This window comes from Pseudomonas sp. 18175 (assembly GCF_050432925.1).
Classification (GTDB): domain Bacteria; phylum Pseudomonadota; class Gammaproteobacteria; order Pseudomonadales; family Pseudomonadaceae; genus Aquipseudomonas.
Window position 1 is genome coordinate 228,113 of record NZ_JBKFTO010000008.1, and the last position, 47,218, is coordinate 275,330.

The following is a 47,218-nucleotide window of genomic DNA, read 5'->3' on the forward strand; positions in this document are numbered from 1 at the left end:
CGGTGGAGCCGGAGGTATAAAGGATGAATAGCGCTTCTTCGGCGCCCATCTCTTTCGGCGCACACACGGTGCCCGCCACTTTCATCAGGTCTTCGTACCAGATGTCGCGATGCTGGTTCCACTTGATGTTGCCATTGGTGCGCTTGCACACAATGACTTTCTGGATGCTGTTGGTTTCCGGGTTGGTCAGCGCGTCATCGACGTTGGCCTTGAGGGAAATCTTCTTACCGGCGCGAATGCCTTCGTCAGCAGTGATCACCACCTTCGACTTACAGTCGATGATGCGACCGGCCAGGGCTTCCGGCGAAAAACCGCCAAACACCACGGAGTGAATCGCACCAATGCGGGTACACGCCAGCATGGCCACCACGGCTTCGGGGATCATCGGCATATAGATAGTCACCACGTCGCCGCGGTGCACATCCTGGCCACGCAGGGCGTTGGCGAACTTGCAGACTTGTTCATGCAGCTCGCGGTAGGTGATGGTGCGGCTCTCGGAAGGGTCATCGCCCTCCCAGATGATGGCCGCCTGGTCGCCACGCTCGGCAAGGTGGCGGTCCAGGCAGTTGTAGGAAACATTCAAGGTGCCATCGGCAAACCACTTGATATCAACATGGTGATCGTCGAACGAGGTCTGTTTCACCGCGGTGAAAGGCTTGACCCAGTCAAGGCGCTTGGCTTGCTCACGCCAGAAACCATCGGGGTTGACCACCGACTGCTGGTACATGGCCTTGTAGGTCGCCTCGTCGGTCAGCGTGTTGGCTGCTACTTCGGGGCGAACGGGGTACAGGGAAGCCGCACTCATCTTTCTTACCTCGGTGACAATAGTTGTTTTTGTATGCCCTGTTGTAGCCGGGGCGGCCCCATAGAACCATTCGACGATGGTAGTAACAAGCCCCTACATTTTGCCCTGCTATGCGCTTTTGCCGCTCTGGCCCGCGGCCCGTGGCGCTTTGGGCACTGCGTGAAAAAAGCTTTACCACGGGATTGTTACAAAAACCGCCAATAGTGTTTATCAAAAGCACGGGTATATGAATATAACCTGGGGGCCTAAAATCAACTCCGTCAACAAGACACCGAGATTAACAACGCAACAGCCCCCACGAAGGCAACGTTAATCCGAACCACTCAATACTTAAGTTGCACACGTGGCCTCACAAAGGCCCCGTGACCCACTTCGACCTCAATAAGGTAAATAGAGAAATGAAAGCTTTAGTAGTTATGGCCCTCAGCAGCTTGTGCGCCACCGCCGCCCTGGCCGACGAAGCCCCGACTGACGTAGCTGGCAGCAACGCCCCGATTGTCGAGGACTACACTTACAGCACCCACTTGGATGTCGCTAAAGTAGTGTCCATGAGCGCCATCCCAGATGTGTGCAAAGTAGTACCGGTAACGATGGAATATGAAGACTCACAAGGTCAGCGTCACATTCTTAATTACCATGTAATGGGCAATGGTTGCTCTAACGGATAATAACTTCGTTAGTTAAAACCAAACCTGATCTTATTCGCCGCAAGAAATCGTTCTTGCGGCAAAGAACCTACTTCCAGGCCCATCACGCATCCCGTGTGGGAGCTGGCTTGCCTGCGATGGCAATATCAGTCACGCCCAGCCCATCAAGCCTTCCACATCCCGCGTCCTCATACCCCACTAAACGCCTCCCACCGTCCGTCAAAAAAATCCAAGCCCGGCAAAGCCTTATAAACCCGCACTCTGGCTCAAATAGCAGCCTTTTTGTCTGCGATCCGTGACCATCCGCCTCAACACAAACCGGTTTTTTTCCCCTACAATGCGCGGGTAAATCGGGCCTGCAATATCCCTTTACACTGGGATGAAGAGCCAAACCTGAGGCCCCGCTGGAGCAAGCACCCACCGCTCCGCCCCTCAGCCTCAAGCAGACCACCCGTAACCCTGATTCCGTTTAGTGCCTGCGCGAGCTGTTGCAACAAACGATTCCTTAAGATCCACCGCGGCCTCAGGGCCGTGTGAACACCCAACCATCCGGTTTCACACGGGCACCTTTGAGCCCTCACGCAGGAGACGACACGTCATGCTGAGCTGGGACGAATTCGACAAAGAAGAAGAAGGCGAAGTAGCCACCAAAGGCGCCAACGCCGGCCACGCCACCGAAGCCAACATGGACCGCCTCGACGGCGCCGGCGCTGCTGCCGCCATCGAAGCCCGCGCCGTCACCGCCAGTGACTCGGCCGCGATCATCCGCGCCAAGGCCGCCCTCGACAAACTCGACGTCGCCGAAGGCCTCGCCGAGCTCGAAGGCTCCGCCGCCCGTGTCGCCGTTGACGAAAAGCGCATGATCAACTGCCGCGCCGACCTCAACCAACTCGTGCCCTTCAAGTACGACTGGGCCTGGCAGAAGTACCTCGACGGCTGCGCCAACCACTGGATGCCGCAAGAGGTCAACATGACCGCCGACATCGCCCTGTGGAAAAACCCCGAAGGCCTGACCGACGACGAACGTCGCATCGTCATGCGCAACCTAGGCTTCTTCTCCACCGCCGATTCCCTGGTCGCCAACAACCTGGTACTGGCCGTGTACCGCTTGATCACCAACCCGGAGTGCCGCCAGTACATCCTGCGCCAGGCCTTCGAAGAAGCGATCCACACCCACGCCTACCAGTACTGCATCGAATCGTTGGCCATGGATGAAGGCGAGATCTTCAACATGTACCACGAGATTCCATCGGTCGCTAAAAAGGCAGCCTGGGGCCTGAAATACACCCGTTCGATCTCCGACCCGAAGTTCGAAACCGGCACCGTCGAGACCGACAAAGAACTGCTGCGCAACCTGGTCGCCTACTACTGCGTACTGGAAGGCATCTTCTTCTATTGCGGCTTCACCCAGATCCTGTCCATGGGCCGTCGCAACAAAATGACCGGCGTGGCCGAGCAGTTCCAGTACATCCTGCGTGACGAGTCGATGCACCTGAACTTCGGTATCGACGTGATCAACCAGATCAAAATCGAAAACCCACACCTGTGGGATGCCGAGATGAAAGAAGAAGCGACCCAGATGATCCTGCAAGGGACGCAGCTGGAGATCGAATACGCACGTGACACCATGCCGCGCGGCGTGTTGGGCATGAACGCGGCGATGATGGAGGACTACCTCAAGTTCATCGCTAACCGTCGTCTGTCGCAGATTGGCTTGAAGGAAGAGTATCCAGGGACCACTAACCCGTTCCCGTGGATGAGCGAGATCATGGACTTGAAGAAAGAGAAGAATTTCTTTGAGACGCGTGTGATCGAGTACCAGACCGGCGGCGCGCTGAGCTGGGATTGATTCCTGAGGCCAGTAACATCAAGAAGCCCTGACTCGTTCGGGGCTTTTTTATGCCTCCAGATTGGCCATTTCTTGAAGCACATCGCACACAGCACCTCGCCCAGAAGGGTTCGGATCGCACCAGCAATGCTGTAGCCTTGTGCCCCAATTGCCATCAGCGTTGTCACCGGTCCAGTGATCGGGAGGCTTTTACCGCCGGGCTTTACTCTAAAATCGAAAGATTGATACGCGAGTAAACGCCTGCTGTCACACCTGATGCACGCTCATAAAATAGTAGATAGGACCGAGGCCAACCCGTGAACCCAGACATGCTCGAAGCCGGCCCCGCAGATGCCAAAGTACTTTCCGTCTTTGACTTCGACGGCACCCTGACCCACCACGACAGTTTCGTCCCCTTCCTCAAGTTCGCCTTCGGCCCTGGCGAGTTCTATGGCCGGATGGTGAAACTGGCGGTCCCTGGACTGCGGTTTTTGTTGCGCCAGATCAGCCGGGATGAGTTGAAGGCGCAGTTGATCCGCACCTTTATGACTGGGGTGGAGAAGGCTTGGGTTCAGCAAAAGGCGCAGGAGTATTGCCAGCGTTACTGGACCAAACTGATGCGCCCCAGCGGCTTGCAGTCAGTGGCCGACGAGTTGAAATCGGGGGCGGTGGTGACGCTGTGTTCGGCATCGCCTGCGTTGGTGTTGCAACCATTTGCGGATCGGCTGGGAATCAAGCTGATCGGTACTGAGCTTGAGGTGGTCGACGGGGTGTTGACCGGTAAGCTCACCGGGAATAACTGCCGGTGTGAGAACAAGGTGCTCAGGCTTGAGGCGGTGTATGGGGACCTGGGGGAGTATCGGCTTCGGGCTTGGGGCGATACGCGCGGGGATCGAGAGTTGCTGGCGGCGGCGCAGGATGCGCATTTTCGGCATTTTCATGCGAAGAAGAAGCGGGCTCGGTTGCAGCGGTGATGCGGGTGGGGTTGGCAGGGAGATTGTGTCGATCCCTTCGCAGCCTCGCTAGGGCTCGACAGCTCCCACATTTGATCGGTGTGTATGAAGGTTGTGCACTCTACCGACAGAGTGTGCATCGAGTTCGTCGCTGGAATATCGCCGCGTAGCTCATACCCAATCTTCCACCCGCAAACCTGGCACACGGTCAAATTCGCGCCGGTTGTTACTGACCACAATCAGTCCCTGTGAACGGGCATGCCCAGCAATCATCTGGTCGTATGGACCTATCGGAGTGCCAGCTCGCGCCAACTCTGCGCGAAGCTGACCTGTGTGCATCGCGGCATCCTGGTCGTACTTCAGAACTTCCAGGCGCGCTGCAAACCCTTCGATATCGGCGAGGTTTCGCTCTGGGTAAGGTGATTTTTCCGCCCCGTAAATCAGCTCCATCAGGGTCACTTTACTGATAGCCAATTGGCCATGATGCTTTTTGAACGTCTCGCGCACCTGCTGGGGTTTGTTTTTGATGGTGAAGATGCAGATATTGGTATCGAGCATGAACTTGAGCATTAAAAAGATTCCCGCTCTTGCTCTGCAGGCTGCTCGCGGTCGTTCATAAAGTCAGGGGTAACGCCCTCTCCATCAAACCAGCTGTCCCACGATTCACCAGCCGGCGTGATGATTCGTGCTCTGCCAATTGAGACAACATCTACACGTTTTACGTCGTCCGGCAGTGCAGCGGCCTTTGGCAAACGCACAGCTTGGCTGCGATTGCTTTGGAATACGGAACCTTGGTCCATGATGAGCTACCTCTAGCGATCAAGTGATTACGCAACGCTACACCACGACCTGGATATGTCAACGGGATATACATTTCGTTACTGGTCAACCGTCGATTTCCGGCAAGCAACGCCAACAACGTTTACAGAGGTAATATGGGGTGATTGATTCGACAGGGACACCGCGTCGATCCCTTCGCAGCCTCGCCAGGGCTCGACAGCTCCCACATTTTGATCTCCGTGACAGCCGATATCTGGGTAATATCCGATCACTCAACTCACGGACCCGAGCCCCATGAAATTCGACACGGTCTACTGCCTGAGTCTCGATGAAAAACTGTCGATCTACGACGTAAGAGACCTGAATTTCGACGAAACCGCTGAGTTCGATTCCGACAAGGACAGCTTCCTCTGCCCTAACGATGAATGCCGTGCCGCGTTCGATTCCAGCAATGCGCTGAGCACCTTCAACGCCAAGAACGTCAACTACCTGCGCACCCCGCACTTCAAGAACAAGACCAGCACCCGGCATATCGACGGCTGCCGCTACGCCAGCACGCACAAGGCTGCGAGCGGCGAAAGTGACGACGAGCGCGAGGAAAACTTCCCATCGGAATTTGTGCTCACCCGCCGTCAGTACGAGCGCAAAACATCTGTTATTGGCAGTGAAAAAAACGCCCTACAAGAACCACCGAAGGCGCCTTCAAGCAGCGTTCCCCACGCCCATGTCGCCAGCGACACCGCCCCAGACAAAACCAGCGTGTTCGCCCACCCAGTGGAATGCTACGTCTCCAACATCGACGACAAGGACAGGCTCAAGTCCATGCCGCTGAAGATCGGCGACCACACCGCCACCTACTGGACGTTTTTCAAGAAGATCGAATACCTGCAAGACAACAAGGGCCTGATCTACTGGGGCAAGATCAAAGCCATCAAGGACTACACCAGCAGCTTTCGCATCGATTTCGAAAAGAAGGTGTGGCTCGACAAGAAGCCTTATTCGGTCAACGTTTATCTGAGCAAAAAACTCATCGACAACTACCGCAAGCGCAAGGCGTTTCTGGAGCAGATCAAGGCCGCGGTGGACAGCGAACGGCCTTTGTACTGCTTCTTCTATGGGGTGACGCCGGAGTTGAAGCAGGTGCCCAGCAAGAAGAACCCCGAGCAGACATTCGGGGTATTCAGCGCCAATATCGAGAACCTGGACCACCTGATCATTCGTGAGGCACCAGGGGTGGAATAGCGGTTATGGAAAATCCAGTTGATGAGCGGTCAAAACAACTGTACAAAAACACAGTATAGTTTGCCCTCCCCCGTCAAACCCTGGAGAAACCCCATGTCCTCCCTGGCAATGAGCTCTTTCGTAGAACAGCAGATCGTCCTGCATCAATTCACCGCCAAGCACAGCGCACAAGCCCGCGCGATGCTGGGCTGGAGTCGAGAAGACCTGGCCCGCCATGCCGGCGTCGCGGAAGAAGCGGTACAACGCTTTGAAAGCCACGCCGAGGTGGAGGATGAAACCCGCTTGACCCTGGCGTTTCGGCTGGAGGCTGAAGGGCTGGTGTTTTTTCCGGGGTTTGCACCGGGGTGGGGAATGAGTGCGCGCCGGTTTGAAACCGCAGCACCCGAGCCCTCTGCGCAAGCGATCATTTCTCGTTTGATCGGCTCAACAGCAGCATCGATCTACTAGCTCTGCTGCCTGGTAACAGCAGAGCCAGATTCACGCTTAGCTGGCCTGCACGACCTCTTCAACCGTTTCGTCAGATTCTACGACAGCAGGTGAGGACGGCGCACCCGGCTCAAAAGCAGGCTTCCTGACCGCTTGCGTCGCTTGCTCATAGCCGTAGGCAATCGATAGCAATTTAGGCTCGCTGTTCTTCGTTCCTTGCAGGTGAAGTGCAGTGGGCATACCTTCATCGTCCATGCCGGAAGGTATCGACATGCCTGGGTAGCCTGCGACAGCGCTGAAGTAATAACTGTGCGACAGAAAGTTCGACAGCATGGCGTCAAGATTGTGCTCAATAAGTGGATCGTCGATGACCTGCTGGAAAACCGGCACGATCTTTTCCAACAACTTTTCGAGTTGCTCTGGTGGCACGTCCAAGCCGTTGATCATTTCCAGAATTTTCTGGTCAGGTTGGCCAGGTTGCTGGTTCTGCTTGTTAAACGCGATCAGCTCCGACAGCGATTTAACCGGCAACCCGCTGCGGCCAGCCAGGTAGCCTTCAAGATGCGCCTTGACGTCCTTGAACAATTCGTCGTTGTACGCGTCGTATCCGTCAATCGAAATGCAATTATCCAATAGATGTACCGGCACCAGAATCGCACCTTTGTCCTTCAATACCTCCAGCGCCTGCTCAAAGTGCTTCCTGTCAGCTCTTATTGCCGGGTTCGCGGCATCTTGCGCAGACAATTCAGGCAGCGGCGCATAGCCAATTCGCTTTCCCTTTAACGCATCAGCATGCAAGCCATCGTCGTATGCATCGGTTTCGGTCATTGCATTGAGTGCCTCAGCGGCATCACGGACATTTCGCGTAAACGTACCCACCGTGTCCATTCGCGAACTGGTCATGACGCCTTCAGTACTCACCAGCCCGGCAGTAGTTTTCAAGCCAAAAACCCCGTTATAAGCAGCAGGGGCAATAATCGATCCATTGGTTTCCACACCCAACGCCAGGGGCACATGGCCTTGGGCGACGGCCACTGCGGAGCCCGAACTCGAACCGGCTACCTGCCCACCCAGACGATGCGGGTTGAGCGTCTGACCACCTCGGGAACTCCAACCATCAGCCGGTGCCTCAGAGCGGAAATTGGACAATTCACTCAGGTTGGTTTTACCCACCACCACTGCACCCGCCTTGAGCAGGTTATCCACGACCTTCGCATTTTTTTCCGCCGGTGCCCCGACCAACGCGTTCGAGCCGGCGCTGGTCTGCATGCGGCCCTTGGTTTCAAATACGTCTTTAAGCGCGATGGGAACGCCGTGCAGATAGCTGCGAACCTGCCCGCGGCCGCGTTCCTGATCGCGCGCCTTAGCCTCGCTGAGGGCATCAGGGTTTGTTTCGATAAACGCGTTTCCCCCTTGCAATCCCTGGTCGATATTGGCGATCAGCTTCAAAGAGTCTTTGACGAGTGACTCTGACGTGGCTCCTCCCTGTCGAGCCATATCCTTCGACATTTCACAAGCACTCTTGAATCCCTGGGGAGGGTTAGAGATAGCCTGCGCCAAACCCTGCGTCCAACCCATCATTGAAACTGGTCCGATCATAAAATGGCCTCTGTTTGACTGGACATGACGCTATCGGTCGATAGCTGCGTCCCAGTCTAAAAAAGCGCCCACGTAACGCCTTTAAGGTGAATCTTGCCGGACCGTGCGATCACGTATTCAAGCGCGTGGTCAGACGTAAGGTTTGACGTAATACCGGGCGCAAAGCCAGTGTCAGACAACTGAGACGATCACCCGCCCACCGTGCGCCGTAAAACCAGATCCTCGTTCCGTCTTCAAGCACTTCGCAGGCACTGGGATTGCCGTTGCTGTGCGCCTTCTGAAACGCAGGGCTGCTTTCCTGGCAGATCAAAGCGTCGAGACGGTGCTCGATGACGCACTCATCGATCGCATCCCAGCGTGCGTCCACCAGCACCATGAACGCGCCAGCCAGACGCAGGGCATTTAGTGCTTGAAGGAAGGAAGTACTGTGCTCATGCCAATGGGCAAACCCGATGCGCCAACCGACCATCTCCTGAGAAGGGCTAAAGGCACTGTTGTTCATCACCAAAGGCACCTCCACCATCACCGGTTCCTGAGGCTCGGCACCACTCAAGGCGATCAACGAAAAGGCGGGGTCACGGGAAGGCTTAATGGGCAGGGCCGGCGAATCATAGCCGGGAATGGGAGGGCCGCCCTTACGCAGCGTATGAACCGCGGGCTCAACACCGAAAGTGATAGCACGCGCATCGGCACCCACGGCAGTAGGACACGTCGGTGCGGGGTCCGCCGGAATATTCCCCAGCCGACAAAACAGCCCAACCTGCCGCGTCTTCCAACATTTATCATCCATTAGGAACGCCCCCGAAAATGTCATTTCCCGGGGATCATCGCACTGTCCTCCAGCGCCTGTCGCAGCCCTGAAACACCCTGAAAACTCCTTTTGGTTTTCAGTTCAGCGCGGGGCCCTCAACACCTTGAGTCTCGACTTCCAACCACCACGCATACCCACGCTCAGGCTGGTTCAAACTGAACGCCTGCCCCATCGGCGGCGTGGTAATCGACACATTGCGCTCCCAAGCCAGGGCCATGATGCGGTCGAACGGTTCGTGCCAGGCATGGAACGCCAGGTCGAACGTGCCGTTGTGAATGGGCAGCAACCAGCGCCCTTTAAGGTCGATATGCGCCTGTAGGGTTTGCTCCGGTTGCATGTGCACATGGGGCCAATCAACGTTGTAAGCACCGGTTTCCATCAGCGTCAGATCAAACGGGCCGTACTGTTCGCCGATGCGTTTGAAGCCATCGAAGTAGCCAGTGTCGCCACTGAAAAAGATCCGTCGTGCGCCGTCGATCATGACCCAGGAACACCACAGGGTCTGGTTGGCATCAAACAACCCACGGCCGGAAAAGTGTTGCGCAGGCGTGGCGACAAAACGGATGCCATCCACCTCGGTGCCCTGCCACCAATCCAACTGACGCACTTTGCTGGCATCCACACCCCATTTCACCAGGATGTCCCCCACACCCAGCGGCGCCAGGAAGTAACGGGTCTTGTCGGCCAATTGGACGACAGCCTTGTGATCAAGATGGTCGTAGTGGTTGTGGGAAAGAATCACCGCTTCCAACGGCGGCAGTTCTTCGAGGCTGATGGGTGGCTGATGGAAACGCTTGGGGCCGGCCCAACTGAACGGCGAGGCCCGCTCGGCGAACACCGGGTCGGTGACCCAGAACTTGCCGCGCATTTTCAGCAATACGGTGGAATGCCCCAGGCGGAACACGCTGTGATCCGGGGCTGCCAGCAGTTGCTCGCGGGTCAACGGCTGCACCGGAATCTGCCCCACCGGTCGCGTACTGCGCGGCTTGTTGAACAGCATGTTCCAGAAAATTCGTAAGGTTTTGCCAAAACCGCCGTGCTGCACCGGAGCATCGTTGCTGAAATGCCCTTGGTCCTGCTCGGCAGGCTTGAGCGCAGCAGGCGCGGGGTCGAGTCGGGATGAAATCGTGGCCATTACCAGGTAACTCCTACAGACCGCTCAGAAAATTACACTGCACAGTGTAGTTTCAAGATTGCAACAAAACTTGGACCAAGTAAACTGCCCAGTGTAATTTTCCTTATAAGAGCCGAGCACCACCCATGACTGCCCCTCTACGCCTCACCGACCGCAAGCGCGAAGCCATCGTGGCTGCCGCCATCGCCGAGTTTCGCGATAACGGTTTCGAGGTCACCAGCATGGACAAGATCGCCGCCACCGCCGGGGTTTCCAAGCGCACGGTGTACAACCACTTCCCCAGCAAGGAAGAACTCTTCGCCGAAATCCTCCACCAACTCTGGGCCAGCAGCGTGGCGCAGTTGGATGTGGGCTACGCCAGCGACCGCCCGTTACGCGAGCAACTGCGCGGGTTGCTGCAAGCCAAGATGAAAATGATGTCGGACGCCAATTTTCTCGACCTGGCTCGGGTGGCCATTGCGGCCACCATTCATTCGCCAGAACGCGCCCAAGACATGGTCACCCGCCTGAGCAAGCGCGAGGAAGGCTTTACCCAATGGGTGCGCGCCGCCCAGGAAGACGGCCGCCTCAGTTGCAGTGACCCGGCATTTGCCGCCCACCAGATCCAGGGCATGCTCAAGGCCTTCGCTTTCTGGCCCCAGATTACCCTTGGCCAACCGATATTGGACGACCCTCACCAGGCCAGTGTGATCGAGTCGGCCATCGACCTGTTCCTCGCCGGTTATGAGGTCAAACGCCCTCCTTTGCCGTAAAAACCTGTTGCGCGAACGACATTGCGGGTCGTTTTTGACGCATTTGCCCTCTGTTTTGCAGAAATGGCCTGGAAGGACACTGATTATTCGCGCCGGAATACCTGACAATATTCAGCGGTATTATCCGATCAACGGTTACCTCGCGAACGAACGTCGTCGTATCTGCAAAAGAGTTGGCCCAGGAATCTATGGAAAACAGACAAGGCAAAGGGCTTTCATTTGCCACGCGCATCTACCGGCCAAGAATCATCGGCACCGCCATGTGCTGCATCAGTGTCGCCGCCGCCCTGGCTCCGCTGGCAAAGCCTGACTGGGTCTGGGCTTTGTTGCTGGTCAATGGTTTTGTCTGGCCGCACCTGGCGTATCTACTGGCAACCCGCTCAAAATTTCCCTACGACGCCGAACAGCGCAACCTGGTGCTAGACGCCTTGTTCAGTGGGTTCTGGGTTGCCCTATTGCAGTTCACCCCGCTGACCACCGTGACCTTGCTGTCCATGGTCTCCATGAACAACGTCGCAGCGGGCGGCAAGCGCCTGCTTTTCCGCGGAGCCCTGGCCCAAGTACTTGGCGCGGGCGTTGCTGCGCTGCTGTTTGGCCTGCAATTCAACCCGTTGGTGAGCCTGGTGCAGGTCTACGCCTGCTTGCCGATGCTGACCCTCTACCCGATGGCCATCGGTATGGTCTGCTATCAACTGGCGATCAAACTGTCGGAACACAAACGCGCCCTCAGCGCCCTGAGCCGCATCGACAGCCTCACCGGTCTGCTCAACCACGGCTCGTGGAAAGACCTGCTGCAACTCAAGTTCCACAAGTGCCAGCAGCAACAAAGCCACGCCACCATTGCATTGATCGACATTGACCACTTCAAGCAGATCAATGACTCCCACGGCCATATCGTCGGCGATGCAGTACTGCGACAGTTGAGCGCGGAGTTGCGGCGCAACCTGCGGGAAAACGACTTGGCCGGACGTTACGGTGGCGACGAATTCTGTGTGATTCTTCCGCAAATGCCCTTGGGGCAGGCCGCGCAAGCCATGGAGCGCATGCGCGAAACCTTTAGTAATTACCGTAACCCGCAGATTCCAGAACTGCGCGTAAGCCTGAGCATCGGCCTGGCGGACTTCCAAGCGTCCTACACCGATGCGGCCATGTGGCTGAATGCGGCAGACCGTGCGCTATATATGGCCAAGGACACCGGGCGTAACCGGGTGAATGTCAGCGACGACGTCATCGCCCATACCGCGTGAAAATTGTCCTACAGCACCTCGTCTGATTTTTTCTACTAACGTCCACACCGATAGCATAATGCCGCCATCGGTCGATTTGTACGAAAAGTGCCTGCTCCGGGACCGAACTTCTGGCACAGCGCAGCACTCTGAACCCGTTGTTCCACCCCTGCTGTCAGCACCAGGAAGCTGGCATTGAGCACGTCAACCGTAGGCCCAGCGCCCTACGGGGGCAGGCGACCTTGCATGGATACCCCCGACGCTTGCTTGCCCGAGCCCCCGAACATGCTATTCAACGCCCATAAAAAAACCATCAACACCCTGCAACACACCGTCGCCCAACAGGCCAGCCTGCTGGACGCCATCGAACGCTCCATGGCAGTGATCGAATTCGACCTGCAAGGCCATGTGCTGCGGGCCAATGACAACTTCCTCAAGACCATGGGCTACCGCGCCGAGCAGATCCTGGGCCAGTCCCACCGAATGTTCTGCACCCCGGCCTTCGCCCGCAGCGCCGAATACAGCCAACTGTGGTCGAACCTGCGCAGTGGCCAATTCCAGTCAGGCACCTTCGAACGGGTAGCCGGCACCGGCCAGTCGGTATGGCTGGAAGCCAGCTACAACCCGGTTCGAGATGAAGCGGGCCAAGTATTGAAGGTGGTGAAGTACGCCATGGACGTCACCCCGCGCCTGCAAGCCGAAAGTGAAGCCAATGCCAAATTGGACGCCATCGGCCGTGCCATGGCGGTGATCGAGTTCAACCTCGACGGCACCATCATTACCGCCAATGCCAATTTCCTACAGCGCATGGGCTATAGCCTGGCGCAGATCCAAGGCCAGCATCACCGCCTGTTCTGCCCAGCCGCAATAGCCAGCAGCGCGGCCTACAGCGATTTCTGGCGACGCCTGAACCAGGGCGAAATGTTCAGCGGCCAGTTCGAGCGCGTGGACAAACACGGCCAGACCGTCTGGCTCGAAGCCAACTACAACCCGGTGTACGACGCCAGCGGGCGCCTGTGCAAAGTGGTCAAGTTCGCCTCTGACGTGACCGCCATGGTGCAACAACACAGCGCCGATGCCGCCAGCGCCGCCCAGGCCTATCACATCTCCCTGACTACCCGGGACATCGCCGAAAAAGGCGCCGAAGTGATCCAGCAAACCGCCACCGGCATGCGCGAAATCGCCGCCGATATCGACGGATCTTCCCAACTCATCGCTAAATTGGGCGAGCGTTCGCAGCAGATCACCGCCATCGTCAATACCATTCGTGGGATTGCCGACCAGACCAACCTGCTGGCCCTCAACGCCGCCATCGAAGCGGCCCGTGCCGGTGAACAGGGCCGTGGGTTTGCCGTAGTGGCCGATGAAGTGCGCCAGTTAGCGGCACGCACCAGCGGCTCCACTGCGGAGATTTCCAGCATGATCGCAATGATCCAGGAGGAAACCCGCCTGGCCATCGACAGCATGGACGGCACGCGCGACCGTGCCGCACAGGGCGTGGACCTGGCCAACCGCGCAGGCACGGTGATTTTGCAGATTCGTGAAGGCACCAGCGAAGCGGTGCAGGCGGTGAGTGCATTTGCCAACGAGCGTGGCGGCAACTGACCTGTTCTTCATGTGCCCGGGCGGGGGCTCGGTCTATAGTGCTTGATTGTGTTCACGCCAAAGATCCGAGCCCGCCATGACCCCAGATAAACCCGAAGCAGCCCCCGTCGATCACCTGCGTTTCCATCGAGGCCACGCCCACCTGGCGCCGACCTTTGGCAACGACACCTTCGCCCTCAAGGCCGAAGCCTTCGCCCGGTTCTTCGGCACGCCCACCTTTCTGGGGGCGCAAACCGCCATCGTGGTGCTGTGGGTGGTGCTGAACATGACCGGTATCACGCACTTTGACGTGTACCCGTTCATCCTGCTCAACCTGGCGTTCAGCCTGCAATCGGCTTATGCCGCGCCGTTGATCCTGCTGGCCCAGACCCGCCAGGCCGCACGCGATAAAGCCCAATCCGACGCCGATGCACAGCACCGCGAAGCCCTCGCCGTGGCCAACACCGAACGCCAGGCCCAGGCCGCACACACCACCAAGCAGTTGCTGGAATTGCTGGAGCAGAACACCCGGCTGACGGAGATGACCAAGCAACTGACCGAACATATCGAAAGCCTGACGTGCGAGATGCATGAGCATTTTGTGCGCAAAACCTGAGGCCCCACATTTGGCCGCACGTTGCGCTTACGATTTCATCTGCACATGCCGCCCCAACTCATCAAACAAGGTCACCACCGAACGCAACGCCCGGCAATCGGGACGTGTGAGCAACCACAGCGCCGTATCGTGCCCGGCCAGCGCCGGGCCCAGCGGTTGCAAACCGTCATCCAGGAGAAAATCCGGCAACGCTGCAACCCCCATCCCCGCCCGCACCAACTCGCTGACCGACAACATGCTGTTGCAGCGATAACTGGGGCGCACGCCCGGCAGGTGCTCTCGGCGCCAGGCGACGGTGGGGTGGTCGGGCATGAAATCGTCCGGCGCGATCCACGCCAACTCGTTTAACTCACGACCCTGCTGCATGCGAGCGTATGCCGGGCTGGCGCAGACCTGATAGGCCACGCTGCCCAGGCAACGTCCTACCAGATGCTCAGGGGGTGTTCGGGTGAGGCGCAGGGCGATATCCGCGTCCCGGCGGCTGAGGTTGGCAAAATCATTCGAAGTGCTCAGCTCCAGCACCAACGCCGGATACGCCGGCATGAACTGCGCCAAGGCCGGCAACAGCAAACCCTGTAACACCGAGTCGGTGCAGGTAAGGCGCACCGTGCCGCTGATCACTTCACCGCCCTGCTCCACGCCAATGCGTGCGGCTTCCAGGGCTTGCTCGGCGCGTTCAGCCTGCAGCGCAAGATCTCTGGCCAGGCTGGTGGGCAGGTAGCCGGCGCGGCTTTTTTCGAACAGCGTCTGGCCCAGCGCCGCTTCAAGGCGCCGCACGGCGCGAAACACCGTGGACACATCCACCCGCAACAGCGCCGCCGCCCGCGCCAGGGTGCCACCGCGTACCAAGGCGAGGATTAATGACAGGTCTGGGTAGTCAATCTGATAGTGCGTCGCTGCATTGAACATATGGGCTAACGCCAATTTTGATTGCATCGACGCCAATCTATAGTGCGCCCCAGGACACCACAAGCCATGGGCTGCACACGATGAAAACCACCCCGCTGCACCTCGCCTTGATCGGCGATTACGACCCCGACGTCACCGCCCACCAGGCCATTCCCCTGGCGCTGCAACAGGCCGCCGACAGCCTTGGCATCACGGTTCATCTGCAGTGGCTCAGCACCGACGCCCTGCCCCATTCACTTCACGGCTTCGACGGCTTCTGGTGCGTGCCCGCCTGCCCCTACCGCGACATTGACGGCGCACTGCGGGCCATCCGCTTTGCCCGCGAGCAGAAGCGGCCTTTCCTGGGCACCTGCGCCGGTTTTCAACATGCCGTGCTGGAATATGCTCGCAACGTACTGGGCTGGGCCGATGCCGAACATGGCGAACTGGCACCGGATGCCAAGCGCGCCGTGATCACACCGTTACACTGTGCGTTGGTGGAAGCGACCGGCACGGTGCGATTGGTGCCCTATACCCGTATCGCCGAAGCCTACGGCACCCTGGACCTCAACGAAGGCTATCGCTGCCGCTACGGCATGAACCCTGAGTTCCTCGACACCCTGCTGGAAGGCGATCTGATTCCCAGTGGCCACGACTCGGCAGGCGACCTGCGCGCAGTGGAGTTGCTCGACCATCCGTTCTTTGTCGCCACCCTGTTCCAACCCGAGCGGGCCGCGCTCAAGGGCATCACCCCACCGTTAGCAATTGCCCTGCTCAAGGCCTGCCAGGCGGTGTCGGCATGATCGCCCGCACACCGGCCCCGCCCTATTACGCAGTGATATTCACCTCGCTGCGTACCGAGGGGGATCATGGCTACGGCGAAGCGGCCGGCCGCATGCTTGAGCTGGCACGTGAGCAACCGGGGTTTCTCGGGGTGGAGGCGGCGCGGGAGGATGGGTTGGGGATTACCGTGTCGTATTGGGAGAACGAGGCGGCGATTCTGGCGTGGAAGCAGCAGGCCGAGCATCGGGCGGTGCGTGAGCAAGGGCGAGCACATTGGTATTCGGCGTTTCAGACACGAGTGTGCAAAGTCGAACGAACCTACTCCTTCCAAAGTTGAAATGCTGACCATTGTGGGAGCGGGCTTGCTCGCGAATGCGGTCTATCAGTCAAAGATAAGTTGATTGACACACCGCTTTCGCGAGCAAGCCCGCTCCCACATTTTGATCTTCACATGCCCCGAAAAAGTGTCGTATCAGCTCACCAAACTACGCAACGCACTGATCTGTGGAATCTCCACCCGCCGCATATACACCCGTAGCGGCTCAGTGATGTTAATGCGCTCGTCGATGTTCTGGTCCAGCAGCAACTGAATGCGCTCACGGGACAACGTCATGGTGTCGTCCGCCGCCGGCAACCAGACGAACTCAGCGGTGGGGATGATGCCGTCGTCGGCCACGTCCATGCCGAAGGAGTCTTCGCTGAATCGCACGATGTACTGGCCGGACTTGCGGTTCAGGCCCACGAACCCATGGAGTTGGTCAGCGGCCTGGCAGATAAGCTCGGAAGTGATGCGCATGGTAAACCTCACTGAAAAGTCCCACAGGGACTGGAAAGATGGTTTACACGCGTGGCAGAAAGTACTGCCCTCTAGCGGGGCAGCTTCGGGCAAGAGTACTGCAATGCATCCTAAAAAAGATCGGAAATTTGACGAGTGCGCACGTTAATGTCGGTTTGGTGATAGCGCCGTTCGCAATCAATTGTTAAAAAGGAGGCCTTCTCAAAGTTACCTCCACGAAAGGACTTCGCTTATGCCTGTCACGTTTACCAAGAGCGCCCTGCTGCTCGCACTGATGCTGGGCCTTGGCCAAGCGCAGGCTGCGGGCCCCATCAGCCCGGCTGAATTGGCAACAAACGAAGGCATTCCATACCCGGCAGTCATCGCCCACCGTGGCGCTTCCTACGACGCCCCCGAGTCCACCGCCGCGGCCTACAAGGTCGCTCGCGACCTGGGCGCCGACTACCTGGAAATGGACCTGCAACGCAGCAAGGACGGCGTGCTGTTCGCTCTGCATGACAACAACCTGCAACGCACCACCGACGTGGCCACCAAGTTCCCCGAGCGCAAAGACGCTCCGGCCAACGAATTTACCTGGAAAGAACTGCAAACCCTCGACGCCGGCAGTTGGTTCAACGCAGCCTACCCCGACCGCGCGCGCCCTGGTTTCGTCGGCCTGAAAATCCAGAGCCTGGACGACATCATCAAGATCGCTGAAGGCAACCCGCAGCACAAACCCGGCCTGTACATCGAGACCAAGGAACCCAAGCAATTCCCCGGCATCGAAGCCGACCTTAAAAACAAGCTGCTGGACAAAGGCTGGCTGAGCTCCGCCGGCTCCAAGCTAGGCAAGAGCAACACTGGTGTCGGCCAGGGCCGTGGCCGCGTGGTGCTGCAGACCTTCGAGAAATCCAGCCTGGTCGAACTGCAAAAAGAGATGCCCAACACGCCGAAAATCCTGCTGCTGTGGGTCGGTGAAGGCAGCATCGAACCCCTCAACAAGCAAACCTTCGCCGAGTCCGGTGAAACCACCAAGGCCGCCTACTACGCCAAGCAGCAACCCAAAGACGCCGCCGAGTTCGAAAAGTGGGTCGACGAAGCCAAGAGCCTCGGCGCCATCGGCACCGGCCCGTCGGCTGAGTTGACCGACCACGGCGACCAGAGCTACACCGACCTGGTCAAGCCTGAGATGAACAAACTGACTCACGACAAAGGCCTGCTGGTGCACGTGTACACCGTGGATGAGCCCGTGGACTTCCAAAAAGTGATGAGCGCCGGCGTCGACGGCATCTTCACCAACCGCGCCGCCGAACTGTTGAAGTTCTACAAGCGCTGGCCGTCGTCCAGCGTGCAAGACCTGCTGAACGACCATAAGTACTGAGTGAAGGCCCAATGGTCAGGCCGCCTATGGCTGGGGCATGACTACGGCCTGATCATCGGCGAGCTGGGGCGCACCGCGCCCCATGCGCACTACGCCCACCAGTTGATGTTCAGCTGCGGCGCGCCGATCACGGTAAGCCTGCAAGGCCTGGTCATCACGGCCCAGCGCCTGTTTATCCCTTCGCGGCAAACCCACGCCATTCTCGATTCAGAAGGTGAAGTGTCGGTGCTATATGCCGAACCCGCCGTGTTTGATATCGCCCCCTTGTTGCAACAGGAACTGTCGCTGGAAGCCGTGCGCCAACTGCCTCGGCGCCGCCTGGACGACCCGCGCCTGGAACGCGCCCTCGCCGCCTTGGATGAACAGCTCACCGGCAAAGTGTCGGCCCAGGCCCTGGCTCAGGCGGCGCACCTGTCATTGAGCCAGCTGGAGCGCCTGTTTTCCCATCAACTCGGCTTGCCCGTACGCCGCCTGGTGCTATGGCGGCGCTTGCGCATCGCCCTGCACTTGGCCCTGGCCGGCAGCACGCTGACCGACGCCGCCCATGGTGCGGGGTTTGCCGATTCGGCGCATTTTTCGCGGACCATGAAGCAGCTGTTCGGCGTGACGGCGGCAGCGTCGTTGCGCCAACTCGATGTGCGATTGCTAACGTAGCGCTTCGGGGAGCGACGGTTCCTTGACCGTACGCGCCGGCTTGAACGGGTCCAGCATCTGCGCCCCGTAAGCCACCGGGAAATCCGGGCGGCTGCCAATCCCCAAATCCCCCAGCCCCATGCGATAGCCCTCGCGGTAATACGCGGTGCCCAACAGCCAGTCCCACAGGTTGAAAAACAGCCCGAAATTCACATCCCCGGCACGCCCGTATTTCATATGGTGAAACCGATGCACCGGCGCCCAGGCGAACACCCAGCGCAGCGGCCCCAGGCGCATGTCCACGTTGGAATGCTGCAACAGCAATTGCAGGGCGATGGCCAACGCGAGCAACTGCGCCACCTCCAGGGGAATACCCAGCAGAATCAGCGGCAGCAGGCCGGCGGTGGCTTCGAGCATTTGGTGCAACGGGTGCTTCATCAAACCGTTGAACCCATACAAACGCTGCACGCTGTGGTGTACCGCATGCAAGCGCCAGAGCGGCGCGATGCGGTGGCTGGCGTAATGCATCAGGGTGATGCCTGCGTCGGCGAGCACGATGGCCAGCAACAGTTGCTCCCACAGCGGCCAGCCGCGAGGCCAGACACCGTCGATCGCTAGCAGGACGGTAAGCCCCGGCAGGATCAGCAAACCCACTGCGTTGAGGCTTTCATTGACCAGCGCGTGCAAGGTGTCGCGCCGACGATCGCCCAGGTTGTGGTTCCATTGCGGGTCATAGGGTAGCCATTGCTCCGTCACAAACGACACCGCAATCGCTGCAAAAAACACCAGGATCAGCCCGTCCGGCAGCCAAATCCCACACGCGATAAACCCCAGCAGAAAGGCCGGTGCATAAGTCCAGCTCACTAAGCGCTTCATCCCGAGTCTCCATTTAAATGAAGCCCCAGCATGAAATCCGGCGCGCCTGACGGATTGAACAAACTGCGCAACTGCTTGAAATAATTAAGGGAGAGTTAAGTTGTGCTGGCTAACCTGAGGCCACTTAAACAGCTCACCCCAGAAGGACACACACACGATGAAAACCTTGACCGCCTTGTTTGCCGCCACCGCCCTGACCCTGACTGCTGGCCTGGCACAGGCTGACGTACGCCCAGACCAGATTCCAAGTCTGTTGCAGTCCGGCGCGGTGAAGCCGTTCGAGCAGCTCAACAAAGACGCCCTGGCCAAACATACCGGCGCGACCATCACCGACACCGAGCTGAAAGACAAAGCTGGTCGCCTGGTATACGAAGTCGAAATGCGCGATACCAGCAATGTGAAGTGGGATGTGAAGCTCGACGCCAAGACCGGTGAAGTGCTGGAAAACAAGCAGGACACCTGAGTTTTCTAGTACTCACCGCAGATCCAATGTGGGAGGGGGCAAGCCCCCTCCCACACTTGAACAGCGTCATTTTCGATTGCTAATCAGGCACCAAGACGCGCCGTCACCTCATTCAACTCCCCCGACAACCCCCGCAGATTCTGGCTCGCCGCTTCGGTGCGCTGCACGTTGTCCATATTCGCCGTGGCCACCGTGGTGATCTGAGTAATGTTGCGCGAGATATCCTCGGCCACCGAGGTCTGCTCTTCTGCCGCCGTGGCAATCTGACGGTTCATGTCGCGAATCGCCTCTACGGCCTGAGTGATATGCGCCAACATTGCACCCGCCTGCGCGACCTTCTCCACACTTTCATCGCTGCTCGACTGGCCGCTGACAATCGCCTGGGCCGCATCCACCGCGCCGGTTTGCACCGCGTGGATAATCTGGTTGATCTCGATGATCGACGCCGCCGTGCGTTGCGCCAGCGACCGTACTTCATCGGCCACCACCGCAAAACCACGCCCCGCTTCGCCTGCGCGGGCGGCTTCAATGGCGGCGTTGAGCGCCAACAGGTTGGTCTGCTCGGCGATGCCGCGAATCACTTCCAGCACCTTGCCGATGCGCACGCTGTCGGTTTCCAGGCGGCGGATGATGGTGCCGGTGTTGAGGATCTCGTTGCGCATCTGGCCGATGGTGGCGATGGTGACTTTCATCACTTCGCCGCCTTCGCGGGCCGAATGATCTGCCTCATCGGCCGCCCGTGAAGCGCTGGCAGCGTGGCGGGCGACTTCCTGGGCGGTGGCCGACATTTCGGTCATGGCCGTGGCCACCTGGTCGGTGCGGTTGAATTGTTCGTGGGTGCCGGCGCTCATCTGCCCGGCAATCGAGTTCAATTCGCCGCTGGCGCTCACCAGATCAGTGGCGCTGCGCTGCAAGCGGCTGAAAGTTTCGGCGAGGAAGTCGCGCAAGGTGTTGGCCGCAGCGGCCAAGTGCCCCAGCTCATCCTGGCGCCGGCTGGCCACTCGTTCGGCAAAGCGGCCGTGGCTGAGTTGGGTCACGTAGTCGATCAGGCCACGGATCGGCAGGATCAGGTTGCGGTTGATCAACCACAGGCTGAACAGCCCGATCAGCGCGCCGGACAGCAGCATGATCCCCAGGCCCACCAGCACGGTGCGCTCGGCATAGGCGCTGATGGCCTTGGATTGCTGGCTGCCTTGCTCGCGCAGGTCGCTGACCAGGGCGCTCATCTGCTCGCTGGCGGCGCGGTCTACGCCTTTGACGGCCACGTCGCCGGCCGTCGCATCGGCGCCCGCCGCGACATAGGCATCACGGCCCTTCTGATAAGCCACGCCGAGTTGCTGGTGTTCCTGGCGCAGGGTTTCGATGCGTCGGCTCAGGCTCGGGTCGCTGCTGGTCTGGGTGACCAGGCGGGTGAGGATGCCTTGTACATCGCGCTGGCGGTCCTGGAACTGGCCCCAGTATTTCTCCATGTCCTGGGGCTGCTTGCCGCGCAGCAGGACGTTTTTCCATTCTTGCACCTGCACCTTGAATTGCAGGTTGGCCTCATCGATCAACTGCGAAGTGAGCAACGGCCCATCAATCAAACTGCGATAACTCTGCACCCCATTGGACAGGAAATTGAAACAGGCCAGGGCGATCAACAGCATCGCCAGCAGGCTGCCACCGAGCAGCGACAGGATTTGTGCTCTCAAGGAGGTACGCAAAACATTCATCGGGGAAAAGCCTCGATACAGGGAATTGGTGCATGCACGCCTAACTTCCCTGTCATCAAAAGCACCGCCCATCCACAGCGGTTCTTAATGCCTTGAATCGGCCGCGCTAGAGGCTTCTTGAACGGATGCTGACAAACGGTCAAATAAATGTCACCCCAGCGAAATAAATTCAAAACCGTCACAAAACTGTCAACTTCACTTGCAATGATTCGCTACGCGACCTGCGAAACGTCCTACAGGTCATTTCCCTGCGAGCCCCCATGAACCACAGCATTGATCACAGCCACCAGGACCCCGATCTGTTTGGCTTGCTCTACGGTTTTCGTTTTCGCCCCGGTGAAAAAGGCGAGCAGATTGATTCGGCCACTGCCCTCAAGGCCTTGCAGCAACCGGACGACCCGCAAGAATTCCTGTGGTTGCACCTGAACCTGGCCCACGCTGCGTGTGAGCGTTGGATGCAGTCGCACCTGGACTTGCCCGAAGAGTTTTTCGAAGCCTTGCACGAGGGCTCGCGCTCCACCCGCATAGAGCATGTCGACTCGGCCTTGCTGGCGGTGGTCAACGACGTGGTGTTCAACTTCAGCAGCATGGTTTCGTCGGATATTTCCACGCTGTGGGTGTGCGCCCGCAGCCGCTTGCTGATCAGCGCACGCCTGCAACCGCTGCACTCGGTGGACAAACTGCGCTCGTCGGTGAAAGCCGGTGAGCACTTTCGCTCGCCGCTGGAATTGCTGGTTCATTTGCTGCGCGACCAGGGTGAAGTGCTGACCCAGATCGTGCGCAAGACCAGCATCAGCGTCGACCATATCGAAGACCAATTGCTGTCCTCGCGCCTGTCCACCAACCGCGCTGAACTGGGCGCCGCACGCCGGGTACTGGTGCGCCTGCAACGCCTGCTGGCGCTGGAGCCGGGCTCGCTGCTGCGCCTGCTCAACCGCCCACCGCAGTGGCTGCAAAAGGAAGACGTGAAGGAGCTGCGCAAATCCACCGAGGAGTTTGCGCTGATCATCAACGACCTGACGGCCCTGGGTGAACGCATCAAGCTGTTGCAGGAAGAGATCGCCGCCAACCTCAACGAACAGAGTAACCGCACGTTGTTTACCCTGACAGTGGTGACGGTGTTGGCGTTGCCGATCAACATCATTGCGGGTTTTTTTGGCATGAATGTGGGGGGTGTGCCGCTCTCTACGGACCCCGAGGGGTTCTGGATTCTGGTGGCGCTCGTTGCCACATTTACTGTGATCGCCGGACGCTGGGCCTTCCGCAAATTCGCACCTTGAAATGCACTCCCACAATTTAATCCCGCCGTGTCAGTTCGATCAGCGGCGACCTCAATTAACCAAACACTGACGTGCGGCAGCATCTCTGTAACATCTTGCAATGATCATAAGCGACATCCTCCCCACACTGGATGCCCCGGCATGGCCACCCCTTCCCTCACTGCCGCCACACACGCAGACCCCAAACCCCGGCTGGACAAAAAGAACAACCTGGTGACGGTGATCATTTTCTTCGCCGTGCTCGCCATGGGCCTGTTGTTCACCGCCTACAGCCTGATGCACGACATGAATGAGCTGGGCACCGTGGTCACCACCTGGACGCCGTTCCTGCTGCTGGGTGTGGCGCTGTTGATCGCCTTGGGTTTCGAGTTCGTCAACGGTTTCCACGACACCGCCAACGCGGTGGCGACGGTGATCTACACCAACTCGCTGCCGCCGCATTTTGCGGTGGTGTGGTCGGGCTTTTTCAACTTCCTCGGGGTGCTGCTGTCCAGCGGTGCGGTGGCGTTCGGCATCATTGCGCTGCTGCCGGTAGAGCTGATTTTGCAGGTGGGCTCATCGGCCGGTTTCGCCATGATCTTTGCCCTGCTGATCGCGGCGATCCTGTGGAACCTCGGTACCTGGTGGCTGGGCTTGCCGGCGTCGTCGTCCCACACCCTGATCGGTTCGATCATCGGCGTGGGCGTGGCCAATGCCTTGATGCACGGGCGTGACGGCACCAGCGGTGTGGATTGGAGCCAGGCGATCAAGATCGGTTACGCCCTGCTGCTGTCGCCGCTGATCGGCTTCGCCTTTGCCGCACTGTTGCTGCTGGCCCTGCGCGCCTTCGTCAAGAACCGCTCGCTGTACAAGGCGCCCAAAGGCGACACGCCGCCACCGTGGTGGATTCGCGGCATGCTGATCGCCACCTGCACCGGCGTGTCCTTCGCCCACGGTTCCAACGATGGCCAGAAAGGCATGGGCCTGATCATGCTGATCCTGGTGGGCACCCTGCCGATGGCCTACGCGCTGAACCGCACCATGCCCGCCGAGCAGTCGTTGCAATTCGCCGCCGTGGCCGAAGTGACCCAAGTGGCCTTGGTGAAAAGCGCGCCGCAAGCACTGACCGGTGACCCGCGTCCAATCCTCTCCACCTACGTGCGCACCAAGGAAGCCACCCCGGAACTGGTGCCAGCCCTGGCCGCGCTCGCCGGGCAGATCGGTGATGAAGTCAAAGGCTATGGCTCCCTGGCCAAGGTGCCGGTGGAAGCGGTGGGCAACGTGCGTAACGACATGTACCTGACCAGCGAAACCATCCGCCTGATGGACAAGGGCAAGGTCGGCAATTTCGACGCCGATACCCAAGGCAAGCTGCAACTGTTCAAACAACAGATCGACAGCTCCACGCGGTTTATTCCGCTGTGGGTCAAGATCGCCGTGGCCATCGCCTTGGGCCTGGGCACCATGGTGGGCTGGAAGCGCATCGTGGTCACCGTGGGCGAGAAGATCGGCAAGACCCACCTCACCTACGCCCAAGGCGCCTCGGCGGAAATGGTAGCGATGCTCACCATCGGCGCGGCGGATATGTACGGGTTGCCGGTGTCGACCACCCACGTGCTGTCGTCGGGTGTGGCGGGGACCATGGTGGCCAATGGCGGTGGGTTGCAGATGAGGACGATCCGCAATTTGGCGATGGCGTGGGTGTTGACGTTGCCGGCTGCGATTGTGTTGTCGGGCAGCCTCTACTGGCTATTCACCAAACTCTTCTGACCCAACAGAGGACAAAATGTGGGAGCGGGCTTGCTCGCGAATGCGGTGTGTCAGTCACCAGATGTCGAGACTGACACACCGCTTTCGCGAGCAAGCCCGCTCCCACATTTGGATGTTTGTTTCTTCAGTTGTTGAAGAGTCCAGCCATCGCCTTCAGCCGCTTTTTATAGACCCGCCTCGCCTCCAATGCCTCTTCCAAACTCACCGCCACAAACCCCGCCCGCTGGTTCGGCTGCATCTGCCCGATCAAGTCCAGATCCGCACTGATCACCGTGCCAATCATCGCGTAACCACCGCCCGACACTGCATCCCGGTGCAGCACTATCGGTTCCAACCCGGCCGGCACCTGAATCGAGCCAATCGGGTAACAACTGTCGACGATATTCGAAGGATCCGATCCCGCGCCAAACGGTTGTTCCCGTGGCTGAAAGCTCAACGCACTACCGCCTTTGAAGCGATAGCCGATGCGATCCGCCTCTGAACCCACAGTCCACGGCTCGGCAAAAAAACTGCTTTTGGCCGCGTCACTCAGCCGTTCGTAATACAGCCCCGGCACCACGCGCAGGGTCACATCACCGCCGACGGAGCGGCGCAGTGCCATGGGCAAGCTGTTGCCCGCACGCCCTGCCCCGCTTGGCACGCCGATGGGCAACTCGTCACCTTCCTGCAAGCGCCGCCCGTTAAAGCCACCGAGCGCACCGAGGGTGTAAGTCGAGCGACTGCCCAGCACCAGCGGCACATCGATCCCGCCCGCCACGGCCAGGTAAGTGCGCGCCCCGGCCTTGGGAAATTCAAACCGTAAAACCTGCCCCGCGCGCACCTGGAATGCAGTGTCCTGGTGCACCACTTCGCCATCCAGGCGCGGTGACATCAAGGCGCCGCTAAGGGCTACCAGAGCGTCTTGCTGAAACTCCAATTCGGGGCCGATCAAGGTGCATTCCAGGCCGGCAGCGCCAGTCGGGTTGCCCACCAAATGGTTGGCCGCACTCAACGCGTACTGATCCAGCGCGCCCGAAGGCGGAATGCCCAGGTGGTAATAACCTTCACGGCCAAGGTCTTGAACGGAGGTGGCCAGGCCAGGTTTGAGTACCTTGATCATGCCAGCGCCTCCTGCAGGGATTTCGGATAACCGATGGGGTCGGCGAGAAAGGCGTCGAGGGAAAATTCCACCGGGCGGATGCGCAGGTCGAAACGTCCTGCATCCACTTCGGCGACGGCCAGGTCGTAGGCCTCGCGATCAATCGGCTTGAACTGCACGATATCGCCGGGGCGGAAGAACACCATGTGTTCCTTGAGGTACGCCAACTGCTGCGCCGGGTCGTAGATGGGTGCGGGGGTCACGCCGAACATCTGGTAGCCACCGGCGCCGCGCACCGAGTAGATGCAGCCAAAACAGCCGCCATGGCCGAGGGTCAACTTGGGCGTATCGGTGCGTGGGCGCAGGTACTTGGGCACCTGCAATTGGCGCTCGCGCTCGACCATCTGGAACATGAACGGCAGGCCCGCGACAAACCCGACCATCGACACAAACCACGGCGCGCCGCTGTGGGCGGCGATAAACGCGTCCACATCGGCCAGGCCGTTGATGCGTGCGGCGTATTCCAAATCCGTGCCGCTGGGGTCTTGATGACGGTCGCGAAAGCGCATCAAGGTTTCATGGGTCCAGGGGTCGTTGTACAGCACCGGGATTTCGATGATGCGCGTGTGCAAGGTGCGTTCGGCCACGGCCTGGGTTTCGGCGGTCTGTACCGCGTCGAGCAACACGTGGGGCGCGATGCGGTCGGGGTCGAAGCGAATCTGGAACGACGCATTGGCCAGGCACACATCCAGCACACCTTCCAGGGCCAGGCGTTCCACGGCACGGGTCACCGCCATGCCTTTGAAAAAGGCCTCCAGGGACATGCTGTCACTGACCTCGGCAAACAGGTGTTCATCACCGCCGAAGCTGTAGCGGATGGGGGACATTTCAGCCATGTCTGTTCCTCTTGGAATCGTTATAGAAAGGCAGGCGAAAAAAAAAGTATGTCGCGCGTTTCTTGTTGTTCTTGTGATCTGTGAAATTGCTGTGGTGAGCGGGCTTGTTGTGGTGAGCGGGCTTGCCCCGCGCTGGGCTGCGAAGCAGCCCCAACAAGAGCGCCACAGTGTTTCAGCTAAATCGAGGTGCCTGGTTTTGGGGCCGCTTCGCAGCCCAGCGCGGGGCAAGCCCGCTCACCACAAAAAATCTGCTCATCTCAAAAAACCATTCGTCACAACGATGCCAGCCCGGTCCAAGGCTTCGCGGGTGGCCTCCACCAGCTCCAGTGCACCGGGGGTGTCGCTGTGCAGGCAGATGGAATCGAATTCGATAAACAGGTCTTCGCCTTCTACGGTCTTGACCAACCCGGTCTGGCAAGCGCGTAGGACGCGTGCCGCCACGGTGGCCGGGTCCAACGCCCGCACATTGCGGGTAAACACGATGGAGCCACTCAGATCGTACTCACGGTCGGCATAAAACTCCCGCACCACCGGTTGCCCCAGTTCCTTGGCCACGCGCCAGATCACCGAGTTGGGCATGCAGTACAGCAACAGCGTCGGCTCGATGATTTGCAGGTTCTGTACCAGCAAGCGCGCGGCTTCTTCGTCGCGGGCCAGGTGCATGTACAGCGCGCCGTGGGGCTTGATGTGTTGCAGGGTCACGCCTTGGGCGCGGGCGATTTCCCGCAGGGCGCCGAGTTGGTAGAGCATGTCGTCCACCAGCTCCTGGGCTGGGGCGTTGATATGCCGACGGCCAAACCCCACCAGGTCGCGAAAGCCCGGATGGGCACCGATGGCCACCCCCAATTGCTTGGCGCGCTCCACGGTGCGGCGCATGGTGCCGGGGTCGCCCGCGTGGAAGCCGGTGGCGATGTTGGCCGAGCTGATGTAGGCCATCAGTTCGGCGTCAACGCCGTCGCCGATGGTCCAGGGGCCAAAGCCTTCGCCCATGTCCGAGTTGAAATCCACTGCCTGCATCGGGGTCGCTCCGCCTAAGTGATGCTTGAAAGTAGGCTGGGGCTTGACCCCTTGGGAAGATCTATTATCAGATGGCCCATCTTCTGAAAATCAGATAATCCTATGTTTTGGAGAGGCCGATGTCCCTGACCCTGCGCCAAGTCCGCTACTTCGTCGCCACCGCCGAGATAGGCCAGATTTCCCAGGCGGCGATTCACCTGAATATCTCCCAGTCGGCGGTGACCACCGCGATCAAGGAACTGGAAGCGATGCTCGGTGTGCAGCTGTTTGTGCGTTCGGCCCAGGGCATGAACCTCACCGACGCCGGGCGGCATTTTCTCAACCGTGCCTACGTGATTGTGCGCAGCGTGGATGATGCCCTGAACAGCCCCCTGCCCGACTACCGCGCCAGCGGCGTATTGCGCCTGGCCGCCAGCTACACGGTGCTGGGTTACTTCCTGCCCCACCACCTGCAACGCATGGAGCACTGGCACCCGGACGTGACCATCGAGGTGTTCGAGCAGGAGCGCCAGGCCATCGAGCACGGCTTGCTCAACGGCCAGTTCGACATGGCCGTGGTGCTCACCGCCAACCTGACTCACCCGGATATCGTCTCTGAGATCCTGTTCAACTCCGAACGCCGCCTGTGGCTACCCAGCCATCACCCCTTGTGCGAGCGCGGGGCCGTGAGCCTGGCGGATGTGGCACGGGAGCCCTACGTCATGCTCACCGTCGACGAGGCAGAACACAGTGCCATGCGCTATTGGGAACAGGCCGGGCAAACGCCCAAGGTGCGCCTGCGTACCAGCTCCGTGGAGGCGGTGCGCAGCATGGTCGCCAATGGCAGCGGCGTGGCGATTCTGTCAGACCTGGTGCACCGGCCCTGGTCCCTGGAGGGCAAGCGCATCGAGACCCTGACCGTCACCGACCCCGTCACGCCGATGAGCGTCGGCCTGGCCTGGCACCGCGAGCGTGCGTTTACGCCTGCGATGCAAGCGGTGCGCGATTACTTCCACGACGCCTTCCTGGCGCCGCAGCAGCTGTCGGGGCGCCGTTAAAGCTGGGCTTGCAGGAGGCCGGCCAGCCAGTCCATGAACACCCGTACCCGCAGCGGCAAATGCCGTTGGCCTGCGTATAGCAAGGACACATCCAACGGCGGCGCCGGGTAATCGGGCAATACCGCCACCAGTTCACCACTGGCCAATAAATCGTGAATGCCCAAGGCAGGCACCTGGGTAATGCCAAACCCGCCCAGGCACGCCACCCGGTAGGCATCGGTGCTGTTGACTGTGACCCGCCCGGCCATCGGCACGCGATGCACCTTGTTGCCTTGCAGGTACTCGAAGCCCGGCGAGCGCGACCCCAGCGGCCGCACGTAGTGCACCAATTGGTGGTGCGCCAAATCAGCCAAGGTCTGGGGCACGCCGTAACGTTGCAGGTACGCCGCACTCACGCAGTTGATCATCGCCAGGCTGCACAGTCGCCGCGCCACCACGGTTTGGTCCGGCTGCGCGCCAACGCGCAGTACGCAGTCGAAGCCTTCGGCAAGCAGGTCGACCTGGCGGTCGGTGCTGCTGATTTCCAGCTCGATCAGCGGGTGTGCGTCCATAAATTGCGGCAGGCGCGGCAGGATCAACTCCCGCGCCATCACGTTAGGCATGTCCACGCGGATACGCCCACTCAGTTGCGCCTCGTCCTGGCGAAACAGGCCCTCCAATTCCTCCATGTGCGCCAGTAAATCCTTGCTGCGTTCATACAACACGCGGCCGTCCTGGGTCGCCTGCACCGTGCGCGTGGTGCGCTGCAACAGGCGCGCGCCGAGCAGTTCTTCCAGCGCCTGCACATGCTCGGACACCGTGGAGCGCGGCAGACCCAGGCTCTCGCCAGCCTGGGTAAAACTCGACAGTTCAGTGACCCGCACGAAGGTGCGCAGCAGCTCAAGCTTGTTCATGGGATTGTTCGCCTTATCCGGCCAGTGATTCCGGTATAGCGCTGTTTATCATGTTATGGGCGAATAAATACACTCAGTCCCATCGATCACCTGAGAGGACTGCACCATGACCCGTAAAATCGCACTGATTACCGGCGCCAGCCGTGGCCTGGGCAAAAGCGCTGCGCTGCACTTGGCGGCACAGGGCGTCGATATCATCGGCACCTACCACAGCGCGTCGGGCGAAGCCCAGGCCGTGGTCGAGCAAATCCAAGCCTTGGGTGGCCGCGCCGCCATGCTGCAACTGGATGTGAGCCAGAGCAGCCGCTTCGATGATTTTGTCGGCCAAGTCGGCGCGGTGCTCAAGGAAGTGTTTGCACAAGATCAGTTCAATTTCCTGATTAACAACGCAGGCATCGGCACCCACGCCAGCTTTGCCGACACCACCGAAGCCCAATTCGATCAACTGGTGGCGATCCAATTCAAAGGCCCCTTTTTCCTGACCCAGAAGCTCTTGCCGCTGATCAGCGACGGTGGCCGCATCCTCAATATCTCCAGCGGTCTGGCGCGGTTCAGCCTGCCGGGGTATGCGGCCTATGCGTCGATGAAAGGCGCGATGGAAGTACTCACTCGCTATCAAGCCAAGGAATTGGGTGCACGTGGGATCAGCGTGAATATCCTCGCCCCCGGCGCCATCGAGACCGACTTCGGCGGCGGCGCCGTACGCGACAATGCCGCCCTCAATAGCATGGTGGCCAACAACACCGCCTTGGGCCGCGCCGGTTTACCGGACGATATTGGTGGCGCGATCGCCAGTCTGCTCGCCGACGGCAGCCACTGGATCACCGGGCAGCGCATTGAGGCGTCGGGCGGTATGTTTCTGTAAAAACCTGGCGCGCACTACGTCATAGCCCCAGTGATAGACATAGGTGTACGGCAGGAAAAACAGCAGTACACCGATGTCGAGCATAAACGCCTGCACCAGGCTGATATTCAGCCACGCGGCAATCAGCGGCACCGCGATAATCACCAACCCGCCCTCAAACATCAGCGCATGCAACACCCGCGTCCATGCGCCACCGGCCAGTTGCAGGCGCACCTTCAAGCGGTCGAACAGGCTGTTGAAGATGATATTCCAGGTCAACGCCAGCAGGCTCAGGCCCAAGGTCACCGCGCCCATTTCCAGGGCCGGCCGGCCGGTGATCCACACCAGCAGCGGCGTACAGATCACCAGCGCCAGCCCCTCGAAACCCAAGGCTTGGCAAACACGTTCAGTCATCGATTTGGTGGGGGTCATGGCCCGGCTCCGTGAGTAAGGATGGTTGCCATCATTACCCTTGCAACCGATACTTCATAACTAATAACCATCGATCAAGACGATACTTATGGCCTCCAACGAAGTGCTGCAAGCGTTTGTACAGGCGGCAACCCAAGGCTCGTTCTCGGCGGCAGCACGCAAGCTGGGCAAGAGCCAGTCCACCGTCAGCGCAGCGGTGGCCAGCTTGGAGATTGACCTGGATGTGGTGCTGTTCGACCGCAGCAGCCGCAAGCCGACCCTGACCCCCGCCGGGCATGTGCTGCTGCAACGCGCCGAACAGGTGCTGGAGGCCAGCAGCCGCTTGGAATTGGCGGCGAGCCAGTTGTCCCAAGGGCTGGAGCCGAAGCTGACCATCGCCATGTCCGATACCTACCAGTCCGACCGTTTCGAAGTCGCGCTGAAAACCTTTGAACAGCGCTACCCCGACCTTGAGCTGGAATGCCTGATCGCCGAATGCGAAGACCTGATCGACCTGGTGCAAAGTGGCCGGACACATATCGCGTTTATCGAAAAACAAGAGGTGTACCCGCCCGACCTTACTGGTGCGCCGGTAGAGGAGCGTACGGAAATCGCCTTGTTCGCCTCTCCCAACCACCCATTGGCCAGGCTGCGAAACATCTCGGCCGACACCCTGCAACAACACCGTGAACTGCGCCTGGCCAGCATCATCAACCCCACCGAAATCCGTACCAGCGGGCGTGTGTGGTCGGCGCCCAGTTACCTGATGCTGATGGAAATGGCCCAGCTGGGTTTTGGGTGGACGCCCCTGCCGCGCTGGCTGGTGGAACGTTTTGATCGCGGCCAGTTGGTGGAGCTCAAGGCCCGCAGTTGGCCGCGCTTTGTGGCGGTGGATGCGCTGTGGTCGCGGCACCACCCGCCGGGGCCGGCGGGGAGTTGGTTGTTGGGGAAGATGTTGGAGTGATGATCGAACCCAATAGAGCGAACAAATAAAGATCTAATGTGGGAGCGGGCTTGCTCGCGAAAGCGGTCTATCAGTTAGTGATTAGTTGACTGATACACCGCCTTCGCGAGCAAGCCCGCTCCCACACTTTGACCGCGTCCAGCCTGATCAGTCGTGCATGCCTTCGGTCACCAACGTCACCAACCGGTCCAAGCTCTGCCCCCAGCCGTCATGAAACCCCATCGCCTCATGGGCCTGTTTGTCTTGCGCGCTCCAATGCATGGCACGGGCGATATAGAGCGTCTTGTTGCCCTCCACTTCCTGCAAGGTCACTTCAGCCGTCATGAACGCCTTGCCGGACGGAATCCATCCCGGCATAAACGCATCGGTAAACACCAGTCGCCGGGGCGCGACGATCTCCAGGAACACGCCTTGGGTTGGGTATTCGCTACCATCCGGAGCGCGCATCAAGGTGCGAAACAGCCCACCGACCCACAGGTTCATTTCGCACTCGGGGGTGGTCATGCCGTGGGGCCCCCACCACTGTTGCAACAAAGCAGGCTCGGTCCAGGCGCGAAACACCCGGCTGCGGGGCGCGTCGATCACGCGGCTGATGGACAGTTCAAATTCGGCAGGTTGGCTGGACATGGGGTAAACCTCCTGAGTCTTAGGGTTGTTGTGTTCAGGGATTCAGTGTTCGAACGGTATTCACTATAGATCAGCACCAAACCCGCTAGAATCGCCGCCTCTCTGTAGTATTTGGGATGCAGCCCCGATGGAAACCCGCCTCGTCCCCTATGAGACGCTGAGCCTCGCGCAAAAACAGCAACTCGACACCCTGCAAGTGCACCCCGAGCAACTGGCCTATAGCGGTGATATCTACTGCGCGCTGAACAGCCTGCTGGTCAACCCCCATCCCACCGCGATCAAAGGCTTCGCCCTGCTCGCCGACGACGCACCCGTCGCCTTCCTGCTGCTCAAGCGCCCGCCCTGCCTGCCCCATTGGGCCGATGAACACAGCGCCACACTGCATGCATTGCAGGTGGATCGCGGGCAACAGGGCCGGGGGTTTGGCAAGGCGTGTTTGCAGGCGTTGCCTGATGCGGCATTGCAAGCGTGGCCGCAGATCAAGGGGATTGAGTTGTCGGTGGACGCAGACAATGTGGCGGCGATGGGGCTGTATCTATCGGCGGGGTGGGCGGACAGCGGGGAAGCGTATCGGGGCCGAGTGGGGTTTGAACGCAGGCTGAGCTGGATGTTTGGTCGGAGTAGCCTTGACACTTCAAAAATGTAACGTATACATGACTTCACGAACATAAAGTAATGAATATATGACATGGAAGCTTCAACCATCACTCAGCGACTCGGCGACCAAGTTCGCGCTATGCGCCTCAATCGAGGTTATAAGCAAGCGGAGCTGGCGGAGCTTGCGGGCGTTACCCGTCAAAAACTGATTGAAATTGAACAAGGCAGCCCTTCGGTTTCCATGAATGCCTACGCCCGAGTCATTGCGGCGTTGGGCAGCGAGATCAAATTAGTGCCCGTGACCCTGCCGACACTGGAAGAACTGGAGGACCTGTTCAATGAATAACCCCAGCTTGCGCGTGCATACGCCTCAAGGTGAAAGCGGCAGTGTCTTGATGAGCGCCGATGACTACCTGTTTCGCTACCACGACAAAGCACTGGCACAAAGCGCAGTAAGCCTGGCAATGCCCGTTCGAGCTGAAGAATACCGCCGCCGTGAACTGCACCCCATCTTCCAGATGAACCTGCCGGAAGGCTACGTGCTGGAACAACTGCGCAATCGCCTCGCCAAGACGGTGAAAGTCGACCCAATGTTGCTATTGGCACTGTCCGGCAGCAGCGCTCCGATTGGCCGCGTGTTCGTGTCTTCGGAGCAGGTCAACGAGTTGATCCAACGCAACGGCTCACCCGCCACCGGGGAAAACCTCGATGAGATTCTGGCGTGGGACGGCGCGCAAGATCTGTTTGCCGACTTGGTAGATCGCTACATCTTGCGGGCGGGCATTTCCGGCGTGCAGCCCAAGGTGCTGGTGCCGGAAAAACCGCAAACACCCGAGCAGAAATTTACCTCGAAAACCAACGATCTGATTATCAAGAGTGGGCGCGACGAGTTTCCCGGATTGGCCATCAACGAATACCTGTGCATGTCCATCGCACGGGATGCGGGCCTGCCGGTGCCGCCGTTTTACCTGTCGCAGAACCATAAGCTGTTCATCATGCGGCGCTTTGATCGGGACGCGCAGCTCAACCCACTGGGCTTTGAGGACATGACTACGCTGATGGGGTTATCTGCCGAGCAGAAATACAGCAAAAGCTACGCAGCCATCGCCAAGGCCGTGCGCATGTTCTGTGCGCCAGTGCAGATTCGTAGCTCGCTTGACCAGTTGTTCGACAGTGTGGCCCTGAGCTGCATCGTGGGTAACGGCGATGCTCACCTGAAGAATTTCGGCGTGCTCTACAGCGATCCGGTGAAATACGACACACGCCTGGCACCGGCCTACGACATTGTTAACACCACAGCCTACCGCCCCGAAGACTCACTCGCCCTGGACCTGTCCGGCAACAAATCCATGTTTGCCTCGCGCCTGGGCATTCTTGAGTTTGCGAGAACCTGTGAGGTCGAAAACCCCGAAGCGCGTATTCAAGGGTTGCTTCAAGCCCTTGAAGAGGTGCTCAAGCGCGAAGATGAGTACTGCCGCTTGGCTCCAAACGTAGCCAACGCCATACGCCAATCGGCACAGGGCTTCCAGCTCACCTTTGGTGGCTGAATGCCCTGTGGTAAGGGGCGTTTACTTGTCGCCCACCGGTAACCAGACTTCCACCGTCCCAGTGCCCTTGCGCACATCAAAATCGGCGCTGTAGCGCTCGAAATCCGCCCCTACTACCCTGTAACCCGAGTGCGGCAACCACTCGAACATGATGCGCTCATAGGTTTGCTCCAGCGCCTGCACCGGTCCGTAATGGGGAAACACGGCGTAGTTGAGCGGTGGAATTTCGATGCATTCAAAATTACTCGGCACGTCGCTTTTGCTCGGTACCTCCACCCCGGCCAGGTAATCGAATTCGCCATGTTTGGGGTTGTGGCACACGCCATACGTCACGCCGCCGACGCGTTTCTTGATGTCCTTGATACAGGTGTCGAACAACTCCCACAGTTTGGGGATATCCCCTACGGTGGCTTTGGAATAACGCCCTTGTACACCGGCAATCACCAGCGCCTTGCCCGCTTCCATGCGCGGCTCCAACGGTTGTTTTGTCTGCTGATCCATACGAACAGTCTCCTTGTTATGAGGGCACAAACCCGCATCGAGTATAGGGGGATATCTCCACAACCTTCCAAGCAGAAAATTTTCCTGCGCATCTGGACAACTGGCCATCATCGACCGTATTGTCTGCCCCGCAGGCCACCGCAGTGGCCGACGTCGCTCGGACGGTTCCGGGCGCTTACGTACTCCGAGGCAACAATGGCAGACCAAGGTTCGCCGCGCCGCTTTGCGCGCATAGATCGACTCCCCCCTTACGTGTTCAATATCACTGCCGAGCTGAAGATGGCTGCGCGTCGGCGCGGCGAAGACATCATCGACTTGAGCATGGGTAACCCTGACGGCGCCACGCCTCCCCATATCGTGGAGAAGATGGTCACCGTCGCCCAGCGTGAAGACACCCACGGCTACTCCACCTCCAAAGGCATTCCGCGTTTGCGCCGGGCGATTTCGCGCTGGTACAAAGACCGCTATGAAGTGGAGATCGACCCCGAGTCGGAAGCCATCGTGACCATCGGTTCCAAGGAAGGCCTGGCGCATTTGATGCTGGCCACTCTGGACCAGGGCGACACGGTGCTGGTACCAAACCCGAGCTACCCGATTCACATCTACGGTGCCGTGATTGCCGGCGCCCAGGTGCGCTCGGTGCCGCTGATCCCTGGCGTGGATTTCTTCGCCGAACTGGAACGGGCGATTCGCGGTTCGATCCCCAAGCCGAAGATGATGATTTTGGGCTTCCCGTCCAACCCCACCGCGCAGTGCGTGGAGCTGGATTTCTTCGAACGGGTGATCGCCCTGGCCAAGCAGTACGACGTACTGGTGGTTCACGACCTGGCCTACGCCGACATCGTCTATGACGGCTGGAAAGCCCCGTCGATCATGCAAGTACCGGGCGCCAAGGACATTGCGGTGGAGTTCTTCACCCTGTCCAAAAGCTACAACATGGCTGGCTGGCGCATCGGCTTCATGGTGGGCAACCCGGAGCTGGTCAACGCCCTGGCGCGCATCAAGAGCTACCACGACTACGGTACATTCACGCCGCTGCAAGTGGCCGCCATTGCAGCATTGGAAGGCGACCAACAGTGCGTGAAAGATATTGCCGAGCAGTATCGCCAGCGCCGTAACGTGCTGGTCAAGGGCCTGCATGAGTTGGGTTGGATGGTGGAAAATCCGAAGGCGTCGATGTACGTCTGGGCCAAGATTCCCGAGCAGTATGCCGCCATGGGCTCGCTGGAATTTGCCAAGAAATTGCTGCTGGAAGCCAAGGTGTGTGTGTCGCCGGGGATCGGCTTTGGTGAGTATGGCGATGATCATGTGCGCTTTGCGCTGATCGAGAACCAGGACCGGATTCGGCAGGCGGTGCGGGGGATTCGGGGGATGTTTCGGGCGGATGGATTGGTCACTAAGGCCTGACCCGATCCACCTGTAGGAATATGGTCAAAACTGTGGGAGCGGGCTTGCTCGCGAAGGCGGTGGATCAGTCACCCAATACATTGACTGATACACCGCCTTCGCGAGCAAGCCCGCTCCCACATTTGGATTGGGTTTTCACCCCAATGCCGCGGGTGTTGCTTAGACCACCAACGACAACAGCATGATGAAGATCAGCGCCACCACCGACAGAATCGTCTCCATCGCCGTCCACGTCTTGAACGTCTCAGCCACGGTCATATTGAAATACTGCTTCACCAGCCAGAACCCCGCATCGTTGACGTGCGACAAAATCAACGACCCCGCCCCCGTCGCCAACACCAGCAGCTCACGGTTAACCCCCGGAATCATCCCCACCACCGGCACCACGATGCCCGCACCGGTAATGGTTGCCACAGTCGCCGAACCAGTCGCTACACGAATCACCGCCGCCACCAGCCACGCCAGCAGAATCGGGTTGATCTGCGCGTTCACCGCCATATGGCCGATCACGTCACCCACGCCGCTGGTCACCAGCATCTGCTTGAAGCCACCACCGGCACCGATGATCAGGATGATCGCGGCGGTCGGCGCAAGGCTGGCGTCCAGCAGTTTGAGGATCTGCTTGGAGTGGATGCCCTGGCGATGGCCAAAGGTGTACAGCGACAACAGCAACGCCAGCAACAGCGCGGAGATCGGGTGACCGATCATGTCCATCCAGTTGCGTACGACGTGGCCGTCGGGCAAGCCGATATCCGCAAAGGTTTTGAGCAACATCAGAAACACCGGCAACAGCACGGTGATCAGGGTGATGCTGAAGCTCGGCAGGTTCTTGTTTTCTGGCTCGCGGGCCAGTTGGTCCACCAACTCCTGGGACGGGTTGCCCGGGATGTACTTGGCGATGAAGGTACCGAAAATCGGGCCGGCGATGATGGCGGTCGGCAGTGCGACGATCAGGCCGTAGAGGATGGTCTTGCCGATGTCCGCGCCAAACACGCCGATGGCCAGCAGCGGGCCCGGGTGCGGTGGCACTAGGCCGTGCACCGCTGACAAGCCGGCGAGCAGCGGGATGCCGATCTTGATCAGCGACACGCCAGTACGGCGCGCCACGATAAACACCAGCGGGATCAGCAACACAAAACCGATCTCGAAGAACAGCGGGATGCCCACCAGGAACGCGGCGAACATCATGGCCCACTGGACTTTTTCCTTGCCGAAGGCGCGGATCAGGGTCTGGGCGATCTGATCGGCACCGCCGGATTCGGCCATCATCTTGCCGAGCATCGTGCCCAGCGCGAGGATGATGCCGACAAAGCCGAGCACCCCGCCGAAGCCGTCTTGGAACGCCTTGATGATCTTGTCCACGGGCATGCCCGAGGTCAGGCCGAGAAAGCCGGCCGCGATGATCAGTGCAATGAACGGGTGCACCTTGAACTTGGTGATCAGTACGATCAACCCGATGATAGTGACCACTGCATCAAGCAGCAGGTAAGACTCGTGGGACATGCCAAACATGGGGGGTCTCTCCTGTTTGTTGTTGTTATTAAAGCGGGTGTTGAATTTCCTGCCGCAGATAGCGCTATCTTTTCTGGCAAAAAATTACTTGGAAGGTTCGAAGCCGTGTTGCAGCCACCAGGCATTGGTTTGCTCGGCCAAGGTCTCGATGCTGTCGATGCTGGCGTTGAGGGCCAGGGTCAGCGGCTCGCCCACGGGCGATTCAAGGGTGGCGAACTGGCTGTCTATAAGGCTTGCCGGCATGAAATGGCCGGGGCGATGGGACACGCGGTCGGACGCTACTTCACGGGTCAGCTCCAAAAATACGAAACCCAGGCCCGGCGCGGCTTCGCGCAAGTGGTCGCGGTATTTCTTTTTAAGCGCTGAACAGGTGAGCACCGGGTGTTCCCCGGCCTTGAGCGAGCGGCGCAGTTCATCGCAGAGGATGTCGAGCCAGCCGGCGCGGTCGTCGTCGTTGAGGGGGTGGCCGGCGCTCATCTTTTCGATGTTCGCGGCGGGGTGGAAGCTGTCGCCTTCAATGGCGGTGGCGCCGTTCAGACGGCACAGGGCTTCGCTGACGCTGGTCTTGCCACAGCCAGCAACACCCATGATGACCAGGGCAGTAACAGGTTGACTCATGAAACACCTCAGGACGCAGATAGCGCTACCTTTGCACGCAATAAGGCTAGTGCAAAAACAGGCTTTTCCCGCGCCGTCTTGTCTTTTTTTATGGAGTGACGCGTGCATCCGCTCCAAGCGTTTGAACCCGGATCAGGCAACCCGTAATTCAAGAATTTGCAGCCTTTTGGAGACAGCGCTACCTTAGTGCCTCGATTTTTGTTTGGCAAGCCGCCTGATGACCTCCAAGAACGATAAAAAATTGCGCACCACGGGTCGCCCGACCCTCAACGAAGTCGCCCGCCTGGCTGGCGTCAGCCCGATTACCGCCTCACGCGCCCTGCGTGGCATCAGCACCGTGGCCACCGAGCTGGTGGAAAAAGTGCAAAAGGCCGCCAGCGAGCTGAACTACGTGGTCAACCCCGCCGCCCGCGCCCTGGCCTCGGCCCAGAGCCATTCGGTGGTGGTGATCGTGCCGTCGCTGTCGAACCTTTTGTTTATCGAAACCCTCGAAGCCATCCACCAGGTACTGCGGCCCAAAGGCTTCGAAGTGCTGATCGGCAACTCCCACTATTCACGCGACGAAGAAGAAAACCTGCTGCGCAACTACATGGCCTACCAGCCACGGGGTTTGCTGCTGACCGGCTTCGACCGCACCGAAAGCGCCCGACGAATGGTCGAGGCCAGCAATGTGCCCTGCATCTACATGATGGACCTGGACCCCAACGCCGGCGTGAACTGCGTAGGGTTCTCCCAACTAGCAGCCGGAGAAACGGCGGCGGCGCATTTGCTGTCCCGTGGGCGCAAGCGCCTGGCTTATATAGGCGCGCAGTTGGACCAACGCACCTTGCTGCGCGGCGAAGGTTTCCGCCGTGCGCTGCAACAGGCGGGCCTGTACGACCCGGCGCTGGAAGTGCTGACGCCGCGCCCGTCCTCGGTCGGCCTGGGGGGCGAGTTGTTCCTGCAGTTGCTGGCGGCACATCCGGATGTGGATGCGATTTTCTTCGGCAACGATGACTTGGCCCAAGGTGCACTGTTGGAAGCCATGCGCCATGACATCAAAGTGCCGGAGCGCGTCGCGGTGCTGGGTTTCAACGACCTACCGGCGTCATCCTTCATGGTGCCGCGCTTGAGCAGCATCAGCACGCCGCGTGAGGCCATTGGGCGCCGTTCGGCGGAGCATTTGTTGACGATCATGGCGGGGAACAAAGTGGCCAAGCCGGTAGTGGATATGGGCTTTGAACTCCAGGTTCGGGAAAGCACCTGACCCTCTAAAGCCGAGCACTATCAAAATGTGGGAGCGGCGGTGCGAGCAAGTCGAATCGTCGCACCGCCGCTCCCACATTTTTTACCGTGCCCACTTGGAAACATCGCCGTAGCTTCACGCCCCTGCTAGATTGGCCGCTCTCCACCGCAAGGAAAGCACCATGGGACACTCACTGAAAATCCTCGGCCGCACGTCCTCCATCAACGTGCGCAAAGTGCTCTGGACCTGCCAGGAACTGGGCATCGACTACCAGCGCGAAGACTGGGGCATCGGCTACACCCCCACCCAATCCCCCGAATTCCTGGCGCTGAACCCCAACGCCCANAGCACCATGGGACACTCACTGAAAATCCTCGGCCGCACGTCCTCCATCAACGTGCGCAAAGTGCTCTGGACCTGCCAGGAACTGGGCATCGACTACCAGCGCGAAGACTGGGGCATCGGCTACACCCCCACCCAATCCCCCGAATTCCTGGCGCTGAACCCCAACGCCCAGGTGCCGGTACTGATCGACGACCATGGCGTGCTGTGGGAGTCCAACACCATCTGCCGTTACCTTGTCAGCCTCTATGAGCGCCATGACCTGCTGCCCGCCGAACCCGCACCACGGGCGCGGGTGGAGCAGTGGATGGACTGGCAAGCCACCGAGCTCAACCCGTCCTGGGGCTACGCGTTCCACGCGCTGGTGCGCCAGAACCCTGACTACCAGGACCCGCAGCGCATCCAGGCCGGCGTGCAAGCCTGGAACGCCAAGATGGGCCTGCTCGAACAACAGCTGATCACAACCGGTGCCTTTGTAGCGGGCAGTGAATTCACCCTGGCGGATATCCTCGTCGGCCTGTCGGTGCACCGCTGGCGCAATGCTCCCTTAGAGCACCCGCCCTACCCTGCAGTCGAGGCGTACTACCAGCGCCTCAGCCAGCGCCCTGGTTTCCAGGCCTTTGCCCTCGATGGCCATAACTAAAACAAGGACCACACCGTGAAAGGACTCAACGTACTGCTGACCGGCGCTTGCGGCAGAATCGGCAAGACGTTTTTCGAAGCCTCGAAAGACCACTACCGCTTCACCCTCACCGACCGCATCGCGCCGGACTTCGCCCTCGGCGAACACCGCTTCGTACATGCCGACCTCAGCGACAAAGCCCACTTGGCCGCCCTGCTCGATGGCATCGACGTGATCGTGCACCTGTCGGGCATCCCCCACGCCAGCGCGTCGTTCGACGAATTGCTGCCCAACAATATCCTCGCCACCACCTACCTGTTCGAAGCCGCCGTGGCCGCAGGCGTGCAGCGCCTGGTGTTCGCCAGCAGCGCGCAAACCATCGAAGGCTACCCGGTAGACCGCCAGATCACCCCCGGCATGCCGGTAATGCCGGCCAACCTGTATGGCGTGAGCAAATGCTACGGCGAGGCGCTGTGCGGTTTCTATGCAGCCAAAACCCCACTGTCGACCATTGCCCTGCGCATCGGCGCCTTTGAATTCCCAGAAACCCACGACCTCAACAACGCCCGCGACCTCAGCGCCTGGCTCAGCCCCCGCGATGCGGTGCATCTGCTGCAACGCGCGGTGGAGGCCGAGGGCGTAAAGCACCTGATCGCTCATGGCATCTCCAACAACCGCTTCAAGCGCCTGGACCTGAGCGAAACCACGCGGGTGCTGGGTTACCATCCCCAGGATGACGCGTTCCAAGCGTTTGAGATTCCGATCACTTATTGAGTTTCCCCATGCCCGCACTTTCTACTACCGATGGCATCGACCCGGTCCGTGCCGCCCATATCAGCGCGCGCATCGACCGCCTGCCTGCCGTTGCCACCGTCTGGCGCCTGGTAGCGTTGCTGTCCATTGGCGGTTTTTTCGAGCTGTATGACCTGTTCCAGACCGCCTATATCAGCCCTGGCTTGATCAGCGATGGCATCTTCCATATCGGCAAGGAAGGCGTTTTCGGCTTCTCCGACCAGGCGGCGTTCGCCTCGGCGACCTTCCTTGGCCTGTTCCTCGGCGCCAGCCTGCTCAGCCCCATCGCCGACCGTTTCGGGCGGCGGGCGATTTTCACCTTCGCGCTGATCTGGTACACGGTCGCCACGGTGTTGATGGGCATCCAGACGTCTGCACTGGGCATCATCTGCATGCGCTTTCTGGTGGGCATAGGCCTGGGGATCGAGCTGGTGACCATCGACGCCTACCTCTCGGAACTGGTACCCAAGCGCATGCGCAGTTCGGCGTTTGCCTTTGCGTTTTTTATCCAGTTCCTTTCGGTGCCGGCGGTGGCATTGATGTCGTGGTGGCTGGTGCCCCAGGCGCCGTTCGGCGTGTCGGGCTGGCGTTGGGTGGTGTTGTCGAGCGCAGTGTTTGCGCTGTTTATCTGGCAACTGCGCAAGCGTCTGCCGGAATCCCCGCGCTGGCTTGCACAGAAAGGTCGCTTCAACGAAGCCTGCGCGATCATGGATAACCTTGAGGCGCGCTGTCAGAAGGACCATGGCAAGCCGCTGGACGAACCGGAGCCGGAAGCCGTCAGCGTGCAAGGCAGCGGGCGCTTCGCCGATATCTGGCAACCGCCGTACCGCCGCCGCGCCTTGATGCTGATCGTGTTCCATGTGTTCCAGGCCATCGGCTTTTTCGGCTTCGGCAACTGGCTACCCGCCTTGCTCTCGGGCCAAGGCGTGAGCGTGACCCACAGTTTGCTCTACGCCTTCATCATCACCCTCGCCTACCCGCTGGGGCCGTTGCTGTTTGTGAAGGTGGCCAACCGCTTCGAGAACAAATGGCAGATCGTCGGCTCGGCCCTGGGTGCGATGATCTTCGGCAGCCTGTTCGCCCTGCAAACCACGGCGGTGGGGCTGGTGATCTGCGGGGTGATGATCACCTTCTGCAATGCGTGGCTGAGCTTCAGTTATCACTCGTACCAGAGCGAGCTGTTCCCCACCAACATCCGTGCGCGGGCGGTGGGCTTCTGCTATTCGTTCAGCCGCTTGTCCACGGTGTTCAGCAGCCTGTTGATCGGCTTTATCCTCGAACACCTGGGCACACCGGGGGTATTGGCGTTTATCGCCAGCAGCATGTTGATCGTGATGATCACCATCAGTTGGTTTGGTCCGCGTACGCGCAACCTGGCGTTGGAAAATATCGCCCATTGACGGCAACGGTTGGCCGCAGGCGGGACAAGTCTTGCCGCTGCGGCCTCACCATCCCCTATAAAACCTGGGCTTTCGACCCCGGCACGCTATTTGCTCCACCTGTGGCACACGAATATTTCCACAGGTGACCGATCATGCTGGTTAACAACAACACCCAAGCCGTGACCACCGTGCAGCAGCTCAAGCGCTCCGATATGGACCCGGCCAACGCCGCCGCCAGCGCGTTGTACAGCGGCGCCTTGCAAGCGGCCCAGCAAAGCGTGACCGTGCCGGCCGCGCAGAAGGAACTGGACAAGGCCGCCGACCGTATCGACGAAGCCTTCGCCAAGACCCGTGTGCAGTTACAGGCCAGCACCACTGACGTGCCTGCGACCAGCTCCACGACTTCGGCACGCTCGGAGTTCACCGACTACATGAGCAAATCCCCGGCCGAGCGTATCCGCGAGCAATTGCTCAAGGAGCAGGGTTTGACCGAGGCGGATGTGCAGAACATGTCCCAGGAAAAACAGGACGCGATTACCAAGCAAGTGGCCGAGCGCGTGAAGCAACAACAAGAGCAGCAGGTAGCGGCCAAGGCCACTGACCCGGCGCAGACCGTGAAGGCAACCCTGGCGGCGATCTAAGCCACCCAGCGGTACCAAAATGTGGGAGGGGCGGTGCGACGATTCGACTTGCCCCCTCCCACATTGGATCGCGTTCAACATTGGTTTTGCTGGGTTTGCGCTATTGCAATTGCAGGGTGGAGTTGAACTGGCTGATGGCATCCACCACATGCCGTGACCCTTCCTGAATTTCCAGGATCACCTGCCCCGCTTCATTCGCCAACTCCACCCCCAGTCCCGTGCGGCTCAGGCTCGATTGCATGCTCGATACCGCGCTCACTGACAGGTCGTGGTTCTTGCGCACCACATCCACAATTTCTACCGTCGCCTGGCTGGTCCGCGCCGCGAGGCTACGCACTTCATCGGCCACCACCGCAAACCCGCGCCCATGCTCACCGGCGCGCGCCGCTTCAATGGCCGCGTTGAGCGCGAGCATATTGGTCTGTTCGGCAATGCTGCGGATGGTCTGCACGATGGCGCCGATGATGTCCGACTGCTTGCTCACCGCATCAATGCTCTGCGCCGCCTGGTTCAGGTCGTGGGAAATCTCTTCGATAATCTGCACGGTTTGCTGCACCACTTCCGATCCCTTGCGGGCGCAGGCGTCGTTTTGCACCGAGGTGGCGTGGGCCGAGTCGGCGGCGGTACGCAGGGTGGTGACTTGGTCGGTGATGTCGCTGGCGAACTTCACCACTTTGTACAGCCGCCCGTTGGTGTCGAAGATCGGGTTGTAAGACGCCTCCAGAAACAGGGTCTTGCCGTATTTGTTTTTGCGCTCGAAACGATGGGAGTGGTATTCGCCGCGATTAAGGGAGGCCCAAAACGCCTTGTAGGCCGGCGACTCCACTTCGCTGCGATGGCAGAACATGCTGTGGTGCTGGCCGATGATTTCTTCGCGGGTGTACTGCACGGTGCGCAAAAAGTTGTCGTTGGCGTTGAGGATCTGGCCCTGGGGCGTGAATTCGATCACCGCCATGGAGCGGCCGATGGCGTCGATCAGGCTTTGGTTTTCGTGTTCATGGTGCACCCGCGCAGAGATATCCGAGGCAACCTTGATCACGCTCTGCACCTGCTTGTCACTGTCCAGCACCGGCATGTAGCTGGCCTCCAACCACACTTCCTCGCCACGCTTGTTCAGGCGCATGAACGTGCCGCTGATGGCCTCGCCCCGCGCCAGGTCGCGCCAGAGCTTGGCGTAAGGCTCGGTGTGGGTGTAGGCCTCCTCGCAAAAAATCCGGTGGTGTTTGCCACGGATCTCCTCGGCGCTGTAGCCCATGGTTTTGCAGAAGTTGTCGTTGGCGTCGAGGATCACGCCATTGCGGTCGAACTCGATCATTGCCATGGAACGGCTGATGGCGGCGAGCTTGGCATTGGCTTCGGTGAGGGCGCAGGAGAAACGTTCGATTTCTTGCAGGTCAGATTTGTGATGGCGGTTGAACATGATCAGATCACCCTTGATTCCCGGCGCCTGGAAGGCGCATTCCATTTATTTATGGGGAAACAACCATCCGAATCGCTTTATATGCCAAGCGTCATCAACGGTTCTGGGTGAGCATAGACAGGGCTTGGCGCTATGCAAGGTCACTAGTCAGCCAGCATTTTCAGCAATGCACGGGTGGCGACGGACGGTGATCGGGTCGGTGCGCCGACCAAGGCGAACTCCCGATGCACCGGCCCCGTCAATGGCATCACACGCAGGTCATTGCGCTCCCACATTAGGGTTAAGGCTTAATGGCCGAACAAACCGCTCTCGGATTTCTTGGCCTTCTTGTCGGCGCGTTTTTCATCGGCGGTCTTTGCCGGTTTTTTCTTCGCGGCTTTCTTTGAATCCATACCTTTGGCCATGATGCGTACTCCACTGTAAGGGGATGTAGCACTGGGTATACCACCTATTGCCCGGCAGAAGGCGCTTATAATCCCCGCCCCTTCACAACGCTGCCTGAACACCATGCCCGAGTTGACCATCGATCTGCTGGCAGAGCCCCTGTGGCCGCTGCTGAACAAGTTTTACCGCAGCCACAATTCGTCGATGAAGGCGCTTAAGGGTGGGCGATTATGGGTGGCGCGCGATGGCGAGATTGTCGGCGGATTGTGCCTCACGCCGGTGTTAGGCGGGCAGTGGTTGACTGGCGTATTCGTGGACCCGGCGTACCGCGGCCAGGGGTTGGCGGCGAAGCTGATTCTTGAGGCAGTGGCCTCAGTGGAGGGCACGGTATGGCTGCTGTGCCACCCGGACCTGGAAGGGTTGTATCAGCGCATGGGGTTTACCCAGGACACGCTGCTGCCCCAATCCCTCAGTGAGCGGCTGGTGCGCTACAAGCGCAACAAACCGATGATCGCCATGGGCTTAGAACCAATGGTGAGGTCGTCCTTAGATAATGTGTGATCAGCCCATAGCAGGCCCATGCTAGCCTCGGCGGCACAGTGGCCCACTTATCGGATGATCATGAAAACGACGTTTGCAGCGCTCTCCCTTACCGCCCTCCTCCTCCCCGCTTTCAGCCAGGCCGCCGACGCGCCAATCAGCGCCAAGCAGTACCAAAGCGTACTGGCCGGCAGCTGGCGCGACCCGGCCAACAGCGCCCGCGATGGCTATCGCCACCCGCAGCAGACCCTGGAATTCTTTGGCCTGGGTGCCAAACAGACGGTGATCGAAATCACCCCAGGTGGCGGTTGGTACAGCGAAGTGCTCGCGCCCCTGCTCAAAGATCACGGGCAGTACATCGCCGCCGTGCAGGCCGCCAACAGCAGCGCCTATGCGCGCACCTCCGAAGAGAACCTGAAAAAGAAATTCGCCGCCGACCCTACGCGTTACGCCAACGCCCAGGTGGTGGAGTTCGACCCGAAGGCGCCGGTGTTCGGGAAAGCTGCATCGGCGGATGTGGTGCTGACGTTTCGCAATGTGCATAACTGGGTCGCAGCGGATACCGCATCGGCTACATTCAGCGCGTTCTACACCGTGCTGAAACCGGGTGGCGTGCTGGGGGTGGAAGATCACCGGGCCAAGGACGGTGCTGATCTTGAAGCAATCAAGGACACCGGCTACCTGACCACCGCCCAAGTGGTGAAGTTGGCGACCGATGCCGGGTTCAAGCTGGCGGGGCAAAGCGAAGTGAATGCCAACGCGAAGGACACCAAGGATTACCCCGCAGGTGTGTGGACCTTGCCGCCGACCTTGAAGTTGGGGGAGCAGGATAAAGCCAGGTATGTGGCGATTGGGGAGTCGGATCGGATGACGTTGCGGTTCATCAAGCCCGGCAAATAACCAAAGTCGAACACGGACTCAATGTGGGAGCGGGCTTGCTCGCGAATGCGGTGGATCAATCGACGCATATGTCGACT

The 47,218-nt window shown here is 59.7% G+C and carries 50 protein-coding genes and 3 pseudogenes (1 of these 53 only partly in view); 32 read left to right on the forward strand and 21 right to left on the reverse strand.

The annotated features are described in order from the left end of the window. A protein-coding gene (gene acs / locus ACLD1Y_RS13710) for an acetate--CoA ligase (RefSeq protein ID WP_429478460.1) crosses the window boundary here: on the reverse strand, positions 1 to 805 show its start. Its footprint begins 1,151 nt before the window's first position; only the first 805 of its 1,956 coding nucleotides appear in the window; it begins with the start codon at positions 803 to 805; its stop codon lies beyond the left edge, outside the window. A 398-nt stretch (positions 806 to 1,203) separates the two neighbouring features. Between acs and ACLD1Y_RS13715 the strand changes: the two genes are divergently transcribed. The 4 genes and pseudogenes from ACLD1Y_RS13715 to ACLD1Y_RS13730 all read left to right on the forward strand — a co-directional run bounded on the left by ACLD1Y_RS13715 (position 1,204) and on the right by ACLD1Y_RS13730 (position 4,254). Then, a complete protein-coding gene (locus ACLD1Y_RS13715) occupies positions 1,204 to 1,473 on the forward strand; it encodes a DUF2790 domain-containing protein (protein ID WP_429478461.1) in 270 nt (89 codons plus the stop codon). A gap of 577 nt (positions 1,474 to 2,050) precedes the next feature. Further along, entirely contained in the window at positions 2,051 to 3,301 is a 1,251-nt protein-coding gene (locus ACLD1Y_RS13720; RefSeq protein ID WP_078049890.1) for a ribonucleotide-diphosphate reductase subunit beta, read from the forward strand. 65 nt (positions 3,302 to 3,366) lie between these two features. Next, positions 3,367 to 3,537: pseudogene (locus ACLD1Y_RS13725) on the forward strand (HNH endonuclease); the annotation flags it as partial. 72 nt (positions 3,538 to 3,609) lie between these two features. Next, positions 3,610 to 4,254 (forward strand): HAD-IB family hydrolase, encoded by a 645-nt coding sequence (locus tag ACLD1Y_RS13730; protein ID WP_135311252.1) that lies wholly within the window; start codon positions 3,610 to 3,612, stop codon positions 4,252 to 4,254. Positions 4,255 to 4,404: 150 nt separating this feature from the next. On the opposite strand, the gene vapC is transcribed toward ACLD1Y_RS13730, so the two are convergent. Both vapC and vapB read right to left on the reverse strand, forming a co-directional pair. Next, positions 4,405 to 4,803 carry a type II toxin-antitoxin system tRNA(fMet)-specific endonuclease VapC gene (vapC, locus tag ACLD1Y_RS13735; protein WP_429478462.1) on the reverse strand — a complete coding sequence of 133 codons (399 nt, stop codon included), beginning with the start codon at positions 4,801 to 4,803 and terminating at the stop codon, positions 4,405 to 4,407. After that, positions 4,803 to 5,033 (reverse strand): type II toxin-antitoxin system VapB family antitoxin, encoded by a 231-nt coding sequence (vapB, locus tag ACLD1Y_RS13740; RefSeq protein WP_429478463.1) that lies wholly within the window; start codon positions 5,031 to 5,033, stop codon positions 4,803 to 4,805. Before vapB ends, vapC begins: the two co-directional genes overlap by 1 nt. Before the next feature lie 274 nt (positions 5,034 to 5,307). On the opposite strand from vapB, the gene ACLD1Y_RS13745 reads away from it, so the two are divergent. Both ACLD1Y_RS13745 and ACLD1Y_RS13750 read left to right on the forward strand, forming a co-directional pair. Next, positions 5,308 to 6,255, forward strand: a complete 948-nt coding sequence (locus ACLD1Y_RS13745) for a hypothetical protein (protein ID WP_429478464.1) — start codon at positions 5,308 to 5,310, stop codon at positions 6,253 to 6,255. A 93-nt stretch (positions 6,256 to 6,348) separates the two neighbouring features. Then, positions 6,349 to 6,702 (forward strand): helix-turn-helix domain-containing protein, encoded by a 354-nt coding sequence (locus ACLD1Y_RS13750; protein ID WP_429478465.1) that lies wholly within the window; start codon positions 6,349 to 6,351, stop codon positions 6,700 to 6,702. 36 nt (positions 6,703 to 6,738) lie between these two features. On the opposite strand, the gene ACLD1Y_RS13755 is transcribed toward ACLD1Y_RS13750, so the two are convergent. From ACLD1Y_RS13755 to ACLD1Y_RS13765, 3 genes are all read right to left on the reverse strand, one after another. After that, positions 6,739 to 8,190, reverse strand: a complete 1,452-nt coding sequence (locus ACLD1Y_RS13755; protein ID WP_429478466.1) for an amidase family protein — start codon at positions 8,188 to 8,190, stop codon at positions 6,739 to 6,741. A 199-nt stretch (positions 8,191 to 8,389) separates the two neighbouring features. Beyond that, entirely contained in the window at positions 8,390 to 8,977 is a 588-nt protein-coding gene (locus tag ACLD1Y_RS13760) for a hypothetical protein (protein WP_429478467.1), read from the reverse strand. Between the two features lie 190 nt (positions 8,978 to 9,167). Further along, positions 9,168 to 10,226, reverse strand: a complete 1,059-nt coding sequence (locus ACLD1Y_RS13765) for an MBL fold metallo-hydrolase (RefSeq protein WP_429478468.1) — start codon at positions 10,224 to 10,226, stop codon at positions 9,168 to 9,170. Between the two features lie 125 nt (positions 10,227 to 10,351). Here ACLD1Y_RS13765 and ACLD1Y_RS13770 point away from each other — a divergent pair, with 125 nt between their 5' ends. The 4 genes from ACLD1Y_RS13770 (at position 10,352) to ACLD1Y_RS13785 (ending at position 14,404) form a co-directional block, all read left to right on the forward strand. Next, positions 10,352 to 10,978, forward strand: a complete 627-nt coding sequence (locus ACLD1Y_RS13770; RefSeq protein WP_429478469.1) for a TetR/AcrR family transcriptional regulator — start codon at positions 10,352 to 10,354, stop codon at positions 10,976 to 10,978. 188 nt (positions 10,979 to 11,166) lie between these two features. Further along, a complete protein-coding gene (locus tag ACLD1Y_RS13775) occupies positions 11,167 to 12,225 on the forward strand; it encodes a diguanylate cyclase (RefSeq protein ID WP_429478470.1) in 1,059 nt (352 codons plus the stop codon). A gap of 264 nt (positions 12,226 to 12,489) precedes the next feature. Then, entirely contained in the window at positions 12,490 to 13,809 is a 1,320-nt protein-coding gene (locus ACLD1Y_RS13780; RefSeq protein WP_429478471.1) for a methyl-accepting chemotaxis protein, read from the forward strand. Between the two features lie 76 nt (positions 13,810 to 13,885). After that, positions 13,886 to 14,404: a DUF1003 domain-containing protein gene (locus ACLD1Y_RS13785; RefSeq protein ID WP_429478472.1), complete on the forward strand. Its 519-nt coding sequence runs from the start codon at positions 13,886 to 13,888 to the stop codon at positions 14,402 to 14,404. A 27-nt stretch (positions 14,405 to 14,431) separates the two neighbouring features. On the opposite strand, the gene ACLD1Y_RS13790 is transcribed toward ACLD1Y_RS13785, so the two are convergent. Then, positions 14,432 to 15,313 carry a LysR family transcriptional regulator gene (locus tag ACLD1Y_RS13790; RefSeq protein WP_429478506.1) on the reverse strand — a complete coding sequence of 294 codons (882 nt, stop codon included), beginning with the start codon at positions 15,311 to 15,313 and terminating at the stop codon, positions 14,432 to 14,434. Positions 15,314 to 15,393: 80 nt separating this feature from the next. Here ACLD1Y_RS13790 and ACLD1Y_RS13795 point away from each other — a divergent pair, with 80 nt between their 5' ends. Both ACLD1Y_RS13795 and ACLD1Y_RS13800 read left to right on the forward strand, forming a co-directional pair. After that, a complete protein-coding gene (locus tag ACLD1Y_RS13795) occupies positions 15,394 to 16,095 on the forward strand; it encodes a CTP synthase C-terminal region-related (seleno)protein (RefSeq protein WP_429478473.1) in 702 nt (233 codons plus the stop codon). Continuing rightward, positions 16,092 to 16,412, forward strand: coding sequence for an antibiotic biosynthesis monooxygenase family protein (locus tag ACLD1Y_RS13800; RefSeq protein WP_429478474.1), 321 nt, complete (start codon positions 16,092 to 16,094; stop codon positions 16,410 to 16,412). Before ACLD1Y_RS13795 ends, ACLD1Y_RS13800 begins: the two co-directional genes overlap by 4 nt. Positions 16,413 to 16,547: 135 nt before the next feature. Here the strand turns inward: ACLD1Y_RS13800 and ACLD1Y_RS13805 are convergent, their stop codons facing one another. Then, the gene (locus ACLD1Y_RS13805) at positions 16,548 to 16,871 is read right to left on the reverse strand and encodes a DUF2025 family protein (protein WP_429478475.1); all 324 of its coding nucleotides are present in this window, start codon (positions 16,869 to 16,871) and stop codon (positions 16,548 to 16,550) included. Positions 16,872 to 17,103: 232 nt separating this feature from the next. Here ACLD1Y_RS13805 and ACLD1Y_RS13810 point away from each other — a divergent pair, with 232 nt between their 5' ends. Both ACLD1Y_RS13810 and ACLD1Y_RS13815 read left to right on the forward strand, forming a co-directional pair. Continuing rightward, positions 17,104 to 18,231: a glycerophosphodiester phosphodiesterase family protein gene (locus ACLD1Y_RS13810; RefSeq protein WP_429478476.1), complete on the forward strand. Its 1,128-nt coding sequence runs from the start codon at positions 17,104 to 17,106 to the stop codon at positions 18,229 to 18,231. Then, positions 18,232 to 18,885 carry a helix-turn-helix domain-containing protein gene (locus ACLD1Y_RS13815; protein ID WP_429478477.1) on the forward strand — a complete coding sequence of 218 codons (654 nt, stop codon included), beginning with the start codon at positions 18,232 to 18,234 and terminating at the stop codon, positions 18,883 to 18,885. It abuts the gene before it with no gap. Here ACLD1Y_RS13815 and ACLD1Y_RS13820 read toward each other — a convergent pair. Then, positions 18,877 to 19,740: a sterol desaturase family protein gene (locus ACLD1Y_RS13820; RefSeq protein WP_429478478.1), complete on the reverse strand. Its 864-nt coding sequence runs from the start codon at positions 19,738 to 19,740 to the stop codon at positions 18,877 to 18,879. The genes ACLD1Y_RS13815 and ACLD1Y_RS13820 overlap by 9 nt on opposite strands. A gap of 157 nt (positions 19,741 to 19,897) precedes the next feature. On the opposite strand from ACLD1Y_RS13820, the gene ACLD1Y_RS13825 reads away from it, so the two are divergent. After that, positions 19,898 to 20,203, forward strand: coding sequence for a PepSY domain-containing protein (locus ACLD1Y_RS13825; RefSeq protein WP_429478479.1), 306 nt, complete (start codon positions 19,898 to 19,900; stop codon positions 20,201 to 20,203). Between the two features lie 83 nt (positions 20,204 to 20,286). On the opposite strand, the gene ACLD1Y_RS13830 is transcribed toward ACLD1Y_RS13825, so the two are convergent. After that, the gene (locus ACLD1Y_RS13830; RefSeq protein ID WP_429478480.1) at positions 20,287 to 21,987 is read right to left on the reverse strand and encodes a methyl-accepting chemotaxis protein; all 1,701 of its coding nucleotides are present in this window, start codon (positions 21,985 to 21,987) and stop codon (positions 20,287 to 20,289) included. 188 nt (positions 21,988 to 22,175) lie between these two features. Between ACLD1Y_RS13830 and ACLD1Y_RS13835 the strand changes: the two genes are divergently transcribed. Together ACLD1Y_RS13835 and ACLD1Y_RS13840 are read left to right on the forward strand one after the other, a co-directional pair. Then, entirely contained in the window at positions 22,176 to 23,195 is a 1,020-nt protein-coding gene (locus ACLD1Y_RS13835; protein ID WP_429478481.1) for a transporter, read from the forward strand. A 141-nt stretch (positions 23,196 to 23,336) separates the two neighbouring features. Further along, on the forward strand, positions 23,337 to 24,944 hold the full coding sequence (locus tag ACLD1Y_RS13840; protein WP_429478482.1) for an inorganic phosphate transporter: 1,608 nt from the start codon (positions 23,337 to 23,339) through the stop codon (positions 24,942 to 24,944). Positions 24,945 to 25,068: 124 nt separating this feature from the next. On the opposite strand, the gene ACLD1Y_RS13845 is transcribed toward ACLD1Y_RS13840, so the two are convergent. The 3 genes from ACLD1Y_RS13845 to ACLD1Y_RS13855 form a co-directional block, all read right to left on the reverse strand. Then, the gene (locus ACLD1Y_RS13845) at positions 25,069 to 26,043 is read right to left on the reverse strand and encodes a biotin-dependent carboxyltransferase family protein (RefSeq protein WP_429478483.1); all 975 of its coding nucleotides are present in this window, start codon (positions 26,041 to 26,043) and stop codon (positions 25,069 to 25,071) included. Next, a complete protein-coding gene (locus tag ACLD1Y_RS13850) occupies positions 26,040 to 26,918 on the reverse strand; it encodes a 5-oxoprolinase subunit B family protein (RefSeq protein WP_429478484.1) in 879 nt (292 codons plus the stop codon). The genes ACLD1Y_RS13845 and ACLD1Y_RS13850 overlap by 4 nt, the downstream gene beginning before the upstream one ends. Positions 26,919 to 27,170: 252 nt before the next feature. Further along, the gene (locus ACLD1Y_RS13855) at positions 27,171 to 27,935 is read right to left on the reverse strand and encodes a 5-oxoprolinase subunit PxpA (RefSeq protein ID WP_429478485.1); all 765 of its coding nucleotides are present in this window, start codon (positions 27,933 to 27,935) and stop codon (positions 27,171 to 27,173) included. A 119-nt stretch (positions 27,936 to 28,054) separates the two neighbouring features. Between ACLD1Y_RS13855 and ACLD1Y_RS13860 the strand changes: the two genes are divergently transcribed. Then, a complete protein-coding gene (locus tag ACLD1Y_RS13860) occupies positions 28,055 to 28,972 on the forward strand; it encodes a LysR family transcriptional regulator (protein ID WP_429478486.1) in 918 nt (305 codons plus the stop codon). On the opposite strand, the gene ACLD1Y_RS13865 is transcribed toward ACLD1Y_RS13860, so the two are convergent. Next, on the reverse strand, positions 28,969 to 29,865 hold the full coding sequence (locus ACLD1Y_RS13865) for a LysR family transcriptional regulator (RefSeq protein WP_429478487.1): 897 nt from the start codon (positions 29,863 to 29,865) through the stop codon (positions 28,969 to 28,971). The genes ACLD1Y_RS13860 and ACLD1Y_RS13865 overlap by 4 nt on opposite strands. A 106-nt stretch (positions 29,866 to 29,971) precedes the next feature. Between ACLD1Y_RS13865 and ACLD1Y_RS13870 the strand changes: the two genes are divergently transcribed. Further along, positions 29,972 to 30,730 (forward strand): SDR family NAD(P)-dependent oxidoreductase, encoded by a 759-nt coding sequence (locus ACLD1Y_RS13870; protein WP_429478488.1) that lies wholly within the window; start codon positions 29,972 to 29,974, stop codon positions 30,728 to 30,730. On the opposite strand, the gene ACLD1Y_RS13875 is transcribed toward ACLD1Y_RS13870, so the two are convergent. Further along, complete coding sequence (locus tag ACLD1Y_RS13875) at positions 30,629 to 31,141, reverse strand: multidrug/biocide efflux PACE transporter (protein WP_429478489.1); 513 nt, start codon at positions 31,139 to 31,141, stop codon at positions 30,629 to 30,631. The two genes, ACLD1Y_RS13870 and ACLD1Y_RS13875, sit on opposite strands and share 102 nt — an antisense overlap. 88 nt (positions 31,142 to 31,229) lie before the next feature. On the opposite strand from ACLD1Y_RS13875, the gene ACLD1Y_RS13880 reads away from it, so the two are divergent. Then, positions 31,230 to 32,084, forward strand: coding sequence for a LysR family transcriptional regulator (locus tag ACLD1Y_RS13880; RefSeq protein ID WP_429478490.1), 855 nt, complete (start codon positions 31,230 to 31,232; stop codon positions 32,082 to 32,084). A 147-nt stretch (positions 32,085 to 32,231) separates the two neighbouring features. On the opposite strand, the gene ACLD1Y_RS13885 is transcribed toward ACLD1Y_RS13880, so the two are convergent. Beyond that, positions 32,232 to 32,711 (reverse strand): SRPBCC family protein, encoded by a 480-nt coding sequence (locus ACLD1Y_RS13885; protein WP_429478491.1) that lies wholly within the window; start codon positions 32,709 to 32,711, stop codon positions 32,232 to 32,234. 127 nt (positions 32,712 to 32,838) lie between these two features. On the opposite strand from ACLD1Y_RS13885, the gene ACLD1Y_RS13890 reads away from it, so the two are divergent. From ACLD1Y_RS13890 to ACLD1Y_RS13900, 3 genes are read left to right on the forward strand one after another with little or no spacing between them, the layout of a single operon-like run. Beyond that, positions 32,839 to 33,357, forward strand: coding sequence for a GNAT family N-acetyltransferase (locus ACLD1Y_RS13890; protein ID WP_429478492.1), 519 nt, complete (start codon positions 32,839 to 32,841; stop codon positions 33,355 to 33,357). 42 nt (positions 33,358 to 33,399) lie between these two features. Next, complete coding sequence (locus ACLD1Y_RS13895) at positions 33,400 to 33,654, forward strand: helix-turn-helix domain-containing protein (RefSeq protein WP_429478493.1); 255 nt, start codon at positions 33,400 to 33,402, stop codon at positions 33,652 to 33,654. After that, complete coding sequence (locus tag ACLD1Y_RS13900; RefSeq protein WP_429478494.1) at positions 33,647 to 34,855, forward strand: type II toxin-antitoxin system HipA family toxin; 1,209 nt, start codon at positions 33,647 to 33,649, stop codon at positions 34,853 to 34,855. The genes ACLD1Y_RS13895 and ACLD1Y_RS13900 overlap by 8 nt, the downstream gene beginning before the upstream one ends. A 21-nt stretch (positions 34,856 to 34,876) precedes the next feature. Here ACLD1Y_RS13900 and ACLD1Y_RS13905 read toward each other — a convergent pair whose 3' ends face one another. Then, positions 34,877 to 35,356, reverse strand: coding sequence for a GyrI-like domain-containing protein (locus ACLD1Y_RS13905; protein WP_429478495.1), 480 nt, complete (start codon positions 35,354 to 35,356; stop codon positions 34,877 to 34,879). A gap of 195 nt (positions 35,357 to 35,551) precedes the next feature. Here ACLD1Y_RS13905 and alaC point away from each other — a divergent pair, with 195 nt between their 5' ends. Continuing rightward, a complete protein-coding gene (gene alaC / locus ACLD1Y_RS13910; protein WP_429478496.1) occupies positions 35,552 to 36,763 on the forward strand; it encodes an alanine transaminase in 1,212 nt (403 codons plus the stop codon). Between the two features lie 159 nt (positions 36,764 to 36,922). Here the strand turns inward: alaC and ACLD1Y_RS13915 are convergent, their stop codons facing one another. Then, positions 36,923 to 38,275 (reverse strand): GntP family permease, encoded by a 1,353-nt coding sequence (locus tag ACLD1Y_RS13915; protein WP_429478497.1) that lies wholly within the window; start codon positions 38,273 to 38,275, stop codon positions 36,923 to 36,925. 84 nt (positions 38,276 to 38,359) lie between these two features. Next, on the reverse strand, positions 38,360 to 38,893 hold the full coding sequence (locus ACLD1Y_RS13920; protein ID WP_429478498.1) for a gluconokinase: 534 nt from the start codon (positions 38,891 to 38,893) through the stop codon (positions 38,360 to 38,362). Positions 38,894 to 39,107: 214 nt separating this feature from the next. On the opposite strand from ACLD1Y_RS13920, the gene ACLD1Y_RS13925 reads away from it, so the two are divergent. The 6 genes and pseudogenes from ACLD1Y_RS13925 (at position 39,108) to ACLD1Y_RS13950 (ending at position 43,897) form a co-directional block, all read left to right on the forward strand. Further along, the gene (locus ACLD1Y_RS13925; RefSeq protein WP_429478507.1) at positions 39,108 to 40,139 is read left to right on the forward strand and encodes a LacI family DNA-binding transcriptional regulator; all 1,032 of its coding nucleotides are present in this window, start codon (positions 39,108 to 39,110) and stop codon (positions 40,137 to 40,139) included. 160 nt (positions 40,140 to 40,299) lie between these two features. Then, positions 40,300 to 40,461, forward strand: a pseudogene (locus ACLD1Y_RS13930) (glutathione S-transferase); the annotation flags it as partial. Positions 40,462 to 40,470: 9 nt separating this feature from the next. Beyond that, positions 40,471 to 41,103 (forward strand): glutathione S-transferase family protein, encoded by a 633-nt coding sequence (locus ACLD1Y_RS13935; RefSeq protein ID WP_429478508.1) that lies wholly within the window; start codon positions 40,471 to 40,473, stop codon positions 41,101 to 41,103. Between the two features lie 15 nt (positions 41,104 to 41,118). Then, entirely contained in the window at positions 41,119 to 41,856 is a 738-nt protein-coding gene (locus tag ACLD1Y_RS13940; RefSeq protein ID WP_429478499.1) for an NAD-dependent epimerase/dehydratase family protein, read from the forward strand. Between the two features lie 8 nt (positions 41,857 to 41,864). Then, positions 41,865 to 43,274 (forward strand): MFS transporter, encoded by a 1,410-nt coding sequence (locus ACLD1Y_RS13945; protein WP_429478500.1) that lies wholly within the window; start codon positions 41,865 to 41,867, stop codon positions 43,272 to 43,274. A gap of 134 nt (positions 43,275 to 43,408) precedes the next feature. After that, complete coding sequence (locus ACLD1Y_RS13950) at positions 43,409 to 43,897, forward strand: hypothetical protein (protein ID WP_429478501.1); 489 nt, start codon at positions 43,409 to 43,411, stop codon at positions 43,895 to 43,897. A gap of 100 nt (positions 43,898 to 43,997) precedes the next feature. Here ACLD1Y_RS13950 and ACLD1Y_RS13955 read toward each other — a convergent pair whose 3' ends face one another. Further along, positions 43,998 to 44,567, reverse strand: a complete 570-nt coding sequence (locus ACLD1Y_RS13955) for a methyl-accepting chemotaxis protein (RefSeq protein ID WP_371319317.1) — start codon at positions 44,565 to 44,567, stop codon at positions 43,998 to 44,000. Next, positions 44,541 to 45,362: pseudogene (locus ACLD1Y_RS13960) on the reverse strand (PAS domain-containing protein); the annotation flags it as partial. The gene ACLD1Y_RS13955 and the pseudogene ACLD1Y_RS13960, both read right to left, overlap by 27 nt. 462 nt (positions 45,363 to 45,824) lie before the next feature. Here ACLD1Y_RS13960 and ACLD1Y_RS13965 point away from each other — a divergent pair. Next, on the forward strand, positions 45,825 to 46,262 hold the full coding sequence (locus ACLD1Y_RS13965) for a GNAT family N-acetyltransferase (protein WP_429478502.1): 438 nt from the start codon (positions 45,825 to 45,827) through the stop codon (positions 46,260 to 46,262). Between the two features lie 60 nt (positions 46,263 to 46,322). Continuing rightward, entirely contained in the window at positions 46,323 to 47,141 is an 819-nt protein-coding gene (locus ACLD1Y_RS13970; protein WP_429478503.1) for a class I SAM-dependent methyltransferase, read from the forward strand. The last annotated feature ends 77 nt before the right edge of the window (positions 47,142 to 47,218 follow it).

Excerpts from the sequence above, each read along its gene's own strand:
- ACLD1Y_RS13890 (WP_429478492.1), top strand. The coding sequence starts at position 32,839 with ATGGAAACCCGCCTCGTCCCCTATGAGACGCTGAGCCTCGCGCAAAAA.
- ACLD1Y_RS13840 (WP_429478482.1), top strand. The coding sequence starts at position 23,337 with ATGGCCACCCCTTCCCTCACTGCCGCCACACACGCAGACCCCAAACCC.
- ACLD1Y_RS13935 (WP_429478508.1), top strand. The coding sequence starts at position 40,471 with ATGGGACACTCACTGAAAATCCTCGGCCGCACGTCCTCCATCAACGTG.
- ACLD1Y_RS13905 (WP_429478495.1), bottom strand. The coding sequence starts at position 35,356 with ATGGATCAGCAGACAAAACAACCGTTGGAGCCGCGCATGGAAGCGGGC.
- ACLD1Y_RS13830 (WP_429478480.1), bottom strand. The coding sequence starts at position 21,987 with ATGGGCGGTGCTTTTGATGACAGGGAAGTTAGGCGTGCATGCACCAAT.
- ACLD1Y_RS13850 (WP_429478484.1), bottom strand. The coding sequence starts at position 26,918 with ATGGCTGAAATGTCCCCCATCCGCTACAGCTTCGGCGGTGATGAACAC.
- ACLD1Y_RS13835 (WP_429478481.1), top strand. The coding sequence starts at position 22,176 with ATGAACCACAGCATTGATCACAGCCACCAGGACCCCGATCTGTTTGGC.
- ACLD1Y_RS13860 (WP_429478486.1), top strand. The coding sequence starts at position 28,055 with ATGTCCCTGACCCTGCGCCAAGTCCGCTACTTCGTCGCCACCGCCGAG.
- ACLD1Y_RS13915 (WP_429478497.1), bottom strand. The coding sequence starts at position 38,275 with ATGTTTGGCATGTCCCACGAGTCTTACCTGCTGCTTGATGCAGTGGTC.
- ACLD1Y_RS13805 (WP_429478475.1), bottom strand. The coding sequence starts at position 16,871 with ATGCGCATCACTTCCGAGCTTATCTGCCAGGCCGCTGACCAACTCCAT.
- ACLD1Y_RS13945 (WP_429478500.1), top strand. The coding sequence starts at position 41,865 with ATGCCCGCACTTTCTACTACCGATGGCATCGACCCGGTCCGTGCCGCC.
- ACLD1Y_RS13770 (WP_429478469.1), top strand. The coding sequence starts at position 10,352 with ATGACTGCCCCTCTACGCCTCACCGACCGCAAGCGCGAAGCCATCGTG.
- ACLD1Y_RS13900 (WP_429478494.1), top strand. The coding sequence starts at position 33,647 with ATGAATAACCCCAGCTTGCGCGTGCATACGCCTCAAGGTGAAAGCGGC.
- ACLD1Y_RS13965 (WP_429478502.1), top strand. The coding sequence starts at position 45,825 with ATGCCCGAGTTGACCATCGATCTGCTGGCAGAGCCCCTGTGGCCGCTG.
- ACLD1Y_RS13870 (WP_429478488.1), top strand. The coding sequence starts at position 29,972 with ATGACCCGTAAAATCGCACTGATTACCGGCGCCAGCCGTGGCCTGGGC.
- ACLD1Y_RS13820 (WP_429478478.1), bottom strand. The coding sequence starts at position 19,740 with ATGAAGCGCTTAGTGAGCTGGACTTATGCACCGGCCTTTCTGCTGGGG.
- ACLD1Y_RS13855 (WP_429478485.1), bottom strand. The coding sequence starts at position 27,935 with ATGCAGGCAGTGGATTTCAACTCGGACATGGGCGAAGGCTTTGGCCCC.
- vapC (WP_429478462.1), bottom strand. The coding sequence starts at position 4,803 with ATGCTCAAGTTCATGCTCGATACCAATATCTGCATCTTCACCATCAAA.
- ACLD1Y_RS13845 (WP_429478483.1), bottom strand. The coding sequence starts at position 26,043 with ATGATCAAGGTACTCAAACCTGGCCTGGCCACCTCCGTTCAAGACCTT.
- ACLD1Y_RS13825 (WP_429478479.1), top strand. The coding sequence starts at position 19,898 with ATGAAAACCTTGACCGCCTTGTTTGCCGCCACCGCCCTGACCCTGACT.
- ACLD1Y_RS13765 (WP_429478468.1), bottom strand. The coding sequence starts at position 10,226 with ATGGCCACGATTTCATCCCGACTCGACCCCGCGCCTGCTGCGCTCAAG.
- ACLD1Y_RS13745 (WP_429478464.1), top strand. The coding sequence starts at position 5,308 with ATGAAATTCGACACGGTCTACTGCCTGAGTCTCGATGAAAAACTGTCG.
- ACLD1Y_RS13795 (WP_429478473.1), top strand. The coding sequence starts at position 15,394 with ATGAAAACCACCCCGCTGCACCTCGCCTTGATCGGCGATTACGACCCC.
- ACLD1Y_RS13885 (WP_429478491.1), bottom strand. The coding sequence starts at position 32,711 with ATGTCCAGCCAACCTGCCGAATTTGAACTGTCCATCAGCCGCGTGATC.
- ACLD1Y_RS13875 (WP_429478489.1), bottom strand. The coding sequence starts at position 31,141 with ATGACCCCCACCAAATCGATGACTGAACGTGTTTGCCAAGCCTTGGGT.
- vapB (WP_429478463.1), bottom strand. The coding sequence starts at position 5,033 with ATGGACCAAGGTTCCGTATTCCAAAGCAATCGCAGCCAAGCTGTGCGT.
- alaC (WP_429478496.1), top strand. The coding sequence starts at position 35,552 with ATGGCAGACCAAGGTTCGCCGCGCCGCTTTGCGCGCATAGATCGACTC.
- ACLD1Y_RS13865 (WP_429478487.1), bottom strand. The coding sequence starts at position 29,865 with ATGAACAAGCTTGAGCTGCTGCGCACCTTCGTGCGGGTCACTGAACTG.
- ACLD1Y_RS13715 (WP_429478461.1), top strand. The coding sequence starts at position 1,204 with ATGAAAGCTTTAGTAGTTATGGCCCTCAGCAGCTTGTGCGCCACCGCC.
- ACLD1Y_RS13750 (WP_429478465.1), top strand. The coding sequence starts at position 6,349 with ATGTCCTCCCTGGCAATGAGCTCTTTCGTAGAACAGCAGATCGTCCTG.
- ACLD1Y_RS13810 (WP_429478476.1), top strand. The coding sequence starts at position 17,104 with ATGCCTGTCACGTTTACCAAGAGCGCCCTGCTGCTCGCACTGATGCTG.
- ACLD1Y_RS13785 (WP_429478472.1), top strand. The coding sequence starts at position 13,886 with ATGACCCCAGATAAACCCGAAGCAGCCCCCGTCGATCACCTGCGTTTC.
- ACLD1Y_RS13775 (WP_429478470.1), top strand. The coding sequence starts at position 11,167 with ATGGAAAACAGACAAGGCAAAGGGCTTTCATTTGCCACGCGCATCTAC.
- ACLD1Y_RS13880 (WP_429478490.1), top strand. The coding sequence starts at position 31,230 with ATGGCCTCCAACGAAGTGCTGCAAGCGTTTGTACAGGCGGCAACCCAA.
- ACLD1Y_RS13780 (WP_429478471.1), top strand. The coding sequence starts at position 12,490 with ATGCTATTCAACGCCCATAAAAAAACCATCAACACCCTGCAACACACC.
- ACLD1Y_RS13950 (WP_429478501.1), top strand. The coding sequence starts at position 43,409 with ATGCTGGTTAACAACAACACCCAAGCCGTGACCACCGTGCAGCAGCTC.
- ACLD1Y_RS13790 (WP_429478506.1), bottom strand. The coding sequence starts at position 15,313 with ATGTTCAATGCAGCGACGCACTATCAGATTGACTACCCAGACCTGTCA.
- ACLD1Y_RS13800 (WP_429478474.1), top strand. The coding sequence starts at position 16,092 with ATGATCGCCCGCACACCGGCCCCGCCCTATTACGCAGTGATATTCACC.
- ACLD1Y_RS13920 (WP_429478498.1), bottom strand. The coding sequence starts at position 38,893 with ATGAGTCAACCTGTTACTGCCCTGGTCATCATGGGTGTTGCTGGCTGT.
- ACLD1Y_RS13970 (WP_429478503.1), top strand. The coding sequence starts at position 46,323 with ATGAAAACGACGTTTGCAGCGCTCTCCCTTACCGCCCTCCTCCTCCCC.
- ACLD1Y_RS13895 (WP_429478493.1), top strand. The coding sequence starts at position 33,400 with ATGGAAGCTTCAACCATCACTCAGCGACTCGGCGACCAAGTTCGCGCT.
- ACLD1Y_RS13720 (WP_078049890.1), top strand. The coding sequence starts at position 2,051 with ATGCTGAGCTGGGACGAATTCGACAAAGAAGAAGAAGGCGAAGTAGCC.
- ACLD1Y_RS13755 (WP_429478466.1), bottom strand. The coding sequence starts at position 8,190 with ATGTCGAAGGATATGGCTCGACAGGGAGGAGCCACGTCAGAGTCACTC.
- ACLD1Y_RS13730 (WP_135311252.1), top strand. The coding sequence starts at position 3,610 with ATGCTCGAAGCCGGCCCCGCAGATGCCAAAGTACTTTCCGTCTTTGAC.